Source organism: Prosthecobacter sp. (assembly GCF_044378005.1).
Lineage (GTDB): Bacteria > Verrucomicrobiota > Verrucomicrobiia > Verrucomicrobiales > Verrucomicrobiaceae > Prosthecobacter.
On sequence record NZ_JBILYB010000018.1, the window covers coordinates 1 to 57671 of the forward strand.

General features: G+C 60.5%; 41 protein-coding genes (1 of these 41 running past the window's edge). 10 read left to right on the forward strand and 31 right to left on the reverse strand.

The window, feature by feature from the left end; all coding sequences use genetic code 11:
• From AC6FTP_RS05890 to serA, 6 genes are all read right to left on the reverse strand, one after another.
• Positions 1-1196: sialidase family protein (locus AC6FTP_RS05890; protein ID WP_497205975.1), on the reverse strand; the 1196-nt coding region annotated here is incomplete at its 3' end.
• Complete coding sequence (locus tag AC6FTP_RS05895; protein ID WP_497205976.1) at positions 1193-2581, reverse strand: neutral/alkaline non-lysosomal ceramidase N-terminal domain-containing protein; 1389 nt, start codon at positions 2579-2581, stop codon at positions 1193-1195. The genes AC6FTP_RS05890 and AC6FTP_RS05895, both read right to left, overlap by 4 nt.
• Before the next feature lie 5 nt (positions 2582-2586).
• Positions 2587-3831 (reverse strand): beta propeller repeat protein, encoded by a 1245-nt coding sequence (locus AC6FTP_RS05900; protein WP_497205977.1) that lies wholly within the window; start codon positions 3829-3831, stop codon positions 2587-2589.
• A gap of 20 nt (positions 3832-3851) precedes the next feature.
• The gene (locus AC6FTP_RS05905) at positions 3852-5663 is read right to left on the reverse strand and encodes a DUF4838 domain-containing protein (RefSeq protein WP_497205978.1); all 1812 of its coding nucleotides are present in this window, start codon (positions 5661-5663) and stop codon (positions 3852-3854) included.
• Positions 5664-5709: 46 nt separating this feature from the next.
• Positions 5710-9894, reverse strand: a complete 4185-nt coding sequence (locus tag AC6FTP_RS05910; protein ID WP_497205979.1) for a PVC-type heme-binding CxxCH protein — start codon at positions 9892-9894, stop codon at positions 5710-5712.
• 143 nt (positions 9895-10037) lie between these two features.
• Positions 10038-11645, reverse strand: coding sequence for a phosphoglycerate dehydrogenase (gene serA / locus AC6FTP_RS05915; protein ID WP_497205980.1), 1608 nt, complete (start codon positions 11643-11645; stop codon positions 10038-10040).
• 121 nt (positions 11646-11766) lie between these two features.
• Between serA and AC6FTP_RS05920 the strand changes: the two genes are divergently transcribed.
• From AC6FTP_RS05920 to AC6FTP_RS05940, 5 genes are all read left to right on the forward strand, one after another.
• Positions 11767-12219, forward strand: a complete 453-nt coding sequence (locus tag AC6FTP_RS05920) for a GatB/YqeY domain-containing protein (protein ID WP_497205981.1) — start codon at positions 11767-11769, stop codon at positions 12217-12219.
• 4 nt (positions 12220-12223) lie between these two features.
• Entirely contained in the window at positions 12224-12892 is a 669-nt protein-coding gene (ispD, locus tag AC6FTP_RS05925) for a 2-C-methyl-D-erythritol 4-phosphate cytidylyltransferase (RefSeq protein WP_497205982.1), read from the forward strand.
• The gene (locus AC6FTP_RS05930) at positions 12892-13872 is read left to right on the forward strand and encodes a YheT family hydrolase (RefSeq protein WP_497205983.1); all 981 of its coding nucleotides are present in this window, start codon (positions 12892-12894) and stop codon (positions 13870-13872) included. Before ispD ends, AC6FTP_RS05930 begins: the two co-directional genes overlap by 1 nt.
• Positions 13873-13914: 42 nt before the next feature.
• Positions 13915-14760 (forward strand): sugar phosphate isomerase/epimerase family protein, encoded by an 846-nt coding sequence (locus AC6FTP_RS05935; protein ID WP_497205984.1) that lies wholly within the window; start codon positions 13915-13917, stop codon positions 14758-14760.
• 105 nt (positions 14761-14865) lie between these two features.
• Positions 14866-17373 (forward strand): PSD1 and planctomycete cytochrome C domain-containing protein, encoded by a 2508-nt coding sequence (locus tag AC6FTP_RS05940; RefSeq protein ID WP_497205985.1) that lies wholly within the window; start codon positions 14866-14868, stop codon positions 17371-17373.
• A gap of 79 nt (positions 17374-17452) precedes the next feature.
• Here the strand turns inward: AC6FTP_RS05940 and clpX are convergent, their stop codons facing one another.
• Positions 17453-18730, reverse strand: a complete 1278-nt coding sequence (gene clpX / locus AC6FTP_RS05945; protein WP_497205986.1) for an ATP-dependent Clp protease ATP-binding subunit ClpX — start codon at positions 18728-18730, stop codon at positions 17453-17455.
• Between the two features lie 127 nt (positions 18731-18857).
• Between clpX and nadB the strand changes: the two genes are divergently transcribed.
• Both nadB and AC6FTP_RS05955 read left to right on the forward strand, forming a co-directional pair.
• Positions 18858-20462 (forward strand): L-aspartate oxidase, encoded by a 1605-nt coding sequence (nadB, locus tag AC6FTP_RS05950; RefSeq protein WP_497205987.1) that lies wholly within the window; start codon positions 18858-18860, stop codon positions 20460-20462.
• Positions 20463-20570: 108 nt separating this feature from the next.
• Positions 20571-21845: a hypothetical protein gene (locus AC6FTP_RS05955; protein WP_497205988.1), complete on the forward strand. Its 1275-nt coding sequence runs from the start codon at positions 20571-20573 to the stop codon at positions 21843-21845.
• 130 nt (positions 21846-21975) lie between these two features.
• Here AC6FTP_RS05955 and AC6FTP_RS05960 read toward each other — a convergent pair whose 3' ends face one another.
• The 18 genes from AC6FTP_RS05960 to AC6FTP_RS06045 form a co-directional block, all read right to left on the reverse strand.
• Positions 21976-22683 (reverse strand): hypothetical protein, encoded by a 708-nt coding sequence (locus tag AC6FTP_RS05960; protein WP_497205989.1) that lies wholly within the window; start codon positions 22681-22683, stop codon positions 21976-21978.
• A 28-nt stretch (positions 22684-22711) separates the two neighbouring features.
• A complete protein-coding gene (locus tag AC6FTP_RS05965) occupies positions 22712-27718 on the reverse strand; it encodes a M64 family metallopeptidase (protein ID WP_497205990.1) in 5007 nt (1668 codons plus the stop codon).
• Positions 27719-27912: 194 nt separating this feature from the next.
• Positions 27913-29250: a DUF1501 domain-containing protein gene (locus tag AC6FTP_RS05970; RefSeq protein ID WP_497205991.1), complete on the reverse strand. Its 1338-nt coding sequence runs from the start codon at positions 29248-29250 to the stop codon at positions 27913-27915.
• A gap of 18 nt (positions 29251-29268) precedes the next feature.
• Entirely contained in the window at positions 29269-30525 is a 1257-nt protein-coding gene (locus AC6FTP_RS05975; RefSeq protein WP_497205992.1) for an MFS transporter, read from the reverse strand.
• Positions 30522-31859, reverse strand: coding sequence for a hypothetical protein (locus AC6FTP_RS05980; RefSeq protein ID WP_497205993.1), 1338 nt, complete (start codon positions 31857-31859; stop codon positions 30522-30524). Before AC6FTP_RS05980 ends, AC6FTP_RS05975 begins: the two co-directional genes overlap by 4 nt.
• Before the next feature lie 113 nt (positions 31860-31972).
• Positions 31973-33046: a sialidase family protein gene (locus AC6FTP_RS05985; protein WP_497205994.1), complete on the reverse strand. Its 1074-nt coding sequence runs from the start codon at positions 33044-33046 to the stop codon at positions 31973-31975.
• 4 nt (positions 33047-33050) lie between these two features.
• On the reverse strand, positions 33051-34883 hold the full coding sequence (locus tag AC6FTP_RS05990; protein ID WP_497205995.1) for an FAD-dependent oxidoreductase: 1833 nt from the start codon (positions 34881-34883) through the stop codon (positions 33051-33053).
• Between the two features lie 6 nt (positions 34884-34889).
• Complete coding sequence (locus AC6FTP_RS05995; protein WP_497205996.1) at positions 34890-35651, reverse strand: HpcH/HpaI aldolase family protein; 762 nt, start codon at positions 35649-35651, stop codon at positions 34890-34892.
• 3 nt (positions 35652-35654) lie between these two features.
• Positions 35655-37067 (reverse strand): hypothetical protein, encoded by a 1413-nt coding sequence (locus AC6FTP_RS06000; protein ID WP_497205997.1) that lies wholly within the window; start codon positions 37065-37067, stop codon positions 35655-35657.
• Positions 37064-39022 carry a CehA/McbA family metallohydrolase gene (locus tag AC6FTP_RS06005; protein WP_497205998.1) on the reverse strand — a complete coding sequence of 653 codons (1959 nt, stop codon included), beginning with the start codon at positions 39020-39022 and terminating at the stop codon, positions 37064-37066. Before AC6FTP_RS06005 ends, AC6FTP_RS06000 begins: the two co-directional genes overlap by 4 nt.
• 59 nt (positions 39023-39081) lie before the next feature.
• On the reverse strand, positions 39082-40185 hold the full coding sequence (locus AC6FTP_RS06010) for a lactonase family protein (RefSeq protein WP_497205999.1): 1104 nt from the start codon (positions 40183-40185) through the stop codon (positions 39082-39084).
• Positions 40186-40239: 54 nt separating this feature from the next.
• Complete coding sequence (locus AC6FTP_RS06015; RefSeq protein WP_497206000.1) at positions 40240-41676, reverse strand: Gfo/Idh/MocA family protein; 1437 nt, start codon at positions 41674-41676, stop codon at positions 40240-40242.
• A 63-nt stretch (positions 41677-41739) separates the two neighbouring features.
• The gene (locus AC6FTP_RS06020; protein WP_497206001.1) at positions 41740-42732 is read right to left on the reverse strand and encodes a WD40 repeat domain-containing protein; all 993 of its coding nucleotides are present in this window, start codon (positions 42730-42732) and stop codon (positions 41740-41742) included.
• Between the two features lie 13 nt (positions 42733-42745).
• Positions 42746-43984 carry a DUF1501 domain-containing protein gene (locus tag AC6FTP_RS06025; protein WP_497206002.1) on the reverse strand — a complete coding sequence of 413 codons (1239 nt, stop codon included), beginning with the start codon at positions 43982-43984 and terminating at the stop codon, positions 42746-42748.
• Positions 43985-43988: 4 nt separating this feature from the next.
• Positions 43989-45677 carry a DUF1549 domain-containing protein gene (locus AC6FTP_RS06030; protein ID WP_497206003.1) on the reverse strand — a complete coding sequence of 563 codons (1689 nt, stop codon included), beginning with the start codon at positions 45675-45677 and terminating at the stop codon, positions 43989-43991.
• A gap of 27 nt (positions 45678-45704) precedes the next feature.
• Complete coding sequence (locus tag AC6FTP_RS06035; protein WP_497206004.1) at positions 45705-46700, reverse strand: Gfo/Idh/MocA family protein; 996 nt, start codon at positions 46698-46700, stop codon at positions 45705-45707.
• A gap of 2 nt (positions 46701-46702) precedes the next feature.
• Positions 46703-48013: a hypothetical protein gene (locus tag AC6FTP_RS06040; protein ID WP_497206005.1), complete on the reverse strand. Its 1311-nt coding sequence runs from the start codon at positions 48011-48013 to the stop codon at positions 46703-46705.
• Between the two features lie 2 nt (positions 48014-48015).
• The gene (locus AC6FTP_RS06045) at positions 48016-49374 is read right to left on the reverse strand and encodes a hypothetical protein (RefSeq protein ID WP_497206006.1); all 1359 of its coding nucleotides are present in this window, start codon (positions 49372-49374) and stop codon (positions 48016-48018) included.
• A 46-nt stretch (positions 49375-49420) separates the two neighbouring features.
• On the opposite strand from AC6FTP_RS06045, the gene AC6FTP_RS06050 reads away from it, so the two are divergent.
• A complete protein-coding gene (locus tag AC6FTP_RS06050; RefSeq protein ID WP_497206007.1) occupies positions 49421-50455 on the forward strand; it encodes an alpha/beta hydrolase family protein in 1035 nt (344 codons plus the stop codon).
• Here AC6FTP_RS06050 and AC6FTP_RS06055 read toward each other — a convergent pair whose 3' ends face one another.
• Both AC6FTP_RS06055 and AC6FTP_RS06060 read right to left on the reverse strand, forming a co-directional pair.
• Complete coding sequence (locus AC6FTP_RS06055) at positions 50456-51814, reverse strand: metallophosphoesterase family protein (RefSeq protein WP_497206008.1); 1359 nt, start codon at positions 51812-51814, stop codon at positions 50456-50458.
• Entirely contained in the window at positions 51811-53226 is a 1416-nt protein-coding gene (locus AC6FTP_RS06060; RefSeq protein WP_497206009.1) for a sulfatase, read from the reverse strand. Before AC6FTP_RS06060 ends, AC6FTP_RS06055 begins: the two co-directional genes overlap by 4 nt.
• A 551-nt stretch (positions 53227-53777) precedes the next feature.
• Here AC6FTP_RS06060 and AC6FTP_RS06065 point away from each other — a divergent pair.
• On the forward strand, positions 53778-54464 hold the full coding sequence (locus AC6FTP_RS06065) for a pseudouridine synthase (RefSeq protein ID WP_497206010.1): 687 nt from the start codon (positions 53778-53780) through the stop codon (positions 54462-54464).
• Here the strand turns inward: AC6FTP_RS06065 and AC6FTP_RS06070 are convergent.
• Entirely contained in the window at positions 54461-56002 is a 1542-nt protein-coding gene (locus AC6FTP_RS06070) for a serine hydrolase domain-containing protein (RefSeq protein WP_497206011.1), read from the reverse strand. The genes AC6FTP_RS06065 and AC6FTP_RS06070 overlap by 4 nt on opposite strands.
• Before the next feature lie 58 nt (positions 56003-56060).
• Here AC6FTP_RS06070 and AC6FTP_RS06075 point away from each other — a divergent pair, with 58 nt between their 5' ends.
• Positions 56061-56333, forward strand: coding sequence for a hypothetical protein (locus AC6FTP_RS06075; protein ID WP_497206012.1), 273 nt, complete (start codon positions 56061-56063; stop codon positions 56331-56333).
• Positions 56334-56467: 134 nt separating this feature from the next.
• Here the strand turns inward: AC6FTP_RS06075 and AC6FTP_RS06080 are convergent, their stop codons facing one another.
• The 3 genes in view from AC6FTP_RS06080 to sqr are tightly spaced (at most 37 nt apart) and all read right to left on the reverse strand, a layout consistent with a single transcriptional unit that may run on beyond the window.
• On the reverse strand, positions 56468-56989 hold the full coding sequence (locus AC6FTP_RS06080; protein WP_497206013.1) for a DsrE/DsrF/DrsH-like family protein: 522 nt from the start codon (positions 56987-56989) through the stop codon (positions 56468-56470).
• 37 nt (positions 56990-57026) lie between these two features.
• The gene (locus AC6FTP_RS06085) at positions 57027-57338 is read right to left on the reverse strand and encodes a TusE/DsrC/DsvC family sulfur relay protein (RefSeq protein ID WP_497206014.1); all 312 of its coding nucleotides are present in this window, start codon (positions 57336-57338) and stop codon (positions 57027-57029) included.
• Between the two features lie 23 nt (positions 57339-57361).
• A protein-coding gene (gene sqr / locus AC6FTP_RS06090; RefSeq protein ID WP_497206015.1) for a type III sulfide quinone reductase, selenoprotein subtype crosses the window boundary here: on the reverse strand, positions 57362-57671 show its 3' end. Its footprint extends 920 nt past the window's final position; 310 of the gene's 1230 nt are visible here — the last part of the coding sequence; the start codon falls outside the window, past its right edge; it ends in the stop codon at positions 57362-57364.

The window sequence follows — 57671 nt, forward strand, 5'->3', positions numbered from 1 at the left end:
ACTTCGGTGTCTTCGTAACCCGCAGCCGCCTTGATCAAGACCGGCGTCACTCGATAACTCGTGGCCGATCCCGACCACGACAGCACGCCTTTGGCAAAGGTGATCTCCGCAGGTGCCGCGACATCCTTCGCCACGACACTCGGTGGGCGGATCGACACGCGCCAGGCATCAATGCGCCGGTTCGCAGGAGTAATGACGACGAGCGAATCATTCCCGGTGATGGCCATGCCTGCATTGCCGCCGCTGAGACTCGTCAAAACGTGAGCCTTGCTCCATTCGTGGCCATTTTCATCGGCGGAGAGGTAAAGACGGCAGTGATTCTTCGAGTGTGCCGTGAGCAGAGCGAGCGCTCCATTCGGCAAGTGCTGCAACGTCGGCAGCTTGCCTGCTGCGGACATCTTTTCCGGTGCTGACCATGTCTCGCCGCGATCCGCAGACCACACGCTCACGAGTGATGACTTCGCGCTGCTGCCCGTGCGCACGATGGCGAGCCAGTCGCCGCCTTTCGTCGGCGAAACCGTCGTTTCGAGCCAGGGCGTCGTCACCGGCGCACCCGCCTTTACCATCGCCGCCGCAGTCGTGATGCTGGAAAGCACCGTCCAATGCTTCCCACGGTCCGCCGAGGTCAAAAGCAGCGCGTGATTGCCATGCTTGCCCCAGGCGTACGCGGGCATGAAAAGCACTCCCTTTTCATCCTCGAACGTGTGAGGCAGCGGTCGTGCGATGACGCCAAACTCCGCCGGGCAATCAATCGTCGCCTTCTCCGCCTGCCACGTTCGCCCCTGATCCTTCGAGATCGCGATTTGATAAGCATCCGCAGGCACATCCTTCGCCGTGATCTCGCCGCGCTTCTTCGGATCAGGCACCCAGCGGATGCCAAACGCGAGCAGATCGCCATTGCGCAGTTTGTCAGCCCACAGATCGACCATCTTCGCCATCGGCCAGTCATCCGGCTGCGCCTTCCAAGTCGCGCCGCCATCCTCCGAAATACGCGCGCCCATGCCGCCGGAACCACCAAAGTCATCTGGATGATTCGGGTAAAACATCAGAAGCCGATCTCCTGCCGAAACAATCTGCCCCGCGCCCGTGATGCCTTCCCGCTCCACCACACTCACTCGCGGCGCGACGGTGATTTGGAGATCAGCAGCGCTAAGAACGGCGCTGAATAAAGAGAAGATGAAGCCGAGTTGTTTCATGGCTTCAGCATCTCCTGCACCTTCCCGATGATTCGCTCTTCCAGTGTGTCGGCGAATTTATCGGGATGCAGCGGATTCGACCAATACATGAGCGAGCGGAAGGCCTCGTAGCCGCCTTCATGCAGCACGCGCTTGCTCGGGATGTAGGCGAGGATGTTGTTGCTGTAACCAGCGACCCAGCGCGCGCCTGGCCCGCCGAACTCGCGCTTCAAACGCAGCGAGTAATCCACACACGTCTCACCGCTGAGCGCCACGAAGGTCAGGTCGCTGCCAAAGCGCACGGTTTGAATCGGGTAATCGTAGTGATCCCGCAAGCCACCGTTCTTGATCGCATACAGCCGCTTCTCGTCCCACTTGCGCTGATAGACCTCGTAGCCCTTGTCATAGCCTTCGCCGGTGCTGAGACGCTTCTCGATCAACTCCGTCGTCGGGATGGATTGATAATCGAGCCGCGTCGTCTGCCAGTCGATGCGCAGCGGCCCTCTGATCGGCTTCGGCTTCGCATCAATCGCCGCCTCCACTGCGGTGGCGAGGCTTTGACCGTGACGCAGGCTGAAGATCGGGCTGAAACGCGGATACGCGTTTTGATCGCCACCGCAGCCCATCATGAACAGCGCCACCGTGCCCGGATGCGCTTCCTCGATCATCTGCTGCGCATGACCCGCGTAGTCGCCATGCCACTGCTTGATGCTCATCGACGTGTTGTGGCAGGCATAGCCAAAGACAATCGCGCTCAGCTGGCCCGCCGCCGTGGCCACCGTCAGCACCGGCACATCATGATCCACCACGCCCTCGGGATTCGGGCTGTTCAAGTAAGGATCGCCCGTCGGCTTGTCGCTCTTCAAGCGCCGATTCATCGCAAAGCCGCAGCGCGCATGGCCATAGCTCACCGTCGCCGGTTCCAGATGCTGCAAGGCCTCGCCGATGATGCCCACGATCTTGTCCGTCAAAAATGCGTTGTAGCGCAGGCAGCGCTCCTTCCGCAACGGATCAGTGAAGCTCATGAACTCAAGCTCCGTGTAGCGCAGCTCCGGTCCGCAGTGTGTGTGCGAGCAGTTGAGCAGCAGCGCCTTCTCCGGCAGACCAAACTTTGCTTTCACCGCTGCTGCCACGGCATCGCGGAGCTGGTAGGTCACCTCCACGAGATCCAGCGTCACCATGACGAAGCGCGCACCCTGCTTGTCCTCAATAGCGAGCGACTTCGCATACAACTCCATCGCCGTGCCTTCCGCCGGCACCTCACGATTCGCGAAGCCTGCGAGATACATCGGCTCCGTCGGCGTGATGACTGCTTTGGCTGCTGCTGCTTTCCACTCCGCAGGTTCAGCAGCCAAAAGGCTCCCGCACACAATCCACGCGGCACAGGTTTGAAAAAATCGCTTCATACGTGTTATGCCTTTGGCTTGAGAAACAGCACCTCGGCGCGCTCGATCCAGCCTTTGCGCAGATCCATGCGGAACCAGCCATCGCTGTTCTTCGCGTTGATGCGGCAGCCAGAGCGTGGCCCGAATTCCTTGAGGTCGTATTGCGCCCAGGTCTTGCCTTTATCAGGCGACCAAATGATTCCGCAGGCATAGGTGGATGCGGGCGCGCAATGTGTGGCGACGAAGACACCGGCCTGATAGAGCATGTTCGCGGACTCAAACATGGGATTGAACAGCAGCGTGTGCTTGGACGTGTCCGTGAAGTCCTGCGGATCACACATGAAGATGCCGCGATCATGTCGATTGGCGATGGCGGGGCCGTTCGCGTCGGCGATCCAGTAAATCTTGCTGTCGATGAAGTTCATTCCGCCGGCTTTGAAGCGCGAGTTCGAGTCCACCGAGATGACCAGCTTCCAGTCCCAGGTATCGGCCTTCGCATCGTAGGTGCCGCGTAGCCAATGGACCTCTTTGCCATGTGTGCGATCAATATCGCCAGTGCAGGCGTAGAAAGCCTTCTCCGCCGGGTTGTAGCACACGTTGTGGATGTGGCGGGCGATGAGCGGGTTCTTCGGATCGCCGAGCATTGAAGCCTCTGGCGGCGCTTCCTTTTGCTGGAACTTCGGGTTCTGGCCAAAGGCATACGCCAGCTTCACCGTCTCGCCGTTGTCGGTGGAGTAGTAAATGTTCACCGGCACGGCACCCCCGAGCACGTTGCAGTAGTTGCCCCACACGAGCATCTCCTTGCCATCCACGTCGAAGCAGTGGTCGCCATCGAGCGAGTGGAAATACCAGCCCGGCTGATCCGCTTTCACCGGCTTGTGTGGCAGGTAGTCGCTGCCATCCGGATTTTTCACGATGATCTCGCGATGAGATTTGAGATTGTCCGTGCTGAGGAAAAGTTTTTCACGCGTGGCGAAGAGCACGTTCCCATTCTTCATGAGCACGCTGAAGGTAATGTTCTCCGCCTCGGCAAAGTCCGCGTTGTGCGCCCAGGTCTTCCCGCAGTCATCGGAGAGCATGATCTTCCCACCGCCAAACGCGAAGGCCCTGCTGCCACGTTGCGAGTCGATGTATGGCCCGTCCGTCGCTGGCATCCGATAATAGAAATGCTCCGTCTCACCTTCGATGGCAGGCGCGGCATGAGATTTGGAGAAAGCTGGCAGCAGCAGACTGCTGGCGGCGGTGGCGATGAAGTGGCGACGTGTTTTCATGCGGTGAGTGAGTGAGTCAGTTACGGTGCGGAATACTCGCCCTTCCAAATCGGGCCGTGGTCGATGCCACGATCATCGCGGTAAAGACTGAAGGTGGACTCCATGTCTTTGAGGAACTGCGCGAAGACCACGTCATCGCGAAAGAAGATGCTTTTCGAGTCCTCCGAGATCAGCCCAGCCTTACGCAGCGCAAAGTGAAGCTGTGTGAGATTGTCGCCAAACATGCCGAGACGCTGCCGTTGCTTGTCAGTGGCGTATTCCGCCAATGCCGCTCGGTAGTGCTGCTCGATGGCGGGAAACATCGGCGCGTAGAGATTCTTCATCACGTCCTCGTTCACTTCATACTGGCTGCCTTTGTAGATGGGCGACTGCGCTTCCTTGTGCGCTCTCATCTTGGCATCGAGTTCGTCATAGAGGCTGCGCATGTGCTTCCAGCCAGGACCGTAGGCACGCTGAAGCCACTCATTGAGCGTGGCGCTGACATCGAGCTGCGCGTTCCACATCTGCTTCGCGAGCAGGTAATTGATCGGCGCATTCACACCCCACGCGCTGGTGCCGACCATGCGGGCACCCCAGGCTTTGTTTTGCACCGCAGCGGGCAGTTCGCGCTTCAGAATATCAAGCAAGACAGGCAATGGCGCTCCGTGGTAGCTGCGCATCCAGGTGGAGTAGTTGTGGTAGTAGAAGTGCGGCGTGATCTCGCCCCAGCGCTTCATCACGCCCTCAAACTCGGCGCGGTAGAGTGGCTTGAGCAAACCATAACCATAGTAGTTCAGCGGTGCCCAGCAGAGTGAGAGATTATCCGGCAGCTTCGGCACTTCTGGCGGCGGATACTGGTAGTTGTAATACACAAAGCCGCCGAGTCTGCGCGCCGGACGCTCTCGCGCGATGATCTCACCCACTTGTTTGTAAAACGTGAGGATCGCCAGCGAGTGATTCTTCTTCCCGTGCGCATCAGTCGTGATCAGCTTCGCGCATCGCGCACAGGTGCAAAAGCCGCCGCCATCCGTGGGTGAGATGCTCGACATCTCGCGCGTCGGATTCCGATCCATGCTCTCGATGACTCGCTTCGCGAACAACTCCACCAAACCCGGCGCTGTGGTGCAGAAGAACTTCACTTTGCCATTCCTGACCGCCTCACCGTTCGATGACTTCCACTCGGGATGCGCCTCCATGTCGGCAGGCTTCAGGTAGTCGTCCCAGGCGTGGCCGTAACCTGTCACAAAGGGATGAAATGCATTCGTCAGTCGATGCCGCCGCATCCAGGTCGTCGTAGCAGACTTTGGCCTGCCGGGCGTCCCCGCATCACTCTCGCCCACATACGCGAGAGATCGCGTCGCCAAACTTGGCGCACCACAGATCGCCTCCTTCAATGCAATGCTGAGCACGTCGTGCTTCGGTACATCCTCACCCAACTCACCAGGAAAAAGCCAGCGCACACCGATGAAACGCTCCACGAACTCCTGAGCCCCAAACAGCGTGCCATGACTCGGCACAAACCATGTGTCTGGCTTTGCTGGTGCCAGATCATCATTGCCCGAGATGATGACATCTTGTGCCTCGACACGAATCTCGAATCCATCATGCGGCAGTCTGCCGTCAGACGCGATGCGGATGGCTGGAGACGTTACACTTTCACTCGTGATCACCAGCATGACACCCGTGGACTCCTGAATCGCATGCTGGATCTCCCGTGCAGCGAGCTTCGCCGTTTCCGGCGCATCGGCAGCATGATGGATGACATGCAGACTGCGGTTGCTCTCCACCAACTTCACTTCATTTGCAAAGGCACCCGCAATCCCAAAGATCAAGGAAAGGACACAAAACTTCATCCTCACTCTACGCTCCCCGAGGTTCATCTTTGCTTAGTGGCGGGGGTTACTCCCGCTTGCTCAGCAGATACTTCAGCAGCTCCAGCGCCTGGCGCTCTGGCAACGCTTCGAGCAGTCCGGGTGGCATGATTGAAACAGGAAGCTTCTGGCGGTCTTTGAGGTCGGACTTCGAGATGACGACGCTTTCGGTCACCGTGCGCGCAGTGATAGCAGTGTCGGTTTCCTGCTCGATGACGCCGGAGACGACGCTGCCGTCTTTTTTCGTCAAAACGTGAAGCTGGAAATTGTCTCCGACGACGGCGTTCGGGTCGATGATGTTCTCCAGGAAGTAGTCCAGCCCGTTGCGCCACGATCCAGAGAGATCGGGGCCGAGTTTGCCACCCACGCCACCCATCGCATGACATACGGCGCAGAGCTGCTGGAAGGTCTGCTCGCCCGATTTCGCGTTGAAGGCCCACAGCGGTGCGGACTCGTAGGCTTTCTTGAGCTTCGCGATGCTGGCCTTCGCCGCAGCACTCGATTCGTTCACCTTGCCCCACGTCGCGTCGAGCAGCGTGTTGATCTCCGCCTGGTTCAAATTGCGCATCTGGCGGATTTGCAGGCTGCTGAGATGCTTCTTGTCGAAGGTGCTGGCTTTGACGGCCACAAGCAGTGGCTTGGCGAGTTCGGGACGGCTCGTCAAAGCACCCAAAGCGGCGCTGCGGTCAGCGGGGTCAAGATGGTCAAAGCGGTCAAGAAGGGTCAAGGCGGTGGCCGGATCGTTCGAGCGCGAAAGCAGCGGAATCACCGCCGTGGTGAAAGCAGGCTCCTCGAGCAGCTTCGCGAAGATCGGCGTGGCCTCGTCATCTCCGACGCGTTTGAGCAGATCGAAGGCTGCGCGGCGTCTCGGAAGCAGTTGGGTGGTGTCCGCCAGGAGTGCGCGCATTTCTGCAAACACTGCGCGGTCTCCAAAGATCGCCGAGAGCTGTCGGACGAGGTCCGACGCGTCAGACTGGTCCGACAAGTCCGACCGAAGCTGCGGCCACGCTTTCGGCATCTTCACCACGGCCTCATCCTTCAACGAAAACGCCAGCATCTTCAGATCCCGCGTCGTTTTCAGTGTCTTCACCAGCGCCTCCCGGCCTTCGGCGCTCTTTCCAGCAAACCAGCGGATCGAATCGGCCAGGGAAGGCATCGGCGTCTTCTCCGCCAGAGCCAGACCCCGCGTCCAATCGTCCGCGATCACCCGCGCGAGGCCAAACCAGATCATCTTCGGCAGAAAGCGGTCATCCTTGTCCTCGCCATGCATCGCCAGCGCCGAGGCGACCTCCCAAACCGTCTTCGTATCCAGCTTCGGCAACGCCGAAGCTAGCGCGAGGCGCACAGTGGGCAAGGGGTCGGTTTGCGCGAGCTTGAGGAGAGTCTCGAAGCTGAGTTTGGATTTCCCAGCTTCTTCCGTGGCGAGCTGGATGGCCCATGCACGCTGCACATCTCCTCCCATCCGAGCCGTGTTCTCCAGCACCTTGTTATTCAGATCACCAGACACATGCAGAGCCCAGAGCAGTCCAAGACTTGGCGGTGAAGGAGCGTCGGGGGGAGAATCAAGGGGCTGCGTCGAACCCAGCAACAGCGATTGCCCTCTTTCCTGAATGAGGCGTCTGGCGGTTCGTGAACTCCAATTACACGGATTAGAGACGAGGTTAGCCAGTTTATGGCTGGATACCTCGCCCAAATCCACCTTCACCGGCTTGTACGTCTCCTTCCACGAGATACGGTAGATGCGGCCGTTGGTGCGGTCCCATTTTTCGTCGTCGGGGTTGTGGCAGTGCTGGGTGTCGGTCCAGTCGATGACATAGACGGCACCGTCAGGGCCGGTTTGGAGATCGACGGGGATGTAGTCGGACGCGGAGCTGTGGAGGAGGTCGTAGCCAGCATGAAAAGTCTCGTAGCCGCTGCCGGTGCGGACCATGTGCTGATGATTGAGCTGATGGCCGTGCAGGTTGTGCGTGAAGAGGTGGTCGCGGTAGATCGCGGGCCAGTTGTCGCCGTTGTAGATCATTGTGCCGACGTGCGAGTGGCCGCCATACACGGCGGTGGTGCCCGGTTTGCCCGCGCCGCCTTCGCCGCTGTCGTAACGCGCGGAGGCGGGCAGGTAGTTTTGCAGCTCAGGCGCGAAGTCCGGCGCGGTGGCGGAGATGAAGGGCGCGTAGTTTGAGTTTGATTGATTCCAGAAGTGACCGTTGCGGATGGCGTTCGTCGTGCCGCCCTTGCCGAAGAAGCTGCGGCAGTGCGTCATGAAGAAGTGGCCGTTGCTGTTGTAGTCGAGACCCCATTGGTTCGATCCGCCGTGGCAGAAGACTTCAAACACATGCCGCACCGGATGATAACGCCACACACCAGCGCGCATGGTGACACGGTCCTTCGCATCACAGCCCGGCTTGCCGATGGCGGCCGTGTTGAAGACGCCTTGATTGCCGTAAAGCCAGCCGTCTGGGCCCCAGAGGAAACTGTTCAGCGTTTCGTGCGTGTCTTGATAGCCGAAGCCGTCGAGGAGGATCTTCGTTTTGAAAGCTAGGCCAGCGTCGGACGGGTCAGACTTGTCTGACCCGTCCGACGCATCCGCGTGGTCATCCCGATCCGCGTCTGGAATAAAAAGCAGATACGGCGCGGCACCCACCCACACGCCGCCAAAGCCGACCTCGATACCGCTGACGAGATTCAGGCCTTCGCAGAACACCTTCCGCGTCTCGAAGCTGCCATTCCCATCTGCGTCCTCCAAAATGGTGATGCGGTCCTTCCCTTGCCCTTCCGGCTGACGATTCGGATAGCTGAACGCCTCCGCCACCCACATGCGCCCGCGTTCATCGAAGCAAAACGCGATCGGCTGCTTCACGTCAGGCTCCTTCGCGATCAACTCGACCTGAAAGCCGTCCTGCACGCGCATTTCGGGCAGGTCTTTGGAGGGATTTGGCAGCAGATGCCATAACACGGGGCTTTCATCCCCGCGCTTGTTGCGGTCGCCGCTGATGGTGAGAGTGGTGGCGGCAAAGCTCGGCTTTTGATCGTGGAAGACGAAGTCGTCGAAGTTCACATGCCCCCAGCCGCCTTTCGCTGCATCGGCGATGCGGATGAATATCTTCTTCCCGACCACGCTTTCGAGATTCACGGCCACGCGCTTCATGTCCTCGCGATCTTCGCCGCTGGCGCTGAACAGCACTTTACCGTCCGCCTCGTTCACGATCTCCGTTTTCATCGAACGACCAGCTCCGACGAGAAAACTGGCCCATGGATGCGTGGCGACAAAACTCGTCGAAGTGAGCGTGCCGGTGCCTTTGTCCCCGATGCGCTCGTAGCCGCCGAGCCAGAACTTGCCCGCATGCTGCGAGTTGCCGCGTTTGCGGATCGCCACCGTATCGCCTTCGACGGGTTGGCCCTTCCACGCATCGCCCTCGGCCTTCCAACCGTCGAGCGTGCCTTTTTCGAAGCCGAGGTTCAGCTCGGCGGGCGGCGCGATGAATGAAGTTTCAGGTTTCAGGTTTGAAGTTTCAAGCTGGGGCTTGAGCGCGTCGCGCTTGGGCATCGCGGTCTTGCCGAGGTGCGTGAGCTGGATGTTGCGGAACTGCACCCTGGCCGGTCCGGGGCCGCTGTGGAGCTGGAAGGCGATCTTGCCGCTCCACTCGGCGGCTTTGGCCTCGTGATCGTCGAGCACGCTCATGAGCACATCATTCACGCGCACCTCGACGTGCGATGCGGTGGCGGTGATGCGATAGGTGTTCCAATCGCCGGGCTTGAAGACTCTTTGGAGACTCTTCGGCTCAGCGAACACATCCGTCCATCGACGGCCATCCGGCGCGATGCTCACGCGGGCACCGCGTTCGACCAGCAACGCACGGCCATGCTCATCGTAAATGCGTCCGAGCCACACCGCGCCCTGATCGAGATCGGCCTGATAGCCGCTGGCGTGGCCGTTTTCGCCGCGCTGGCAGCGATACTGGATGCCGCTGTTTGCGCTCGGTCCGCCAGTGATGCGAAACTCCACGGTGAGATCGAAGTCATGCACCTCGCCATCCCAGAAGATCCATTCGTTGCCCTTGAGTGGCTTGTCGGCAGGGATCTCGCCCGTGATGGCACCGTCTTCGACGCGCCAATGCTCGGGTTTACCGATCCAATGCCCAAGCGTCTTTCCATCGAAGATCGACTCGGCGGCGAGGAGCGGAGCTGCGATGAGGAAAAAAGCGCAGAGGAATTTCATGGTGGGATGGAACGAGAGCCACCAGCGACTCTATTCAAACAGGTCCTGGGTTCTCGTCCATGATCCACGGCAATAGCGACAAAAAAGGAGGCAGGCCTGAGCCTGCCTCCGAACTTTCGATGATCAAACGAGGGTGGCTGACCTCAAACCACCACGCTGTGGACGCGGGTGATGCCGGGGATCTTCTCCAGCTCGGCCAGCACTTCGGCGGCGGGCGTGGAGTCGAGCGTGAGCAGGGTAAGGGCGGTGCCGCCTTCCTTGTTCCGGCTGAGGGACATGTCAGCGATGTTGACCTGGTTTTTCCCGAGGATGCTGCTGTAGGCGGCGATCATGCCGGGGCGGTCCTGGTTCTCGATGAGGAGCAGAGTGCCTTCTGGGCGGGTCTCGATGTGGCGGTCATTGACCTTCACGATGCGTGGCTCACCGGCAAAGAAGGTGCCGGCGATGCTGGCGGTTTCGGTGCCATTGCTAGCCTGGACTTCGATGAGGTCGGTGAAGACGTTGGCCTCGGGCAGGCGGCTTTCGGTGAAGCGCAGGCCGAGGTTTTCAGCGACGCCGTTGGCGTTGATGTAATTCACCTGCTCGGCACCGACGGCACGCTCGAGGAAGCCTTTCAGCACGGCACGGGAGATCAGGGTGGTGTCACCGCTGCCGACTTTGCCGCTATAGTTGATGCTGACGACGTTCGAGCGAGCTGGAGCGAGCTGGGAAACGACGCGGCCGAGGAGTTCGCCAAATTTGAGGAAGGGTCCGATCTCGGCGAGCACCTTCGGATCGACGTTCGGCATGTTCACCGCGTTGACGACAGTGCCGAGAAGGAGATGGGCCTTGATGACTTCCGCGATCTCGATGCCGACGTTTTCCTGCGCCTCTTCCGTACTGGCACCGAGGTGCGGGGTGAAGACGGTGTTTGGAGCGCTGAGCAGCGGGTAGTCTGCAGGTGGTGGCTCGACTTCGAAGACATCCAGTGCTGCACCAGCGATGGTGCCGTCGGTCAGGGCCTGGGCAAGAGCGGCATCGTCGATGAGGCCACCACGGGCGCAGTTGATGATGCGGCAGCTCTTCTTCAGGCTGGCGAGACGCTTCGCATTGATCATGTGCTTCGTCTCCGGCGTGAGCGGCATGTGCATCGTGATGTAGTCGGCCTGCACGATGGCGGCATCGAGGTCTTCACAAAGGGTCACGCCGAGGCTTTCCGCGCGGTTTTTGCTCAAATAGGGATCATAAGCCACGACGCTCATGCCGAAGGCTTTCGCACGCTTGGCGAACTCCGCGCCGATGCGGCCCATGCCGAGCACGACGAGCGTTTTGCCATAGACTTCGGTGCCCTGGAAGCTTTTGCGGTCCCATTTGCCGCTGACGATGGTGGCGTGCGCCTGCGGGGTCTTGCGGGAGAGGGCCATCATCAAGGTGAAGGCCTGCTCAGCAGTGGAGATCGTGTTGCCACCGGGGGTGTTCATCACCACCACGCCGCGCTTGGAGGCGATGGGGACGTCGATGTTATCCACGCCGACACCGGCACGTCCGATGACTTTCAGGTTCGGGGCAGCTTCGAGGACCTTGGCGGTCACTTTGGCACCGGAGCGGACGATGATGGCGTGGGCATCGCGGGAGGCCTCGATCATCGCAGCCTCTTCTTTGAGGTTCATGTTCACGACCACGTCAAAGGAGGACTCGGCCTTCAAGAGGTCGATACCTTTGCTCGAAATGGGGTCGTTGTTACCGGCGATGAGAATTTTAAACTGGGCCATAAGGGGCGCGCAGGCTAGGACATCGCGGGGATTTGGCAAGGAGGAGGTGCGTGAGCGGAATGTGGACAATCCAGCGAGCCTACGCCAGTCTCCGGCCCTCAACTTTTACCCCTACCTGACCATGCCTCTCTCTGCACAGATCGTCGAAGATATGAAAACGGCCATGAAGGCCAAAGACACCGTGGCCCTGAACGTGGTGCGCGGCCTGAAATCGGCCATCAAGTATGCCGCCATCGAGAAATTTGGTGCTGATGGAGAGCTGGACGACACCGACGCCATTCTGGTGGTGCGCAAAGAGATCAAAAAGCGCCAGGACAGCGTGGCCAGCTACGAAAGCGCCGCCCGTCAGGATCTCGCCGACGTGGAGAAAGCCGAGATCGCCGTGCTGGAGAAGTATCTCCCTGCCGCGATGAGCGCCGAAGACCTTGTGAAGCTCGTGGAGGCCGTCATCGCCGAACTCGGAGCCACCTCGAAAAAGGAAATGGGCAGCGTGATGAAGGTGCTCCAGGAACGCGCCGAAGGCCGTGCCGACAACCGCGCGCTGTCGAGTGAGGTGGCGAAGAGGCTTCAATAATTCCATGACCTCCGCCATCATCGTCGCCGCCGGGAGCAGCAGGCGCATGGGGTTTAATAAACTCCTCGCGCCGCTGGGTGGCGTCCCCGTGCTTTGGAGGACGCTGGGGGAGTTCCAAGCTTGTGCGGAAGTGGATGAGATCATTGTCGTGACTGGCGAGGACGTGGCGGAGCAGATCGAGCACTGGCGGGATCATGGCGGGCTGTCGAAGCTCGTCGCCGTGGTGCAAGGAGGCGCTGAGCGGCATCTTTCGGTGTGGGCGGGGATTCAGACATGCTCGCCGACATCAGAGATCATTGCCGTGCATGACGGCGCGAGGCCTTTGATCTCGCCAACACAGATTTCCAAATGCATCGCCGCTGCTCGTGAGCAACGCGCTGTGGCCTGCGCCAGGCCGATGACAGAGACGATCAAACGCGTGGATGCCGACGGCAAGATCACCGAATCCCTCGACCGCAGTGGCGTGTGGGTCATGGAGACGCCGCAGGTGTTTGCCAAAGACTTGCTCGTAAGTGCTTACGAGGCCGTGATCCGCGACGGAGCGCTCGTGACCGATGAAGTCTCCGCCGTGCAGCACGTCGGCGTGGCGGTGCTCGTCGTCGATAACCCCTCGCCGAACCCCAAGATCACCTTCCCTGCCGACCTCGTGTTTGCGGAGAACTTCCTGCGCTGATGCCGGTCCTGACCTCCAGCTACCACGCCCCACGCTGGCTGCCGGGAGGTCATGCACAGACGATCTTCCCCGTGTTTGTGCCACGTCGGCTGACTGTCTGGGACAAAGCCGAGCGCCTGGAGCTGGCCGATGGCGATTTCCTGGAGCTGCGCTGGATGTCGGCCAAGTCGAAGCCTCAGACATCGCGGCTCGCCATCCTTTCGCATGGTCTCGAAGGTTCGGTGGATGCGACTTACATTCGCAGCATGGTGCAGACTTTGGCCATGGAAGGCTGGGACGTGCTCGCGTGGAATTATCGCGGCTGCGGCGGCATCGAAAACAGGCTCCAGCGCTTTTACCATAGCGGCGAATCCGGTGACCTCCGGCTCGTGATCGAGCACGCAGCAGCCTCATTTCAGAACATCGTGCTCGTGGGTTTCAGCCTCGGGGCTAACCTGAGTCTGAAATGCGTGGGCGAAGCTCCAGCGCATCCAGCCATCCGCGCCGTCGCCGCCATTTCAGGCCCGGTGGACCTCGCCTCCAGCGCCCTGGCTTTGGACGAGAAAAAATCCAACCGCGTGTATCAGCAGCGCTTCCTTCACTCGCTGAAAGCCAAGGTTCTCGCGAAATCTCAGCGCCACCCCGAACTTCGGCAGATGCTGGCCGGTCGCGATGGCATCGCCGCCGTGCGCACGCTGCGTGAGTTTGATGAACGCATCACCGCCCCGCTGCATGGTTTCGCCGATGCCGAGGACTACTGGGCGCGTGCCAGTTCGCTGCCACACTTGGCCAAAATCAAGGTGCCCACGCTGCTACTGAACGCGCGAAACGATCCGCTGCTCTGTCTGCCCTCCTTCCCCGAAGAGCTGGCCCATGGCAGCCCATTCCTCCATCTGGAAGCCCCCGAGCACGGCGGCCATGTCGGCTTTCTCGACTTCCGCGCCGGTTTGCAACCATGGTCGGAGAGACGCGTGCTGGAGTTTATCTCCGCAGCGGTGTAAGGGCGACTCCATGGCGCTCGTTCAAACCGCCCTCACAACCCCATGAAGAAAGCCCTGCTCCTCCTCTCCTTCCTCGCCGCGACCTGTTTCGCCGCCGAGATTCCCCAAACCGCCAAAGTCGGAGAATTCTTCGCCGGCTGCCAGGCTTACAGCTTCCGCATGTACAGCGTCTTCGAAGCCATCGACAAGACCGCCATCGCGGGCGGCAAGACCATCGAGTTCTATCCCGGCCAGAAGTATGACGACAAAGCCAAGTGGGACCAGAACGCCACACCCGAGATGATCGCCGCCGTCAAAGCCAAGCTCGCTGAGAAAGGCCTGACTCCCGTCGGCTTCGGCGTCATCAAGCTCGGCAAAGATGCCGCTGCTGACCGCAAGGTCTTCGAGTTCTGCAAAACCATGGGCATCGGCATCGTCATCTCCGAGCCCGACGTGGCTGGCATGGACGGCATCGAGGCACTGGTGAAGGAATTCGACATCAAGATGGCCATCCACAACCATCCGAAGCGCCCGCTGGACCGCGCCTACCTTTTCTGGGACCCGAACTACGTGCTCGGCCTCGTCAAAGATCGCGACCCACGCCTCGGCGCCTGCGCAGACGTGGGCCATTGGGTCCGCAGCGGACTCGATCCCGTCGATTGCATCAAGATCCTCAAAGGCCGCATCTTCGACAGCCACATGAAGGACCTCACCGAGTTTGGCAATGTCAAAGCCCACGACCTCCCTTTCGGCCAGGGCAAGAGCAACATCGCCGGCATCCTCGCTGAATACCACGCGCAGGGTTATCCCGGCCCGCTCCACTGCGAATACGAGCACAACTGGGAAACCAGCGTGCCCGAGATCACCGCCTGCCTCACCTTCGTGAAGGACTGGAAGCCAGCGAAGTAATCACTCGCGACCTCGTTCATTCCCCGGCCTGCGGACTTCGGTTCGCAGGCCTTTTTTGTGGAGTGCAACCTTCCACTCCACGCAGGGTTTCAGGCGCCATCACCCATGAAGGCTCTCGTTTCCATTCTGCTCCTGCCCGCTGCCGCATTCGCGGCCAATGACGCTGAAGCCACCGCCCATGCGGGCATCTCAGCGGATCAGCTGAACTTCTTCGAGAAGAACATCCGCCCTGCACTCATCGAGCATTGCTACAAATGCCACTCGTCCGAGTCCGAGAAGGTCAAAGGCGGCCTCACGCTCGACACGAAGCAGGCCACCCTACTCGGCGGTGAGTCCGGCCACCCCGGCGTCACGCCTGGAAACCTCGCCGAAAGCTCCATCTACGAGGCCATCACCTGGGCGAATGACGACATGCAGATGCCGCCGAAGAACAAGCTGCCCGAGGACGTCATCGCCAACTTCAAGAAGTGGATCGAGATGGGCGCACCCGACCCCCGCGAACAAAAAGTGGCCAATACCAGCGGTGGCAAACGCCAGATCGACATGGACGAAGGCCGCAAGCACTGGGCCTTTCAAAAGCCCGTGAAGCACGACCTCCCCGCCGTGAAAACCGAGGGCTGGGCCAGGACCGACATCGACACCTTCGTCCTCGCCGGCATCGAAAAAGCTGGCCTGCACCCCGTGAAGGATGCTGACCGTCCCACGCTCATCCGCCGCATTGCTTACGACCTCACCGGCCTACCGCCGACGCCCGATGAAGTGAAGGCCTTCCTCGCCGACACCTCCCCCGATGCGGTGAAGCGCGTCATCGATCAGTATCTCGACTCGCAGCGCTTCGGCGAACGCTGGGGCCGCCACTGGCTCGACATCGCCCGCTATGCCGAAAGCAGCGGCAAAGAAGTCAACGTGCTCTACCCCCACGCCTGGCGTTACCGCGACTACGTCATCGAGTCCTTCAATCGCGACAAACCCTACGACCAGTTCCTCAAAGAGCAGCTCGCGGGTGATCTCATGAAGTTCGAGACCAAGCATGATCAGGCCGAAAAGATCGTCGCCACCGGCTTCCTCGCCATCGGCAGCAAAGGCCACAACAACCGCGACAAGCGCCAGTTCGCCATGGATCTCGTCGATGAACAAATCGACGCCGTCTCGCAGTCCATGCTCGGTTTGACCCTCGCCTGCGCCCGCTGCCACGACCACAAATTCGACCCCGTCACCCAGCGCGACTACTACGCCCTCGCTGGCATCTTCCTCAGCAGCGACACCCTTTACGGCACCTACAGTCAGCTTCAAAACGCCAACACCAGCACCCTCATCGAACTTGATCGTGGTGCCGACATGCCCTCAGGACTCGCCGCCATCTCACCCAGCGAATACGCCAAGCTGAAAAAGAACCACGATGAGGCCGTGCAGACCGCCGAGGACATCCGCGAGCAAGTCCGTCGCTCCAGCGCCGAACAGCGCAACCAACAAAACGCCGCCAACTTCCTCCGCGTCCGCAGTTCGTTTGATCGAGCAGAATCCGTGAAGGCCGACCTGGACCTCTTCTACTCCGATGGCACCCCACGCACCCTCGCCATGGGCACGCTCGACAAAGAACGCCCCGTCAACACCACCATCCTCATCCGTGGAGATGTCAAACAGCCCGGAGAAACCGTGTCACGCGGCCTCGTCGAAGTCCTCTGCGCCAAAGGCGAACCTCTGAATATCAGCGAAGGCAGCGGCCGTCTCGACCTCGCCTGGTTCATCGCTTCCAAAGACAACCCACTCACCGCCCGCGTCATGGCCAACCGCGTCTGGCTCAAGCTCATGGGCAGCGGCATCGTCGCCACGCCAGACAACTTTGGCCTCATGGGCATGAAGCCCAGCCACCCCGAGCTGCTAGATCATCTCGCCCTCACCTTCATGAACAAAGGCTGGTCCGTGAAGCAGCTCATCCGCGAGATCATGCTAAGCCGCTCTTATCAAATGGGCTCCGGCTACGATGCCGCGAACTACGCCGCCGATCCCGAAAACAAACTGCACTGGCGCATGAGCCAGCGCCGTCTCGATGCCGAAGCCATCCGCGATGCCATGCTCTTCGTGGGCGGCACCCTCGACTTCTATCCTGTCGATGGTTCCCCCGTCGCGCGTGCTGGAGAGGGCCGCGAAGGCATCCTCAACCTCGCCCGCGAGGTGATGAACAAACCCTACAACTACCGCAGCATCTACCTCCCCATCATCCGCGATCAGATCCCCGAAGTCCTCAGCACCTTCGACTTCCCCGATGCCAGCCTCGTCACCAGCGAGCGCGACACCACGAACGTCCCCAGCCAAAGCCTCTTCCTCATGAACAACCCGCAGTCCATCAGCGCTGCGGACGCCTTCGCCAAACGCATCGGCGAGTTCAAAGGCACTCCCATCGAACGCCTGACCTACGCCTACCAGCTCTGCTTCGCCCGCCCACCCACTGAAAAGGAACTCGCCGCCATTCGCGCTTTCTGGACCCGCTTCCCCGACCAAGCCGCCAACGGCAAGCAGACGAAAGAAGCCAAAGACTACGCCCAGAAAGCCGCGCTCTCCGCCTTCTGCCAAAGCCTCTTTGCCAGTGCCGAGTTTCGGTATCTGAATTGAGTGTTCGTAGTTCGGGCTTCAGCCCGTGTCGGTGCTTGATTCTCAGGCACGGGCTGAAGCCCGAACTACGAACTACTCCTCACGCCGCATTCCGCTCGATGCGCTTCTTCACGATGGGGGCACGTTCGCCTTTGACGACGGCTTCATTGATCGAGACAGATCGGACATCCACGCGGCTGGGCACGTCATACATCACGTCGAGCATGATTCGCTCGAAGATGCTGCGCAGGCCGCGTGCTCCGGTGCCGCGCTTCACGGCTTCGCGGGCGATGGCGAGCAGGCCTTCCTTGTTCACGTTCAGGTCCACGCCTTCCATGTTGAGCAACTTCGCGTATTGCTTGAGCAGAGCGTTCTTGGGTTCGGTAATGATGCGCACGAGTTCGGCCTCGGTGAGTTCACGCAGCGCGCAGATGATGGGCAGGCGTCCGATGAATTCGGGGATCAATCCAAAGCTGATGAGATCCTCGGGCTCCACCTGCTTCAGCGTCTCGTCTTTGTCCGCTTCCTTTTCCATCACACCGCCGACGAAGCCCATCGTGCGGCTGCCTTTGCGACGCTTGATGATCTGGTCGAGCCCGACAAAGGCGCCGCCGACGATGAAGAGGATGTTTTCCGTGTTCACCTGGATGTACTCCTGCTGCGGATGCTTGCGGCCACCCTGCGGCGGCACGTTGCAGATCGTGCCTTCGATGATCTTCAGCAGCGCCTGCTGCACGCCTTCGCCGGAGACATCACGCGTGATGCTCACATTGCCGGTGGTGCGGCCGATCTTGTCGATCTCGTCGATGTAAATGATGCCGATCTCCGCGCGGGCGACATCGAAGTCAGCGGCCTGGAGCAGGCGAAGGATGATGTTCTCCACGTCTTCGCCGACATAGCCAGCTTCTGTCAAAGTCGTGGCATCAGCGATGCTGAAGGGCACGTTCAGGATCTTCGCCAAGGTGCGTGCGAGCAGTGTTTTGCCGCAGCCAGTCGGGCCGAGCAGCAGCACGTTGCTCTTCTCGATATCGACATCATTCGGGTCGTTCATCTTGCGCGGCTGATCCTTCTTCATCGCCTGCTGGCGGGAATGAAGGATGCGCTTGTAATGATTGTGAACCGCCACGCTGAGCACCTTCTTCGCCTGATCCTGCCCGATGACATGTTCATCGAGCGTCGCACGAATCTCGGCGGGGCGTGGCACGTTCAGCCCACCCGCATTGTCCGTCTCCTGCGCCGACTCGCGGTCGAGGATGCTCTTGCAGACGCCGATGCAGTTGTCGCAAATGTACACGCCCGGGCCGGCGACGAGTTTGCGCACCTCCGCGTGGCTTTTGCCGCAGAAGGAGCAGAGGGTGACGGTGGAGGTGCGTGGCATGGGGGGGGCTGCTGAGAATCTCGCACGAAGCTGGATTGCCCGTCAAGACGGCATCGTATCAATACTGCCATCGTAACATTTTCGAGACGTTTCCCTGCAACCTGCTTTACTCCTGACCTCTCCATCCATGATCGAGTTCGATTTTATCATCATCGGCAGCGGTGCCGCAGGTCTCAGCTCGGCTCTCCATGCTTGCGAGCATGGTCGCGTGGCTCTCATCACGAAGCGCGGAGCGCTCGACTCAAACTCAAACTGGGCCCAGGGCGGCATCGCCTGCGTAACCAGTGAGCAGGACAGCATCGAGCAGCATGTGAGCGACACCCTCATCGCCGGGGCAGGCCTTTGCCATGAAGATGCCGTCCGCGTCATCGTCACCGAAGGGCCTGCGCGAGTCGAGGAGCTGGTGAAATGGGGTGTGGACTTCGATCACCGCGAAGCACCCGACGGACACCTCGAGTTCGATTTGACCAAAGAAGGCGGCCACTCCCGCCGCCGCGTGCTCCATGCCGCCGATGCTACGGGCCGTGAGATGACCGAGAAGCTCCTCGCCGCCGTTCGCACCAAAGAAAACATCACGCTGCTCGAGAACCACTTCGCCATCGACCTCATCACCACGGGCAAGCTCGGCTATGTCTCCGAGGACCGCGTGCTCGGCCTCTATGTTTTAAATGAAGAGACGCGCGAAGTGCTGACCATGCGCTCGGACCGCGTCGTGCTCGCCACAGGCAGTTGCGGGCGTGTGTATCTCTACACGACGAACCCACGAGTCGCCACGGGTGACGGCGTCGCCATGGCGTGGCGTGCTGGAGCCACCGTGGCAAACATGGAGTTCATCCAGTTCCATCCGACCTGCCTCTACCATCCCGAAAAACGCTCCTTCCTCATCACCGAGGCCATGCGCGGCGAGGGCGCGCGCCTCATCGGCAACGATGGCAAGGAGTTCATGCAAAACTACGACCCGCGCGGCTCCCTCGCCCCGCGTGACATCGTCGCCCGCGCCATTGACCATGAGATCAAGCGCACTGGCGGCCCCTGCGTCTATCTCGACATCTCCCACAGGCCCGCCGACTTCATCCTCAGCCACTTCCCGAACATCCACAAAGCCTGCCTGGAGGTGGACATCGACATCACGAAGCAGCCCATCCCCGTCGTGCCCGCCGCGCATTACCAATGCGGCGGCGTCGTCACCGACATTAACGGCGCCACCAAGATCCGCGGCCTCTGCGCCGTCGGCGAAGTCGCCTGCACCGGCCTGCATGGCGCGAACCGCCTCGCCAGCAATTCATTGCTCGAGTGCCTCGTCATCTCGCATCGCGCCGTCGAGCACATGATCAAAAAGATGCCCATCGGCAAAGAGCACGAGCAGATGTATCCCATCCCGCCCTGGCAAAGCGGCACCGCCGTGGACAATGACGAGCTCGTCGTCATCTACCACAACTGGGATGAGATCCGCCGCCTCATGTGGGACTACGTCTCCATCGTCCGCACCGGCAAGCGCCTCCAGCGCGCCGCTGCCCGTCTGCGCAATCTGAAGCGCGAGGTGCAGGAGTTTTACTGGAACTTCCGCATCACGAGCGAGCTGCTCGAGCTCCGAAACCTCGTCGAGACCGCCTCCCTCATCGTCGAATGCGCTATCCGCCGTCATGAAAGCCGCGGACTGCACTACACCCTCGACTTCCCCGAGAAAGACGACACCCGCCCTCCAGCAGACACGGTTGTCAGGCGGTATTGAGTTGGGGCGGCGACCTCAGCCCCGAGGTATTTCGAATGTTAAATAACAGCCGTCTTGTGTCCGGCCATGGCATTTCAGTAGGATGTTGCCCATAACCCAACCAATCCGATGAAAACTTCCTTTTTCCCAAGAGCGATTCGGAGCGTGATGTTCCTGACAGCAGGGCTGGTGGCCAGTCTGCCTTTCTCCAGCCAGGCGGAGGAGTTTCGAATGGCTGGCACTTTCATCAGAGCACAAAATTATCTGCCGCCGGGGGGGCTTGTCGGTCAGGTTGCGCGCCCAGAGTATGAGCGGGGAGCCATGGCTTCGGCTCAGGTGACCACTTCGGGAGCGATCACCCTCAAGCTGAGCTTTCAGAGCAAGCAGTTCAGCTTCACCGGGCAGTTCGAGCCGGATGACCGCGAGCCGCCTATGTCCGATGTTTACTTTGCCGAATTGGGGTCATTGAGTGCGGGCACTCACCTGAGCGCCATGCATGATGGAACCGGGATCTACCTCATCAATCGAAGCGCCAATGGCTTCGAAGATTACTTCGCTGAACTGTGGCCGCTGAAGATTCCAGAGGCAGGTGCTCGCGCCTGGAACACCGTCCACATCACCCCTGAGCCACTGGCCCAATGGATCGTTGACGAAAAGATGACGGGGGTTGGTTATGGGGGGCTGCGACTGGGGCGGACGGGCAGCGCGATTTTTGCCGGGACACTGCCAGATGGCCAGGGGGTGACGGCGGGCGGGATGCTGGCGCAGAGCCTGCCTCTCGGGCTCGAGTCGGTTGTGTCCCTGATGATGAAGACTGCCTCTGGCCGGGATACCCTGTCTTGCCTGGTGTCCCTCGAAGGGGGCGATGAGGATCCCAGTGCTTCCCTCACCTATGGCCAATGGGTCAAAGGGCCGTCCAGGATGGATGCCTTCGCCAAAGAAGGGTGGACGCGATGGGTTCAGCTCCAAGGCGCTCCCTACACACCGCCAGCAGCCGGGGAGAAACTCTTCTTCCAGTCCAAGACTGATTCACCCAATGCAACGATCAGCTTTTATGGTGCCAACCGTGTCTTCGCCCCCGTGTACGGGCCCTTCCTTGATCACGAATTCTTCATCAATCAGGCCCACAAGGCCGTTCTTCCGCACCCGACAGCCCCAGGGCTGAAGGTGCATTTCTATCCTCCGACAGGATTGTTCACCGGTTCCTTCGTCCTCGCCGAGCCCCCACGCCGCGCTGTGACGGTCCCGTTTTCCGGCATGTTGCGGCGCGTGGTGAAGACATCGGAGGCCTACCCCAGCTACACTGTGGGGCGCGGGTTTTTCTTTATACGTCCTCGGGAGGGCGGCCTGAATGTGCCTGTCGTGTCAGGGCAAGTGGAGGTTTATGGCCTGCTCGCTGAGTGACGCAATAAAGCGCGCTCGAGAGCAACTTCCTCCACTCTCCACATCGGCGGAGAATCGTTTCTCCCGCGCCCGGAGCCTCAGATCGGGTACTCTTTCTTCTTTGTCACGCATCAGGCTTGTGCCTGCTGAGTCATTTCGGCAGCCGCCGCAAGGACTTGGCGAGCATTTGATCGGCGATTTCGGCCAGGGGCGGCGGGGCGGGCATGTGTTCAAGGAGGCGCTGGTTGGTGTCTCCTGGCACCTCCCTCTCCCGGTAATGCTGGCCGTGGACCCGTGCCTGCCAGACGACCTGACGTGTCGTGGTGTCAGTCAGGCTCAGCCGCAGGGTCCCAAAGCGGCGTGAGTCGGCTACGAGGGTGGTCGTCTCGGTGCTACACTGCCTCTCTTTGCCGTCGGGGCCGGTCTCGGTGTGTGTCTGGCTTTCGGTCTTGGTGTCGTACTCTTGCACGACGCGGTTCTCCACCATCTCGGTGAGCAGGAGGTAGTGGATGGGGTGGGCGGCCATACGCTTCCATTGCTGCGGGGTGACGACGGGGAGCTGGGGAACTGCCAGACTGGTCATGTGGCGGATGTTCATCGCACCGACGAGCCGTTCCAGCTCCATGGGTTTCACCACGCGGACCTTGGGGCGGAGTTGCTGGAGCTGTCGCTCCGCCTCGATTTGCAGTGCGGCGGTTTCGCTGCTGGTCGGATCACTGTCGGGGTGCCTGCTGATGACGGGACCGACGGCCACGGTCTTGCCCTGAAGCCCAGCTTGGCGCAGCTCTGGGGCCATGAACTCGAGGTGAGAAGTCACACAACTGGTCAATGCTAGTCCGGTAAGCCAGAGGAAGCGCATGGCAGATGAATGGCGGTGTCTCTTGGGTTCACTCCAGAATGAAGCGGGAGGAACGGATGGGGGCGGTGGGACTGGTGGTGTTGGGGAGGAGGTAGTGGCCGTAGCCCTGACGGGCGCTGCCAGCTGCGTAGTTTACCAGGATGCCAGCGAATGGGACGGTGACGGCGGGGGTGCCTTCCTTAAAGCTGCCAGTGATGAGGCCGGTCTTGGGGTCGATCTTCAGGGCGAGCGATTTCACGGGCGAGACGAGTGCGACGGTGTTCGGTTTGCTCAAGGTGAGGGCCTGCTGGAAGGAGGCGATGAGGGACTCGCTGAAGGTCATCTCCATGTCGGCGGGGCCGGGGGGGAAGCCGAGGAAGGCATGCAGATCGTTCGGGGTATATTTGCCGCCAAACAAGGGCAGGACGAGATAGGGGATGCCCACTTTGTAGCTGCGGTCGATGGCGTTGAACGGCTGGGCGAGTTTGAGGAGGTTGAGCTCGGGAGTAATGTCGCTGGCGATGTCGAGGGTGGTGGGGTCGATGAAGCAGTGGCCGAGAAGGCTGGCGGTGTTTTGATGCATCATGGCGTGCAGCGGCAGGTCGTAGTTTCCGGCCATGAAGGAGGCGGCGGTGAAGGCGGTGCCATCAGGCGTGCGGCCGGACCAGGTGGCGGTGCCGGTCTTGCCGAGGGTGAGCCGGGCGAAGCCGTCGCCCTCCGGCCAAACGGGGGGATCGGTGAGCGTGGGGGCACCGGAAATGGCGGTGTTGTAGTCGCCCTGCATGGTGGCGGGGACGGGGGCGGCGCTGGTCCAGGTGTTCCTGCGTGCGTAGAAGGGCGTACTGGGGGGGGTGTCGAGCGTGGGCTGATGGGTGGAGATGGCATTGAGCCGGTCATGGACGGCGATGAGGCTTTGCCCGGCGGCGTGGTAGGCGAGGGCGACGGGCCGGTCACCGGCATCGCCGAGGAAGCTGATGTAGTCCTGGGTGAAGGGCTTGACGAGACCGCCGGGGGTGATGAGGCGGAGGAGGGAGTCTCCGACGATGAGGGTGCCGTCTCCGAGGGTGGCGATACCGATGGGGGAGCGGAAGCGGGCGCTCAGTCCTGGGCCGTGGGCGAAGTCATCCGCGCCGGGGCCACCTGCGTAGGTGGTGACGGCGCCGCTGAGGGTGACTTTGCGGACGACGTGGTTGCCCGTGTCGGTGACGAAGAGGGCCTTGAGTACGGGCTCATAGACGATACCACTGGGGGTGCTGAAGAGGGCGGCGGCTCCAGATCCGTCTTTATGGCCCGGGGTGTCTGCTTTGCCCGCGAGGGTGGTGACGACGCCCGCGGGAGTGATTTTGCGGATGGTGTGACTGCCACGATCGACGACATAGAGGTTGCCCGCGGGATCAAAGCAGAGAGCGCTGGGTCGATGGAAGAGGGCGGCGGTTCCGGTGCCGTTGGTGCTGCCGATTTGATCAGCCATGCCGGCGAAGGTGCTGATGACTCCAAGCGCGCTGACTTTGCGGATGGTGGCATTGCCTGAATCGGCGACGTAGAGAGCGCCATCTGGCCCGAGGGCGAGGCCTTCGGGGGCATCAAAGGTGGTGTCGGTGGAGCCCGCGACATCGACGGTGCCTGCGATGGTGGAAGCGGCGTCGCCCTGGATGAGGCGGATGACATGATTGCCGGTGTCCGCGACGTAGAAGCTGCCATCCTGACGCAGGGCGATGCCTGAGAGGCTGTCAAAGCGGACCTGTGATCCGCTGCCGTCGGTGTGGTCAGGGTCGTTCGGGGCTCCCAGGAGCAAGACGACGTCACGGAGCACGAGGCTGGGATCGGAGATGTTGCCACTGAGGTAATTGTCCCCCGTGGAGATGCCGAGATCCATCTGGAGATCGCCGAGAGTGGAGGGGGTCCGCTTCACGGTGAGGCGGGCGGTGGGGTTGTTGCCGATGGTGATGTCCAGGGCACCGACGAGGCTGTGCTTTTGCCCGGCGAGTATGGCGGAACCGGAGACGACTCCGGTGGCGGCGACGGTGACCTGTGCGGTGCCACCCATGGAGAAGGTGGTGACGGCGTCGCGGTCAACGATGCCATTGAAGGTGCCGACGAGGGAGGGATCGAGCGGCTCGATGATCATGTCGAAGTTTACCTCAGGACCTGTGCCGACCGGGTTCACGGCTTTGAAGGTGATCTTGCTCGGAATGTAGGCTCCCAGGGTGGTCTTCTTGCTCGGTTCCACCGGTTTGCCGGTGATGCGGCCCGTCTTGAGATTCATGGACAACCCTTTGGGCAGGCCGGTGACGGTGAATCCGGTGGGGAAGTTCGTTGCGGTGACAGTGGCGTCGATGGTTTGACTGACCGAGACCGGAGTGGGCAGTGGGATGGCAAAGAGCACGGGCAAGGCATCCACGACACTGACGGCAGTGACTCCGTTGGTGAGTTGAGGATCATTCCCTGGTGTATCGAGAATGACGAGGCAAGTGTAGTTACCCGAGTCCTCCATGCCTATTTTGCTAATGCTGAGGGATGCCCTGTCCGCACCGCTCACGGTGGAGCCGTTGAGCTTGCTTCCATTGGTCAATGGCGTGCCGCCACGACGCCAAGAGTACAGCACTTTGACTCCTGGAGCTATGGGCGCGGTGACGGTGCATTGCAGGCTCAGCGTCGCGCCTTTCTTCACCGACTTGGCAGGCTCACTCCGTGTGACAAATCCGAGATAGGCTGGCTGGGAGGAGACGGGCGGCCCGATGGGGTTGTCTGAGATGATGGTGTAAGCGGCGGCATCGGACGATTTGGTCAGCGGGATCACGTAGTTCGGCGTGGTCGCGCCTTTGATTTCGGCGCTGCCTTTTTTCCATTGGTAGGTAAGCGTGGGATCACCTGTGGCTTTGGCACTGATCCTGGCCTCACTGCCGAGCAGCACGAGGCGACTGGCTGGCTGGAGAGTGAAGAAGGGCTGCGGTGGCTGCACGCCGGTCCCTGTGAGCTCGATGGCAAAGGGGGATTCATCAGGATCAGAGCTGGCGATGTTCAGGGTGGCAGTCCTGAGGCCCTCTGCGGTGGGCGAGAAGCGCACGACCAGCGTGGTGTTTCTACCGACATCCAGGCCGCCGTTTGGAGTGGTGATAATCTGAAACATGGATGCATCTGTACCTGCCAAGCTGGCCAGGATTCCTGACAAGGCCACGACACCGCCATTCCTCACTGTGATCGGCATGATGCTGTAACCGTCAAAACTGACGGTGCCGAAACTGAGGCTGGCACCGCTCACTAGGTTGTTCCCGACCGGTGCCTCGACGTCGACGTCTGCTGCGCTGACAAAGAGGGTGAAGGCTCGCTCTGAAGTGGCTGTGCCATCGCTGACATAAAGGGTGATGATGCTGGAGCCGCCCATGTTGGCTGCCGGAGTCACGGAGACCGTGCGGCTGTTGCTGCTGCCACCGAGGAGGATGTTTGCCTGCGGCACCAGATCTGTATCACTGCTTCCGGCGGTGACGACGAGGGCGCTGGCGGCGGTCTCTGGATCATTGATCGTGAAGGCGAGCACTCCCGTGGTGGAATTGTAGGAGATGGTCTGGTTGTTGATGTTTCCAATGGTCGGCAGGTCATTCACGGGATTTACCGTGAGGTCGAAGGTCTCGATGGAGGTGTTGCCATTGTAGGTCATCGAGAGGGTGATGGTCGTGGTGCCAGACTGATTCAGGACAGGAGTGAGCTGGATGCTGCGGCTGGCTCCGGTGCCGGTGAGGACGATGCCGGAGGAGGCCACAAGTGCCTGATTGCTGCTCGTGGCGGAGCCCACCCAGGAAGGAGCGGGGATGGTGCCATCAAGTACCGTGAAGGGGATCTGGGCCGTCGCGGTATCCTCATCCGTGACCTGATTGGCGACTTCGCTGATGATGGGCACCTGACCGCTGACATTGAGATTCCATGTCACGACTTCATTCAGCAATCCGTCGGTATCCCGGCGCACAAATGGGGTCGGGTCCTGCAGGGTGGCTGTCACGGTATGCGCGCCGTTTCCGATGACGCTGGAGAGGATACTGAAAGAGGTGCCCGTCTGTCCCGGCTGGGGCGTTCCATTGATCGCCCAAGTCACCTGTAGCGCGGGGCCGCTGGAGGGCACCTTGGCCGTAACGGCAAAGTCCAATGGGCTCGGCGAAGTGATGTTAAGGGTAGATGCAACCGGGGTGCGGGCATCGACCAGACTCACCCGCTCATAGAATTTCAGCACGAACTGCTCTCGGTTGATCTGTCCGCACGGACGATTCAGACTTCTCATCAGCGAGTTATTGTGTGGTCGGTACCAACCCGAGGTGCGATACATAGAGCCCTCAAACAACCCAGCCAGGGCGTCATACGTAGCAGTCTCAGGCGTGGGAACAGGTGTTGATGCCTCGATCCAGTAATTCCAGCGGATCAGCGCGCGGTTCGTCTCGGCGGTGTTGTTCGGTTCTTCACCCGGCGTGTAGATCAAGTACTCCGTGTCATACTCATCTGCCAGTCCGGCAAAGGAGTGCCCTATCTCATGCTCTACGACGGCTGCGCTGGAGCTATTCACCGAAGCCACCGAGATTCCGCCACCCGCACCGCCATACTTGGTGTCATTTACGATCACCACTGGCACATCGTATTCAGGGACATGGGTGTTCAGCAGATTGTACGCCCGGCTGTTTCCGTTGCCCGCCAGGGTCAGCAACTGCGTTACCGATGGTGTGTTGAAGCCGGCATTGAAGTAAGTGTCACGCGTGCCGCCAGCACCACTGGTGTTGCCATTGTCACAGCCGCTCTGGTTTGAAGCGATCTCGATCCGATACACATTGCAGTAGCTCCGGTACTGCTGCCACGGCTCCTTCGTGAAGAGGAAGTTCACCGCCGTGTTCACATGCGTGGCGAAGTTTGGCATGTCGGCGGTGGTGTAGCCTTCGGAGAGAAACACGAGATTGATCCGCTGGGCACGCGGGCCGTTTTCCTCGACCGTGAAAAGCGTCGCTGTCTGGCCCAGAGCCAGATCCAAAAAGCCAAGGAACAGAGCAGCTACGAGGAAGAAGGGAGACAGTTTCATGTCAATCTAGAGTGGGGCGTCACGACTCGCCAGTTGTCAGAGACAATCATGCCTCAGAGAGTGCCTGGAAACCCCATTCTGGCAAGGCCTTCGACAAAAGACGTGCGCACCGCGACCCTCACACACACGACTTTGTGAATGCGACTACAGCGGCAAGAGGAGATACACCGCACCCCCAAAACCATTCGAGAGCTTCAAGCCAGGATCTCCTTCACCACATTGCCGCCTTGCAGCCCGGTGAGTCGGATGCGCCGTCCGCCACTGACGACGGCGAGGTTTTCGTGATCGAGACCGAGCAGATGCAGGATCGTGGCGTGCAGATCGCGGAAATGCACTTTGCCATCCACGGGGATCTCACCGGTCTCATTCGTGCTGCCATGCACATGCCCGGCCTTCACGCCGCCACCGGCCATCCAGAAGGTGAAGGCGCGATGCTGGTGCCCGGTTTGATCCTTGTCCGCCCCTGGTGTGAGGCCTGGACGACCAAACTCACCGCCCCAGACGACGAGTGTATCTTCCAGCAAGCCGCGTTCGTCGAGATCATCCAGCAGCGCGGCGATGGGCGCATCGGTGGTGGCACAGTTCGCCGTGAGATCGCGCCGGTGATCTGTGTGTTGATCCCAACTGCCATGCGTGATTTCGATGAAGCGCACACCCGCTTCGCAGAAGCGCCGAGCCAGCAGGCACTGGCGGCCAAAGTCGCTCTCCTTGCATGTGCCTGCGGCGAAGTTTTTGCCTACTCGATAGCGCTCAAGCGTCGCCTTCGATTCCTGGCTGATGTCGAGCAACTCAGGAGCCGACGCCTGCATGCGAAAGCCAAGCTCCATCGTCTGAATGACGCCTTCGAGCTGCGCATCATCGGCACGGAGACTGAGATGATCGCGATTCATCGCCTGGATGAGATCGAGTTGGCGGCGCTTCACGCTCATCGGCAGGTGATCGCTGTAAATGTTGCTGATCGTGGCCTTGCTCATGTCCTCGCCATTCACGCCGATGGGCGTGCCGCCGAACACAGAGGGAAGCTGCGCGGCGCTGTATTCAGCAGGCTTCGCGGTGTTGAAGCTGATGAAGCCGGGCAGGTTCATGTTTTCCGTGCCCAGTCCGTATGCTACCCACGCGCCCATGCTCGGACAGGGCCGCAGTCGGTCGCCGGTGTGGAGTTGCAGCATCGACTGCGCGTGGATGCTGGTATCCGCCGTCATCGCATTCAGCACGCAGAGCTTGTCCGCATGACGCGCGATGTTTGGCAGCAGCTCACTCACCCACAGCCCGCTTTCTCCACGCCGCTTGAATTCCGCGATGGAGCCCGCGTGCGGCTTCTTCCCGACCTGCGGCTTGTAATCAAAGGTGTCCATCTGCGCCGGACCGCCCGCCATATTCAGAAAGATCACGCGCTGCGCCCGTGCTTTAACGCGGGGCGGTTTCGCGACCAAGTCCGCAGCGCCCACCATGCCGGACATCGCCAAATAGCCGAAACCGCATGAAGCGGTGTGCAGCATCTGGCGGCGTGAGAATGGAATGACGGGGTGCATGACCGAGACACTACGCCCTCATGCCTGGGTGCCTTTCGCCTGCTCGGTCGGCTTCACGAACATCATCAAAACTCCGCAGACCAGCATCCCACCCGCAGCGCATTGAAACAGCGTGCCGACATTGATCTGCGCATCTCGAAGCGCGCCACCGACATACACCGTGAGTCCGCCGACGATGCAGGAGAACATGTTCAGCACGCCGTAACCCGTGGCGCGGTAACGGCTGTCGGACACCTGGCAGAGGATGGGCATCAAATTCGCATCTGAAAACACGCGCATGAAGCCGTAGATCGACAAGCCTGCGATGGCGAATGCGAGCACGCTTGTGTTCGCAACGAGCAGTGTCGCTGGTGCGGCGATGAACAAGCCGATGGCGGGCACGAGGATACGTGCACGATCATTCGTGCAGCTCCAGCGATCCGCCCAGGCACCACCGACGAGCTTGCCGACAACCATCGCTACCGCCAGGAAGCTCGTGGCCGAGATGCCCGCCGCGCCTTGATCAAGTTTGAACTGCTCTTTGAAGAAAGTCGGCATCCAGCCCATCACCGCCCAGCCTGCCAGCGCCAGCAGGCCCCAGAAGGCGAGCAGCAGCAAAAACGAACCGCTGCTGAACAAACTGGTGAGCGCCTGGCCGAGTCGCGGCTGCTCGGCATTCGATGCCACGACCCCACTCTCGCGAGGTGGATCACGCAGCACAAACATCAGTCCCACGGCATAAGCGATACCGAAAATGCCGAACACATCGAATGCCGCCGACCATCCATGCCTCTCCGCCACCCAGCCGCCGATGCCCGCCAGTCCTGTGCCCACACTCAAGCCGGTCATGTGAATACCCGTGGCGAGCGATCGCGTGCTGCCACGATGGTAGTCCGCGATCAAAGCCAGCGCCGCAGGCAGATACGCCGCCTCGCTCAGTCCCATGAGTGCGCGGACGACGATCAGCTCTTCAAAACTCCGCGCATGCCCCGTGAGCCACGTCAGCAGCGACCACACGAGCAGGCTGAACACAATCAGGCGGCTGCGATTGAAGCGATCTGCGAGAAACCCGGCGAAGGGACTCAACAAGCCATACACCCAAAGGAAAACCGAGGTCAGCAGGCCGAACTGCGCGTCCGTCATCGGCACCGCCTGTGTCAGCGAGTCCCGCATCGTGGTGATCATGATGCGGTCCAGGTAGTTCAGCGCCGCCACGACCCACAGCACGCCGACGATGAGCCACGCACGCGGCAGGCGATCTGTGTGCGAGGTGGCTGCCGGGCTCGTGGGGATCATGGGATCATCGTGATGCCCTTCCGCAGCTTCAGGCGTCCGAGCGAATGCTCGCCGATGAGCCAGACTTGCAGCTTGCCGGGCTTCTTCAGCAGACCGGCGGGAATGGTGAGGGAGCCGGCGCGTTGTTGCTCCTCGGTGAGGAAAAGCGGATGGCGGCCGTAGCTGTCCGCCTCGTTCCAGAGGTAGATGACGATGGGCTTCATGCTCTCGGTGCTGAAGCGGACCTGCCAGCCGCCGTTCATGGACACGTTGCCTTTGGGCAGATTGAGATCGAGATCGCACACGGCGAACTCACATGCCTGGCTAGGCGATCCATCTTTGTGAATCACCTGCGCCGTGTAATCGCCGCAGGTGTCGAAGCTGCGCTCATGCACGCCGGGGCCGTCGAGCGCGATCTCCTCAGCTACCTTGTCACCGCGCCGGATGATGAGCGTTTTCACGCCGAGCTTGTCACGGTCCATGATGTGAAACTTCACCGCCTTGCCCTTTTGATACGGCACCCAGTCTCCGAGATCGAGCAGCAGCGTACGATTGATCTTCGGCGGTGTGGCATCGGCCGCATAGTTCGGGAAAAGCAGCGGCTCGGAACGGTTCGTGCCGCGCCATGCCTCGCGATCCGTGATGCGAAAGAGCTGCTTGTTCCGCGAGGCGAGATGCTTTTTGAAGGCCGCGGCGCTGCGTTCCGTGGTCGCTGTGGTCGGCGGACGGCTTTCCTCGATGCGCACGGAGATCACGCGGCCTTGTGCATCCTTCGTCATCGCCGTCACCATCTCCACATGCGAGCCGGAGGTCTCCGTGGCGTGTGGTGTGTAAATCACATCGCCCACCTGCGCAGCCTCGGCTGACTGCGACTCCACCAGCGTGATGCCGCCGCTGATTTCAGGTCCATAGCGACGGCTCACCTCCCAGATGCCGCAGCCCAGCGCGTAGCTGGTATAGGAGGAGCAAACCATGCCGTAGTAGGCGGCAGCATTTGAGATCTTGCCCGTTAGATTTTCGGTGTAGAGCACGCTCTGTGGATTCTCCACCGCCGCGAGAAAGGTGCGCAATCCGATGTCGAAGCCGATGTAGCGCCCCTCCGACCTCACGCTGGAGTAGGGCACCCCGGTGTATTCTTTTCCCGCTTCAAAGAAGCCACCGCTACGATTCGGCAGCGTGCCCGCCACCGGCGTCCATTTCACCCGCGAAAGCAGCTGGGCATGGGCCGAGGCATCTTCCTGCCAAGTTTGAGGAGCTGCGGTGGATTCGTCCACGGCCCGCAATCCGCTGGATGACATCCAAAGCACAGCCATGGCAGCAAGCCATGCGCGCGAGATGGAAAGGGAGGGCTTCATGTGGTGGGATGGAGAGACGATGAAGCCTAAACGGAGTCCGAAGGCCGTAACTGGCCAAGGAAGGGCGGTTTGTAACCGCCCGCGCGCTTGAAAAGCGCTTCTCCTTGTTACCTTCACCGCACCTTCTCCCAGTCAAACTCCAGCCGGAGAATCTCCGGCACTTTCTGCGCACCGCTTTTATAAGTGATGACATGGAAGCCCGTGCGCCCCTGCTGCTCCGTCCAATACGCCTGCGCGTAGTAGCCATCCGCCACCGGCTTCTTCTCCGCATTGTCCAAAACCACATGCCGTTTGATGTCGAGCGTCTGCGGGTCAAACTTGAACAAGGCAAGCTGCATCAGCCCCGGCGCGGCCCAGTTTCGTCCGAGTAGATACGACGAGCCATCACGCTGAAACAAACGCGGCCTGCCGATGTGCGAGGTGATGACCTGATGCGCGGCAGTGATGTCCTTCTTCTCGATCAACTTAAACCCCGCGTCCGTGCGCAGCAGCCACTCGCGATTGTCATAACCCCGCGCCGTGACGATGAAGCCATCGCCATGCGCCATGAACGCGCTTTCATTGATCGGCGCACCGCCGAGTTCGCTCGTGATGCTGCGCACGAAGCGCCACGTCAGGCCGTTGTCATCGCTGCGGATCACATCCACAGAGCCCGGCTGGCTCTTCGTCTTGTGAACGAGCTTCCCGCCCGTGAGATTCGCAAAGGTCATCACCAGCATCCACGTCGTTTGGCCGCGAGTGATCGAGTCAAACGCATAGCCATACTCTACGCCATCGATCACGCCCGCCCGCTGCACCGGCCCGAAGGTCTTGCCGCCGTTGTTGGACCTCACCACGGCCAAACCCGTCCGCAGCGAACCCTGCGCCGCCTGCGCATCGATGTAGTTCGCCACGTCCCCGTTCCCAAACCGCACCCACTCGCCCATCTGCATGATCTCTCCCTTCACCGCCGCCAGCGTGCCCGTGGCGAGGACTTTGCCAGATGCCTTGTCCAGCCTCAGCAGCTCCTGCGTCGCTCCTGCATCCGCCGCGTGCGCTTTCCCGCGCTTGAAGCTCACCAGCACCTCATCCCCCAGCTCGATCACCGCCGGAAAGGCCAGATAATCTTCATCCGAGACCAGTGTGTGAATCTCGTGTGCCGGGAGATGCGCTGCAAACAGGGCGAAGGATAGAATAAATCGTTTCATGGAGTCATGCATACGCCCGCACCCCGACGACTCGCGCGTGGTCGAGGCCGTTCGTGGTGGTGATGTGGAGGCGTAGGGAGGTGGTGGTGACTGGTTCGGTCAAAAAGTGCCTGCGAAGGCGCTGGTGGTTGTTTTGGATGCTTGCGATGTTTTGCCAGCCATCCGGCATCTCGAGGCTCAACTCGTAATCGCGCACGGTTTCCGGCTGCGGACGGCCCCAGAGCATTTTTTGCGTGTAGCCGTCGGCTTGCGACAACGTCAGCAGACGGTGCAAACCGGTGTCGAAGACCAAAACAACCTCGCGGATCGAAACCGGCTCGTTCCAGCGAATTTCGAGCGTGGCGGGCATTTCGCGGCTCATCCAACGATGCAATCCAGGTTGAAGGCGATCCTGAGGTAATTTGGAAACGATGCGTGTATGACCGCTGCGGATGTTTTCAGCTTCTGCGCCGGTTTGAGATGATGAAGCGATGATTTGAACTGCCTGACGCACAAGATTCTGGTCGTCGTCGTTTGCCACGCCGATGAGATGGCAGTCATCGCGCAGGAGTTGTTGTTGGATGGCGTGAACGAGTCTCACATCCGCAGCGATGTCCGCGGGGATCACGCTTTGTCTCAGCGCGAGCGCTGCGGCAGTGCCAACACCCTGCCCGATGACGCCGCAGGTGGCCATGACGCGGGTGGAGGCGAAGGCGATGTGCGTGGCGGAGATGTTGCGACCGGCGAACATGAGATTGCGCGGGCCGGTGGAGACGCAGCAGCGCAACGAGATGTCGTAGATGAAGGGCAGATGCTGCTGCGTGCAGGGAGGCAGCTCCGGTGCATCGACACCTTCCGGCGGATGGGTGTCGATGGGCCAGCCGCCATACGCGATGGCATCGGGGAAAGCTCGCGAAGAGAGCAGATCATTCTCCGTGAGGATGTGCTGGCCGATGAAGCGGCGACTCTCGCGCTTGCCGGGCACGAAACCGATCCACTCCAGTGCCCAGTGCGAGGCATCGACCTCGGAGTGATTTTTGACGAAGTCCCACACGCCGAGCGTGATGGCGAGCAGCTCATCGCGGATGCGCTCGTTGTCCTTCAACGTGTCGAGACAGCCGCCCCACTCGATCCACCAGTAGCCGTATTCGAGGCCGAGATCGAAACCGCTCTGGCCATAGGGTCGCAGCTTGAAATCCTCCGCCGTGAAACGCCGCACCCACGGTGGTGCGATGAAAGGCATCGGGCGGTCATGCTTGCGCGCTTGAAACATGATCGACGAGCCGAGCGTCTTCGCGTCCGCCTCGTCCTGTGCGAGCGATTCGCCGAACTGCGCTTTGGTCTCGCGCCCACGCATGAACGGCGCGCCTGCCTCGATGCCGAGCCTGCCATCGCCAGTGCAATCGACGAAGGTCTTCGCTCGAATGATGAAAGCATCCTCCGTGGACGGCCTCTCAGCACGCACCTCGCGAATGAGGCCGTCCACGACCAAGGCACTGACGACGGTCGTGTTGAGATGCAGCGTAAGGTTCGGCTCGCGGCGGCATTTGTCGTAAAGCAGCAGATCCATCAGCGCTGGCGAGCGCTGGGGATTCTGCACGGCGAGATCGAGACGCAGTTCCTCGATGATGCCGCCCTCGCGCAGCTCGTTTTGCAGTTCCTCGCCGCCGCTGAGGCCGGTGGCACCGACGATGTGCATGCGCACCTCGCTGCTCGCATTGCCGCCGAGCACGCTGCGGTCCTGGCAAAGGATCACGCGTGCGCCGAGTCGTGCCGCCGCGAGCGCACAACACACGCCCGCGATGCCGCCACCCGCCACGAGCAGGTCGGTTTCGAGAGTCTGCTCGGTCACCGGCATGACGCGTCAGAGTTGCACCGCCGCGCGGGCTGCTTTCATGCCGGCGGAAACGCAGCGGAAGTCGCTGATCACATTGAAGAAGCGGAAGCCCATGTCGTGATAACCCTTCACCTGCTCTGGCGCGCAGGGAATGGCCGCGACCTTGCCGTGACGAGCACAAGCATCGGCCACGCTCTGCAAAATCACCCGCACTTCGGGATCGTCCGTCTTGCCGAACTTGCCAAGACCCAGCGTGAGATCAGCGGGGCCGACAAACAGCACATCGACGCCCGGCGTGGCCGCGATCTCATCAATGTGCGGCACGACCTCCGGCTCCTCGATCTGCACGACGAGGTAGTTCTCCTCATTCGCCTTCGCGAGATACTCCGCTGGCGGGATGCGGCCAAAATCCGCCTCCGCATGAATGCCGTCAAAGCCGCGCTGGCCCAGCGGCGGAAACTTCATCACCCGCACTACCTCGCGCACCTCGTCGGGATGCTTCACACGCGGCAGCATGATGCCACGCGCACCGGCTTCGATGAGATGGAGCACGTCCGTGTAGTTCAACGGTTTCACGCGGATCAGTGCATCCGCTCCACCGAGCCGACATGCCTGGATGAGCGCGTAAACCATCGATGCATCCACGCGCTTGTGCTCCAGGCAGATCCAGACCGCGTCAAAGCCGGATGACGCGATCATCTCGACCAGTTCAGGGTCGGTGTAGCACGACTTCGCCGTGATGACGGTCTCACCTGCACGGATTTTTTTGAGAACAACGGAGGGCTGCATGGATCAATCAGCCTTCTTCAATTCCGCCAGCATCTCCAGCAGGTTGTTCGTGAGGATGACGCTGGTGTCCTCCTGCACCTGGTTCGTGCCGAGCCATGTCTCGTAGCCGCCTAGCTTGTGCTGCTCCAGCGTGGGCAGGTAGCCGTGGCGACCATTCGCGAGACCGATGACCATCGATTGCGGGAACGGGCTGCGCTTTTTCAAGTCGAGGCCGATCTCGACAAAGGTCTCAAACGGAATGGCACACACGGCGAAGTCGCCGATGCGGATGGCCTGGATCTTCACCGTGAGAGTCTCCTCAGGTCGCTCGGCGGCGCTCACCACACTGCGCGCGTAGTTTTGCGCGAGGCGCGGCAGCTTTTCGATGGCGTCCTTGTCCTTGATGGCGAGCACGGCCTTCGCCTCGGCCACATCCTGCGAGGAAGGGCGACGATACTTGAGTGTGATCTCACGCTGCAACATGCCAAGGCGAGTGTCAGTCTGATGCTTCTCGATTTTTCGATGCGCGAGCCATGCCGTGTCCGCGGCTTTTTGTGCCACGATGCGGATCTGCTCGAAGGGCTCGCGCGGTGGACGTGTGATGCCGAAGGGGATGTTGTTGATGTCTCCCGAGGTGCCGTTCGACATCATGGCGATAAAGCTTTCATCACCTCGAATACGCGAAGGCATGAGGCGGGCGAACTCGCCGAAGTAATCGGCCGACATCTGACCGCCGGGAGCACCACCGACGTAATGCAGCGAGTAGTTGGCAAACAGCGCGATGGGTTTCCGCTTCAAGTCCTGCACCGAGAGGATGGAGATGTCGGGATCGGTCGGGCCTGCGGGGCGGTCGATCACATCAGGACTGGTGCCGGGGTTCATCTTCACCGTGTCGAGTCGGCCAAAGGGATTCAGCGGCATTTTGCCCGGCTTCAGATACCAGCGGCGGTTGAAGACTTCGTCCGGCAGCGGATGTGCGGCGGCTCCGACAGCGGCAGGCTTGAGCGCCGCGTGAGCTTGAATGATGGACCCGGCCACGCCTTCGACGAACTGCTTGTAATACGCCGCCGCAGCCTCGCTGCGTGTGTTGAGCGACGGGCCGCTGTGCGTGTGCGTCGATGAAATGAGCATCTTGTCCACTGACATGCCCGTCTTCGCGGCTGCGAGCGCTTTCGCCTCGTTCAGCACATCAGGACCAGCTCCAAGATTGTCCACCACGACCATCGCCAGAGTTGTTTCGCCATTGTCGAAAACGAGCGCGCGTGAATGAAACGGATCATGCGCCTTCTCAGCCATGTTCGCACTGAAACCGCCGGGCATGTTCATCGGGAACTGCGTGGGCGTGATGTCCACCGCAGCGGCTCCGGCGCGGAGGGTTGGCTTGTCGGCGGCGAACGGCAGAGAGGTGAAGGCGAGACTGATGGCGAGAAGTTTCATGGTTTGTCGATGGTGTTCGGAAGCAGTGACTCCACCTGCACAACGACGGCTGCATCGTGCTTCTTCAAAGCCTCGCGGAGTGCCGATGGATCGCTGCCATGCTTCGCCATGAGTGCCTGAGCGATGGCGAAGGCAGACGCAAACTTTCCATCGCCATCGTTGTCGAGCCAGATGGGATTCGTGGAGCCGATGACGCGTGGTGTGAGTTTCTTGCTCGATGGTTGATACGGGCGCGGGATTTCCCAGAAAGGTTCCGTGATGCCCGGCCCGGTGGCGATGGCGACAAGATGCACATCATGCGCGGGCTTCGGCAGTTCCCAGGTGATGCGTGCCTTCTCGCCAGCGCGATGTTCATCCACGATGGATTGCTCACGGATGAGTATGCCGTTGGCGTAAAGTTCGATGCGATCCGCTTTCACCCACGCGGGACCGCTGACCACAGCCTCGACTTTGATTTGCACGCCGAGTCCGGTGGCGAGATCGCCGACGGTGAAGCGGTCATCGACCTTGAGTGTCGTCATCAAGCCGAGACTCACGAGCAGGCGACCTTCCTGATAGCTGCGCCAGACTTCATCGAGATCGAGCTGAGCAGGATTGCCGTCCTTCGCCGCAACATAGGTGCGACCCTGGCCGAGGATGAAGCGGTTCACGTCATGCGTGTCGCTGGAGGCAATCGCCGCGATGCGATGTCCGCGATTCAGCAGCGCGAACCAGTCCCGATACAGCAGGTGGATGTCCGACTGCATGGCACCGGAGGTGATGACCTCCATCGCATCAATGTCGAGCGCATCTGCATGGCGATGTTTGCCAGTGGTTGGGTTGAATTGCAGGCCGCCGAGCGGCACGAAGCCGCTATGGAGATCACGCGGATGATTCAGCGTGATCACCTTAACGCCCGGCGTGGCGCGGATGGCCGGAAGGAGCTTCGCCCAGTCCTGTTCGTTGTGATTCACCAAAGCCGCACCGGGCTGAATGGGGAAGGCGTTGAAGTGGCCGTGCTTTGTCGTGACTTCATTGCCGACAACGGAGGTGAATCGATCTGCCACACCGACGCTGGCAACAATGGGCGAGTAGTCCGTGTGATGATTGTGATCCGTCGCGATGGCCAGCTCGATGCCTTCGCCAGCAATGGTGATCATGCGTTCCTCGATCTTCGCATCGCCATGGCCGCTGTGCGTGAGCGTGTGGATGTGGCTGTCAGCGGCGATCCAGCCTTTCGTATCCACTTCACGCTTCAGTTCGAACTTCACCTCCTGAGTATCGCCAATTTTCAAAGACAGCTTCTGAGTCTCCACTCTCCATTCAAAACCACGTCCGGCATGGAGCACATAGTTACCCGGCGGCACGGAGAGCGTGGTTTTGCCATGCTTGGCATAAACGACGCCGACTCGCGTCGCCACCTCACCCGCAGGCTCGGCGCGCAGTGGCTGAAGCGTACCATCAGCTCGCGTGAGGGTGAGGCGGCATGAAATGGCTTCGCTTGTTTGAGCATCCGTGACAGATACTTGAAGCGTCGAGCCAGCGATGGCTTCCACGACCGGCTTCGAGTCGAGAATCACCGGCCCGACTTCGATGTCGTCGAGCTGCGCAGGCGCTTGGATCACGAGCACGTTCTCGCCATCGCGCAAAGCTCCAACCGGCACGGCGAGCACACATTCGAGGGCTGTTTCTGCCAGCGTTAGCGAGCCGAGTCTGCGGCCGTTGAGCAACACGGGCCAGGTCTGCTTCACATCCCGCTGCCAGATGCGCAGGGTGTGCTCCGTCGTGTTGGATTTTGCATCAAACCGCACCTCCAACCGCTCTGCATCGACGGGATGATTTTTGAAGATCTCCCATTCAAATTGGCCAGCCTTGCCGAGATGGACTCGCTTCGTCTGGAGGGTGGTTGATTCAGCGTGAGCTGCATCAAGACCTCCGAAGGAAATCACAGCACCGAGGCTGATAACAAAGCTCATCCGCCTTGTCACTGCCCACAAAGTGTAACTCGAGTGATGCATCATGTGAAAAGGTGAACTCACTCCATCCAGCGAATGCACGAGGCCATCGGCACTTCGACGGGTTCACCTTTGGCGGTGATTGAGCCACTCGCGGCGTCGATCAGTAAAACGACGACGTTGTTGCCGGGCATGTTGGCGCAGAGGAGCCAGCGACCGTCGGGGCTGATGAGAAGGTTTTGAGGGCCTTTGCCGCCGCTGGGCTGGATGGTGAGAAGCGTGAGCGTGCCGTCGGGGGCAATGCGGTAGCTGGCGAGGCTGTCGTGGCCGCGATTGGTGCCGTAGAGGTGCTTGCCGTCGGGTGTGATCTTCAGATCGGCGGTGTAGCTCTTGCCGGTGAAGTCTTTCGGCAGCGTGGCGATGGTTTGTTTTTCCTTCAGTGTGCCATCGGCGGCGTTCCAATCGAAGACGGTGATGGTGTTGGCGAGTTCGTTGATGATATACACGAGCTTGCCGTTCGGATGGAAGGTCAGATGACGCGGGCCGCTGCCGGGCGTGAGCTTGGCGAAGGACTGTGCGGTGTTTGGCGCGAGTTTCGCGGTGGCGGCGTCGAGCGTGTAAATCATGATCTTGTCGATTCCGAGATCGGCGGCGAGGGCGTGTCTGCCATCGGGGCTGACGACGAAGCAATGCGCATTCGGTCCTTTCTGGCGCTCTGGGTCGGCACTGGAGCCGCTGTGTTGGAAAAACGACGCTGATTCGCCGAGCGAGCCGTCGCTCTTCACTGGCAGCGAGGTCACATTGCCGCTGCTGTAGTTCGCGACGAGCACGGTCTTACCCGTGGGATCGACTTCCACAAAGCACGAGGCCGTGCCGCGTGTGTTTTGGCGGTTCAGCGGTCGCAAATCGCCCCCGCGGCCCTCGATGGCAAAGGCAGCGACGAAATTGTCCTTCCCGCCAAATTCGTCGATCGAGTACAAGAACCGCTTGTCCGGCGAGATCGCGATGAAAAACGGGCTCTGCACGCCCGTGGTGCGTTTCAGCGGCTTCAGCGTGCCTTTTTCCGAATCGAAGCCAAATGCATGAATCCCCGCCTTTTCGCCTGAAGCGAAGGCAGAGACAAAAACGACATGTTCAGAAGCAAAAGCAGGCACGGCGAGCAAAGCAAGGAGGATGGAGCGCATAAGATCCAAACGAGCTTGGACGGTGTGTTTTGCGAATGCGCTTAGATACCGCCCTCAAATCTCGCTCGCCTTCGGCACGACGAACGGCGCGCGATACTCGCGGGTGAGCAGCGCATTCGCGGTGGCGTTGTCGAGGAAGCCTTCGTTGTCGCCATCGACGCGGAGATGCTGGCCGAGCGTGAGCTGCGTCTTGTCGAAATCGACTCCTGCTTCGGCGAGGTAGTGCTTCGTGCGCTCCAGCGTGTCCTGCACGTCTTCGTGAGCGTTGATGTCGCCGAGATGCTTGGAAATGCCGTTCACGGAGGTTTGGGAGCCGAGGCGATATGAGATGTTCGCGATGTGGCAGAGCGCGGTGCTTTGATGGCCTTCTTCGATGTCGGCGGCGAGTTCGGTGTGCTTCCGGCTGCGAACGGCGCGGAGGAAGTTGGCGAAGTGGTTCTCGGATTTGCCTTCGAAAGCGCGGACGAGATTGCCCTTCGGATCAAAGAGACTCGTGTCGGCGATGATGCCTTCGCTGCCGTAGAAGAACCACATGGATTTGATCGTGGGATGAAACGGCACGGTTTTGAGGCCGCGTGTTTCGGAGACGATGGTCTTGTCGCCAAAGTCGAAGATGCCGACCTGCGAGTTGGGTGTCTCGGCCACATCCGTGTAGCCGAGTCTGCCGCCGTAGCTCATCACGCTGCGGCCCAAACCGGTCACGCCGAGGCCCCAGCGGCAGATGTCGAGCGAGTGGACGTTGTTGTTGCCGATCTCGCCGTTGCCGGTGTCCCAGAACCAATGCCAGTCATAGTGAAACTTGGGCCGCGTGAGCTTCGTCATCGGCGCGGGCCCGGCCCACAAGTCGTAATCGCACCTCGGCGGCATCACGCACTCCGCCGGGCCGCCGATGCTGCCGCGTCCGCTGTAGATGATGCTCTTGGCGAGCTTCACATCGCCCAGTTTGCCCTCGCGCATGAACTTCACGGCCTCGGCTAATGCTCCACGCGAGCGGTTCTGCGTGCCCGTTTGCGCGATCCGTCCCAGCTTCCGCGCCACCTGCACGATGCGGCGGCCTTCCTCGACATTCTGGCTCACCGGTTTCTCGACATACACGTCCTTGCCCGCCTGCATGGCCCAAATCGCGGCCAGCGCATGCCAGTGGTTCGGCGTGGCGATGAAAACGACATCCACGCTCTTGTCTTCGAGCACCTTCCGCAAGTCCTGCACCTTCTTCGGCATCGGTCGCTTCAGTTCGACCAGCAACGCGCCCACCTCATCCGCACGGTCGAGATCCGGGTCGCAAACATACGCCACGTCGCAGTCCGCCAGCCGTGCCAGTTCCCGCGCATGCGCCTTCCCGCGAATCCCACATCCAATGATGGCAGCGGTGATCTTCTCATTCGCTGAAACCGGTGCCGGATCGGCTCCGAGCAAATTTTTCGGCAGAGCGACCGCCGCAGCGGCCATGAGCGAGTCTTCAAAAAAGCGGCGACGTGTAGGCGTGAGCATGGCGGTGTTGGATTACGGGTTTGGAGAAGGATGTCTGTGAACTTTGTTGCGGCGATCCATGATTCACGCCTGCCACTCGTAGATCGCCAGCACGCCCGATTCGGGATATGAGTTTTTTCCAATGGCTTGAGTGACAGCGAAGCGTGTGCTGTCGGGGTGAATGTCGAGAGCGGTGCAGGGGCCTGCTGTGGCAGTGTCGGCGAGGGATTTGTCCTGATCGGTCTTCCAGGCACGAAACTCGCCCTTGGCGATCTCGCCGCTGGCGGCCATGACAAAGCCATCGCGATGACAGCGGGCGCTGTAGCAGAATCCTTTGAGCGTGGAGGAGAGTTTGCGGTGCAGTTTGCCGCTGGTGATGTCGTAAAGCAGCATGCTGGCCGGGCCGTCATATCCTGCACGTCCGCAGGCCATGATCAGGCTGCCATCTGCGGAGAGCGTGAGGCTGCGGATGCCGCCCCACTCGATGTCTTCCACGCGTCGATAACCAGAGAGCTCGGGCACTTCGATTTTCAGCAGCTCTTTGCCACTGGCGATATCCCATACCTGAATCGTTGGCTTTTGCGGTCGGCGGTCAGCGGTGATGATGCGTTTTCCATCCGGGTGCAATGCGAGTCCATAGATGGGATGCTCGCTCTTGGGGAACTCGCGCATCATTTTGCCATCGCCGCTCTGCCACAGACGCACGGTGCCATCGCGGTCTCCGGTGGCGAGGATCTTGCCATCGGCACTCACTGCGAGAGCGCGAATGGTGCTGGGATGGGCCGCGATTTTCCAGCGCAGCGCGGGCAATTCTCCGCTGCAATCCCATGCGATGACGCCTCCGATGTAATCGCTGGTGAGCACCAGATCATCGCCAGCACGTGCCATGTCGCCGACCCAGCTCTCATGTCCGGTGAGCATCGTTTTTTTACCACTGGCAACCTCAATGCACACAACTCCGGCATCGCGTCCACCCGCCAACAGATGCCTGCCGGTTGGCGAAAAGACGCAGCTCATCAGCGGCACCTCGTGCTTGTGCTCGATGATGAGTTTGGTTTTGGTTGGGTTGACGGGCATAAGCGCGAGTGGTTTACGCCAGCACGGCTTTGATTGGCCTGGCAGCAGGATCGGCGACGGGATTGGTCTGGCCGTTGAGATGGTAATCGGCGCTGGAGTCGATGCCGAGCGCGGTGAGGTAGGTGTGAAAGAGATCACCGATGCCGACTTCGTCCTCTTTGACCTCTGTGCCGAGGTCATTGGTCATGCCATGCACCACGCCCTGTTTGATGCCAGAGCCCGCCATCGCCACGGACCACGCACGGCCCCAGTGATCACGTCCGCCGAAGTTGTTGATCTGCGGCGTGCGGCCCATCTCGCCAGTGACGACGACGAGCGTGTGCTCCAGCATGCCGCGCTGTTCCAGATCATCGAGCAGCGTGACAAAGGTGCGGTCAAACTCCGCACAGCGCATCTGGTGCCAGTAGAAGTTGTCCTGGTGTGCGTCCCAGTCGAAATGCACCACGCGCACGCAGGGCACACCGGCTTCGAGAAGTCGGCGAGCGAGCATGCAATTCTGGCCGAAGTCGTGGCGGCCATAACGCTCGACATCCTTGGGCGACTCGGCCTTGAGATCAAAAATCTCGCGTCGCTGCATGAGTGCCCTGGCTTGGTCAAAGGTCGTGCCGTAGCCGTTGATCGGTGCCTTGGCATGGGTGCGGAGGAAGCGTTCATCCGCAGCGCGGCGTGCGGCATCGCGTGTCTGGAGCGCAGCGGCATTGATGCCAGCGGGAACGATGAGATTCTCCGGTGGCAGGCCATTGATGACGCGCACGCCTTCATATTTCGCGCCGAGAAAGCCAGCATCACCTGTGTCTGTGTAGGCTTTCGGTCCATCGCGTCGCAGGGTGATGTAACCGGGCAGCACATCACCGGGTTGCTCCAGCAGCTTCGCCACTGCCGATCCGAGCACCGGATAGCCAGGGGCCAGGCGGCCGGCTTGGATCGCGTAGTGGCCTTTTTCGTGATCTGGCAGATTCGAGTTCACACTGCGCACCACAGCGAGCCTGTGCATGATCTTCGCCGTGCGCGGCAGCAGCTCGCCGATGCGCACGCCATCGAGTGAGGTGTTGATGGCACGAAACGGGCCACCGAACTTGGTGCCTGGCTTCGGGTCCCAGGTCTCCAGCTGACTCGCGCCACCGGAGAGAAACAGCACGAGCAGTTGCTTCCGATGCGGCGATGCCGCGAGGGCCGATGGTGCCATGGCGGCTGCTCCGGCGAGTCCGAGCGTGCGTGCGATGGCTTGGCGGCGGGTGAGGTTGAGTTGCATACGATCAGTGGTTAAAACGAAACTCCGCCGATAAGAGCAAACCCCACACGAGCGGCTGCAAGGCTTCCGCCCGCTCCTTTGGCGTCTTGGTGCCTTTCACGAGGCTGATGACTTCCTCCGTCTCTTGCGCAATGGGTCTGCGATTCAAAAGGCTGAGATAAAGATCCTCAGCGAGTGCCGCTTGATCACTCAAAGCCGCCCAGCGATCAAACGAGGTGCCAGAAGCCACTTTGATGAGCTCGATGATCTTGGGGCTGTTCAGCAGGAAGAGCGCGTGATCGACGACAGGATCGATCTTGCTGTCATCGGTGCCCGGCAGGGGCGAAAAGGCAGCGATGATGGCGCTGGATTGCTTTTCGAGCAGTTCGTAGCCGTCTTTCTTCCAGTGCCAATCTTTGAGCTTGGTTTCGACTTCGGTGGGCTTGGTCTTTTTGAGCTGTTCCAGCGTGCGGAGAAAATGAGTATCAATACGACCCGTCGCCTGCAGCAGAGACCAGCGCATTTGCTCTGGCGTGAGCGCCCGCATAGCCGCAGCAGCAAAGGAGTCCACTGGAGGCTCAACCTCGCCCGCTAGTTCGCTCGACTTCTGATAGCAGCGACTCAGTGCGATCTCGCGCAGGCATCCCTTGATGTCGTAGCGGTGCTGCACCAGCCACTTCTCGATGGCTGCGAGCACTGCCGGATGCGATGGCGGATTCTTGGCGTGATGCAAGTCGAGCGGATGCACCAGTCCCCGGCCAAACATCAGCGCCCAGAGTCTGTTGCCGAGGTTTCTGGAAAAACCCGGCGTCTCCGCACGCGGCATCTGTTCGGCCAGTTGCTTGCGCCGACTGTAAACCGGCACTCCTCGTGCCGAGTTGCTCGGTGCCATCAGATACTCCTTCCCCTTCTCCAGCTTCGGATCAGCGATCATCTGGCCACCCGGAAGACGCGGGTCCGTCTTGCCCTGCTTCGTCGTGAAAACGGAAGTGAAGGTGACATCGCCCATCGCTTTCTCGCCGACGAAGGAACGGTTCAGTTTGTTGTCGCGAAAGAACGAAAGGCGGCTCACGAACGCATAGATGCCGAAGTAGTCCGCCTGCTTGTAGTCATCGAACCGGGGATCATCGTGGCACTGAGCACATTGCAGGTCCGTGCCGAGAAATACGCGCGCCACATCCCGCGTGATCTGATGCGGTTCGGCATCACGAGCGACATAAAACTTCACCGCTCCTGGCTGTGACTCATCGCTGCCATCGCTCGCCAAGATCTCACGCACCATCACATCCCAGGGCTTGTTTGCCGCGAAGGACTCCGCCAGATAGCCCCGCCAAGCCGTAGCAGCGACATCATACGACTTCACCGCAGGCAAACGACGCTCAGCGAGGATCACGTCAAACACTCGTGCCATGTGCAGCGCATACTCAGGCCGTGAGAGGATCGCCTCGATGGCTCGCGAGCGCTTGTCAGGCTTTTGGTCATCGAGGAACGCCATTGTCTCGGACTGCGTCGGAATCATGCCATTCAGGTCTAGATTCAGCCTTCGGAAAAAATCAGCATCCGTGCTGATGGCCGCCGGAATGATCTTTGCAGCCGCCCAATCCTTCATCATCAAGCCATCGATTTGCTCATGCAAGGGCACGGCTTCTTCCGCCGACAAGCTGGTGCCCGCCATGAGGCTTAGCAGCTTTAGAAGGCGAGAGATGCGGTTCATGAAGTGCGTCCGAGCTTGCTGGGTTCGTCATTCGCGGATGAGTTTCGCCGCTTCCTCCTTCGCCTTCGCGAGCACATCGGCTAGCGCGACCGGCTTGCCGCCTTGACGGAGGCTTTCGTCGGCAGCTTCCATGAAGGTGAAGATTTCGATCGTCTCGGCTTCGCTCACGGGTGGGGTGCCGGAGCGGAAGAAGGTGCCGATCTGGCGGCAAAGGGCTTCGTAGCTGATGGTTTTGGCACCTTGGCGCACTCCAGCACTGCCAAAGACAAGCGCGCCGAACTCCGACTTGCCTTTCACGATGCCGCGATAGGTGCCGACGCGGCCGTCTTTCCACACGCCGGTGACTTGATCGGTGATGGGGCCTTTGGTGCGGGAAACGGTCTCGCAGCCGGTGCCCATGAGTGCGAAGAGCGACTCGATGCCGTGGATGGCGTAGAAAAAGAGGTCGGGCGTGCCGCTCTGATACGAGCACGGGCCCCAAGTCGTCACGCTGAGGATGTCGCCGATCTCGGGATTGTTCTTCATCGCGATCAAATCGGCTCCGAAGCGCGAGGATGAGCTCGACCAGACCTTCACGTTACTCTTTTTCGCGAGTTCAAAGATCGCGATGGCCTCGGCGAGTGTGCCAGCGACCGGTTTGTCGATGAACACAGGCTTGCCCGCTTTGAAAATCTCCCGCGCCTCCTGGAGATGGATGCGGCCATCCACGCTCTCCAGCAACACCACATCGACCTTCGCGAGCAGTTCCGGAATGGTGGGCACGATCTCCACGCCCATGTCGCGAAGCTGCTGGGTGAACTTCTCTTTGCGATCTTTGCTGGCCGGCATGTCGGTGCCGCCGGTGTAGCCCGTGGTCACTTTGATGCCCGCGAGCTCGCCCGTGGTCTCGCCTTTGTTGAAGAGCTTCGTGAAGGCTGGCACATGCGACGTATCGAGGCCGATGATACCTGCACGAAGCGGTTTGAGGTCGTTTTGAGCGAAAGCAGAGCTAACGACGAGGAGGGAAAGGAGGAGGCGTTTCATGGTCATTTCTTCAAAAGGTCCGAGATCGTCTGTTTCATCATTTTTTCGGAGTTTGGGGCTGCGTAGGCCTGCGAGGGCTCGTAGCCGCCTTCGATGAAACTTTGCTCCAACGGGATGTAACCCGTCACGCCATCGCCATAGCTCGCGGTGCAGACAAAACCACCCGCCCGCTGCTGCTGCGCAAAGAGTTGATACTCGACAAAGCTCTCGCCGGGCAGATGCACGAGGCACACATCCTCACCCAGATGCAGGCTGGTGAAGGGAATCGGCTCACGATGGCGGATGAAGCCGATGCGCAAGGCCGCTGCGATGCGTGTGGTGGGCGCAGTGGCGGTGTTTTGCATCACTTTGAGCATGCGTTCCTCCGGGAACTCGGGATCGGGCTGCAAGACGACGGGCGCATGTTTCCACGCGATCTTCGTCAGTGGCACACGCTTGGCGTTTTGCTCCGACTCGACCATCGCGGCGTGGATGCGGCCTGCAAGCAACGGGCGCATGGGCGGTGTGCCATCGTTGTATTTGCCCGCGCCGATGTTTCCGCCACAGCCGGTGAAGTAGATGTGCGGCACGCCATCCTCCTGCGTGCGCTTTTCACGGGCAATGCCCGCGAAGTCATGGCTCACGATGCCATCGCCGTAGTAGCTCATCGGGTGCGTGGCGTAGTAGTGCAACGCGGCAAGTTTCTTCTCGCCGTTCCAAAAGCTCACGGTCTTCAACATCGGGTCGATGAGGCCCTCCGGCAGCGCTCGCAGCACGGGGTCTTTCGAGCCACTGCCGCGCATTTTGCCCACTTTGCCGTCGATGACTTGGACACGACGATTCCCGGCCACTTCGAGCACTTTCGCCTCGCCGGTCGAGATGTGCGTGACGTTCTGAGGATTCTTCAAAGCCGCCTCGATGCTCGCCGCGACGCCTGCGAGCGCCCTCTCCGTTGCCACAGCGTCGAGGATGCCGATCTCCGGCAGCAGCTTCTGTGCGGCATTGTCCACCAGCGGCGCGTTGTGCTGATGCAGTGAGTGCAGGGCCACGCGCTCCGCCGAAGTGCCCGCCGCTTTTGCCAAAACCTCACGCCAGTGAATGTGATCCGCCCCGCGAATCTCGCAGAAGTCGATGGCGCAGAGCACGACGGGCTTTTCATCGCTCAGCAGCACCACGCCGAGCGCCAGCAGAGGCTCGCTGACACCAACGGCTGATTTCACCAAGCCGCCGCACAAAGGTGCACCGACTGGTGGCGTGACATCGGCACGGAAGGTGGCGATTTGGATCGCGAAGGCCTGAACCGAAAGCAGGGCGAGGCAGAGGAGTGTTTTCATGGTTAGTGGGAGAGGAGTTTCCGCATCGCGTCCATCAGCACCTTCTCCACCTGCGGAGCGACGCGGGAGACGATGCCGGTTTCGTAGCCGCCCTGCGTGTAGGCGATCTCGGTGCCGATGTAGCCGGTGCCGTAGTCGCCATACGCGGCCATGGTGATGAAAGCGTCCGGGCGCAAAGACTGCGCGGCGAGTTGATACTCGACGAACAGCTCGCCGGGCATGTGCAGCACGCGCGCGGTGCCGAGGCGAAGGCAGGTGATTGGGATTTGGTGTCCGGCGTGAGTTCGACGCAGGAAGGTGAGATCACGCGCTGCGCGAATGCGGTCCGGCTGTTTCAGTTTCGTATCAGTGAGCTTCGCGAGGAGTTGCTCCTCGATCAATGTTTCGCGCACCGGCATGGCGACGGGCTCGACACGCCACGCGGTGTCCTTCGCGCTGATGGGATGCTTCTTCTGCGAATCCCATGCGAGCTTCATGCCAGCGGCGAGGCGTTGCGCGAGCACGGGGCGGTTGTCTTTTGTGCCGTCGTTGTATTTGCCGGCGGCGACATTGCCGCCTGCGCCATCGAAATGCACGCACGCGACGCCGGGCAGCGCTTCAGCCCGAATCTCACGCGCCATGCCGACGAAATCCCAGTTCACCGAGCCCTGGCCGTAATAGCTCTGTGGATGCGTGGCGTAGTAGGTCATCGCGGCGACGGGTTTGTCGCCATTCCAAAACGTGATCAGACGAACCAAAGGATCGACCGTGCCTTCCGGTGCCTCGCGCGCGGCGGGATTCTTGCCGCCAGAGCTTTGGCGTTGGAGGATGACTTTGCCGAGTGGACCAAGAATGCGGCGGTTTGAGGCCACCTGCTCCACCTTACTGCTACCGAGTCCGATGTGTGTCACAGGCTGTGCTTGAGAAAGCGAATCTTTCGCCGCTGCTGCAAGCCGCTGCATGACCTCGCGATCAAAAGCGGCGTTGGAATACAATCCGGGTAGCCCGTGTTCGGTCAGCAGTCGCTCGGTGGCGAAGTCGCTACCCGGTGCATCGTGCTGATGCAGCGTGTGGACCGTCACGCGATCACGCGAGGTGCCGACGGCTTCTGCGAGCGCCTCACGAAACGCATCATGGCTCTCATTCGCGATGCCCACCCAATCAAACGCGCACAGCACGATAGGCTCGCCCGCACCCAGCAGCACCACACCTCGAGCGGTGAGTGGCGTGACGATCTCCTTCACCGGCTTCACCGCGCCATTGCAAAGCGGCGAGCCAATGGGCGGCGTGGCATCCACGTTGAAGGTGGCGAGGCGCAGGGGTTCATCTGCCGCATGGACGAAACAGGTGAGTAGCAGAGAGATAAAGAGCAGCGGCTTCATGACATCGACGAGAACAAACGCTGCGATCCGACGTTTTTGCTCCGCGATGATCCGCCTCCTTCCACTCCTCAGCCTCGCCGTGTCTGTGACTTCACTTGCTCAAACTATTCCTGCTTTGAAACCAAAAGTGACCTGGCCTTCACAAGTCGTGAAGGTCGAAATCCCTGCCAGTGATGGAGTGATGCAAAAGGCGATGTGGTTCGCTCCAGCCTCGATGGAGAAGAAGCCGCTGCTCGTCGGGCTGCATACTTGGAGCAGCAACTTCGCCTCGGCTGGTGGTGATGCGGTGTATGCGGAGTGGGCCATCGCGCAGGGCTGGGCCTTTGTGCATCCCGACTTTCGCGGGCCGAACTGGACGCCGCAGGCAATGGGCAGTGACCGTGCCGTGCAGGACGTGGTGGAGGCGGTCGAGTGGGCGAAGAAGCAGACAGCGGTCGATGAATCGCGCATCTACCTCATCGGCGTAAGCGGTGGCGGACACATGGCGATGCTCATGGCGGGGTGCCATCCCGAGATCTGGGCCGGAGTCAGTGCGTGGTGTGGCATCGGCGATGTGGCGCGGTGGCATGGAGAACACACGAAGAACGGCAAGAGCGACAAGTATGCCGAGAACATCGTCGCAGCGCTCGGCAAGGTGCCGGCCAAGGATGATGCTGAGGCGTGGAAGCGCTCACCGGAGAGCTGTCTCGCAAATGCAGCCTCGGTGCCGCTGGACATCGCGCATGGCATACATGATGGCCGCACGGGCAGCGTTCCTTTTGAGCACTCGCTGCGAGCCTTCAATGTAGCGGTGAAAGCCGAAGCACGACTCGATGCAGCAGCCATCGCGAGCTACTACGCGACGCAAACACTGCCGTCGGGATGGTCACCCGCCGCACCCGACGCGAGCTTCGGCCTGAAGACACCGCTCTTCCGAGCCACGAGCGGCAACACGCGCGTGACGATCTTTGAAGGCGGGCACGAAATTGTGCATCAAGCCGCGCTAAACTGGCTGGCCAGGCAGCGCAAAGGCCAGCCGCCCGTCTGGGATGTGAAGGACTTCAGCCCCATTACATCCGAGTGGAACGCGAGTGGTAAGTGATCACCCCTTTGGCCTGATCATGTAGCCGTGCTCCACCGCGTCGTTTTCCAGATTCGAACGCGTCACGCCGGGCACGATGCTGCGGACGTAATCAACCTTGGCTTGGTTCTCGTTCACGGTGACTCGCACGTGGCCAGCGCTGCCGAGGATGACACCGCCGTAGCCGTATTCCTCGGCGCTGCGGGTGCCACCGCTGGGATGGCCGGGCTGCGGCACTTCTTGGTAGATGATGCCATCGAGCTCCTCTTTGACGAAAAGATGGTCGTGACCGTGGAAGACGATGTTCACGCCGTGTTTCACGAAAAGCGGATGCAGCGGCATTTCCCAGCCGGTGCGGTGCTCTTGGAAGCCTTCGCTGCCGTCGGCGTTTTTGCCGCCCCATTCCATGTAGGCGGCCGGTTTGGCTCCGCCGCGCACATCACGGCCCAGGCCGCCGACGAGGTGATGGATGAAGACAAAACGCATCGCCGCTTTGCTGCTCGTGAGCGTCTTGGTTAGCCAACGATATTGCGCGTCCCCCAGCGTCATGTCCCAACCGGAGGCTCCGCGCTGCGTGGTAGCCCAAAAGGGATCGAGGCCGATGAAGAGTGCGTTTCCCCACTCAAAGGCAAAGTAGCTATGCTTGTCGTTGCCGTCGGTCGGGTTCGGGAAATAGGTGTGACGCATGCCGAGCGACCACTCGGACATCTCAGGGTCGCTGCCGCGCTCGCCGTCGTGGTTGCCCAGCACCATGAAAATCGGCACGCTGTGCGCGATGCGGCCCATGTAGTAGCGCTGCGCCTTGTATTGCGACTCCGAGCGGCGGAAGAACTTGCCGAACTTGTCCACCATCGTCGTGTCGCCGAGGTCGATCATGAAGTCCGGCTTGTCGGCGAGCATGTTGGCCAGCGTTTGCTGATACACCCGAACATCCGTGTTGTTGTCGAGATGCGAGTCTGCCTGCATGACGAACGAAAAACTCTGCCCCGCCTTCCGCTGCATGTGAAAGCTGCGCGTCACATCTTGTACCGCCTCGCCACCCGCGCGGCGAAAAGTGAGACGATAGTTGTAACTCGTGTCAGGCTTCAAACCGCCCAGGACGATGTTTTGCGGCAGGCCAGCCTTCAGCTTCACCTCTGCCGTCTTCAATCCGTCGCCATACTCGATGAAGGCATCCATCTCCTCCCAAGCCAGCACACTGACCGTCACCGACTCTGCGCCCGGCCTGCAAAGCCACACATTGAAAAGATACGGCGGCACCACCGCAGACTCGACTTGGCCGCCCTGACCCGCACCGCCTTTGGACTTATTATCCGGCACGGCGGCGATCAGGAGCAAGGCGAGTGCGACAAAGCCAAACGAAGCGACAAATGCTTTCATGGCTTCATTCCTCCCTTCTTTCCTCCTTTGCCTCCGCCCTTTTTCGCAGGCTCTTTGGCGGGATCAAAGTTGGGATTCGTCTTCGGCATTTCAGCGCCGACTTCCTTCAAATAATCCGCGAGCTGCCCCGCGAGCCGCGTGGCGACCTCTGGTTGCTTTGCCGCGATGTCGTTTCGCTCGGCGAGATCGGCATTGAGATCGAAGAGGAGGTTTTCGCTCGTTTCATAGAAGTGGATGAGCTTTATGTTGCCGCTGAGAATGGCGCTGTGCGGCGTATCGCCTTGATAGTGTGGGAAATGGAAGATGAGCGGCTCGCGGGAGCGCTTCACCGGCTCTTTGGAGCCTCGCAGCAGTGAGGAAAAGTCACCGCCATCGAGATCCGTCGGTAGCGTGGCCTTCACACCGGCCAGCTTGCAGAGCGTGGGCAGGAAATCGTAACCAACGACGCGTTGATGGCACCATGAGTTCGCCGCGATGCCAGGACCGCGGATGATCAACGGCACGCGGATACCTCCCTCCCACACGCCGCCTTTGCCAGCCGTGAGCGGTCGCACCTTCTCACGTCCACCGCCTCCTTTGCCTCCACCCCCACCTCCACCGCCGCCGTTGTCGGACATGTAGATGATATAGGTGTTCTGGCTGAGACCAAGCTTTTCGACGGCCTCCAGCAATCGGCCCACGCCCGTGTCGAGATCGGTGGTGATGGCCGCGCGGTCCACATCGCTATGCATGCGACCTGACGGCTGCTTTTCATAAAAGGCCCGCGTTGCCTTGAGCGCGTTCTCCGGCAAATGCAGCGCGTAGTAGGACATCTGCATGAAAAACGGCTTCCTCGTCCCTGCCTGCTGCTTCATGAAGGCCTCCGCCCGCTCATTCATGCCAAAGATGTCCACAGGGTTCGGATCGATGTGCTGATCGGCATCGCGATTGCCCGTATCGCCATCGCTCACGTCGTAACCATGCGATTCCGGCCCACCACCACCGAGATGCCACTTGCCGAAATGCGCCGTCGCATAGCCTGCCGTGCGCAGCAGCTCCGCCACTGTGGTTTCCTCGATGCCGATGTGTTTTCTCGATGCTCCTTCGATCAAACGATGCCCATCTTCCGCCGGAGCCGCCTTCGTCCATCCTAGCGCTGCCGGATTTCGTCCCGTCTGTAAACTGATCCGCGTGGGCGAACACACCGGCGCAGGCGCATACGCCGCGCTGAAACGCATGCCTTGCGCGGCGAACTTCTCCAAGTTAGGCGTGCGGTAGAAGTCGCTCTTCGAGTTCGGCAAGTCAGGATGCATCTGCACTGAGAGCCCCGTCCAGTCCTGGTCATCGGAGAGGATGAAGATGATATTCGGCGGCGTAGCGGCGAAGGACACAGAGGTGAACAGGAGACAGCAGAAGTATCGGAGAGCTTTCATGGCAGTTGAGATGAACATGGGTTCACCAAGTATGAGGCAATTGTTGTCAGCAGCCCATCAGGCATCGGAGTCGAGTTTGTCAGGATTGCGTCAGCAGGGGCCGATGACCCTCGTAGCATGTAAGCGGAGAATACCCCCATGAATCAGGAGGAACAAACAACACAGAAGAGCTTCCCCGCAGGCAGCCTGAGTCACCTTTATGACCAGACGGCTGTATGAGAGGAGAATTGTCTGGCTCGGCGTGTGGCGGTCCCACCACCCGATGTACTCGTCCAGACGGATTCCCCCCCATTTTCTCGACAAGATGCGGCGATATCTCAGGCTGTGCCAGTTGAGTGCACTGATCTGGTGCATGTGGGTGCCTATTGGGCTGCTACTGGGACAAGTGCTGAGGTGCCTGTGACAAGCGCGGTGCTGGCGGAAATGCTTGTCCGTAGAGACCCAGCCAAGCGTGGCGATGTGTCTCCGAAGACAGAGTCACACTTCACCAGAATTCAGCATCAAACAGCCTGCTATCTTGCGATCTGCCAGGGGCAATGGCAATGCATGGCATGCATCGTCTCGACCAACTCCTCTCCTCCCTCGGCTACTGCTCGCGGCGGGAGGTCGTGGCTTGGGTCAAAGCAGGCCGGGTGAAGCTTGGCGATGTCGTTCTGACAAGGGCGGATCATCGGGTCGATCCTAATGCTGTCACGCTGGACGGAGAACCGCTCGAGGCACCCGATGGACTGCTGGCCATGCTGCACAAACCGGTGGGTTATGTCTGCACGCACAGCGATGGAGAAGGCCCGACGATCTACGAACTGCTGCCAGCACAGTGGCTGGATCGTAATCCCGCTGTGACCAGCGTGGGGCGTCTGGACAAAGACACGAGCGGGCTGCTGCTCGTGACGGACATCGGCAGTCTCGTGCATCGCTACACTTCGCCAAAAGCGGATGTGGAGAAGAGTTACCTCGCGGAAGTGGACCGTGATCTGGAGGCAGGACTGGTGAAGATCTTCGCGAGAGGTGATCTGATGCTGCGCGGTGAAGCCAAACCCTGTCTGCCCGCGCGGATGGAGATCATCGCCCCACGCAAAGCGCGACTGATCATCACCGAGGGGCGCTACCATCAGGTGCGGCGCATGTTTGCCAGCCAGGGATTCCACGTGGAAAAGCTCCATCGCGAAAGCTTCGGCCCGCATGAGCTGGGAAATCTAGCGGAAGGTGAATGGCAGATGCTGGAGGTTCCCGCCTAACTGACTTTGCCCGTCAACGGCGCGCGGGTGTCTTTGCCCTTCGGATTCATGGCGGTGATGCTATCGAGCAGCGTGAGAGTGAGTGAGTCACCATCAAAGCGGAAGGTCAGAGCATCGCTGTGCGGCGTCTCGTAGTAGCGCAGGGTGACGAGCAACGTCTGCGGATCTGTCCAGGTAGCATGGGCGGCAACTTTGAAGACCGCGTCAGACTTGGGTTTCCCCCCGGCGATGAGGCGCGGTGGTTTGATGGGCAGTGCCGTCTCGCCGAGCTGCCACGTTTCCCAACCACAAGAGATGCTGTGCCCATCCGCACTAATCACACAGGCCTTGTCCGACAAAGCGAGGCTGATTTGCGAAAGGCCATAGTCATTGGCTTCGAGCTTGAAGGGCTTCGCGGGCTGGATGGCCGAACTTTTTGAACCCTGCGGTGGTAGCAGCTTCAAGCTCTTGAGTGGCGCAAGATCGGCCTGAACCAAAGGCTTGGCATCGAAAGCGGGCAGCAGATGCTTCCACACGAGATCGAGCTGTCCCTGCATGTTTTTGTTTTCGCTCGTCATCACGATCACCGCCTCCTGCTCCGGCAAAACGATGGTGAATTGCCCAAACGCTCCATCGCCACGAAACGCCGTGCCCTGGCAGCGCCAGAACTGGTAGCCGTAACCTTGCAGCCAGTCGTTCTTCACTTTGGGCCGATCAGGCTTGTCGCCGCCAGGTTGCTGGATGTGGAAGCTCGTCGCTTCATCGATCCAGGCCGATGAGATGATCTGCTGCCCCTGCCACTTTCCTTTTTGCAGCAGGAGCTGGCCGAACTTCGCAAGGCCCTCGGTCTGGATGCTCAAGCCCCAGCCGCCCGTGTTGATGCCGCGCGGACAAGTTTCCCATCTCATGCCGCTGATGCCGAGCGGTGTGAAGAGACGCGGGGTGAGGTATTCCATCACGGTCTGTCCGGTGAGTTTTTGCACGATGGCGCTGCACATGTAGGTCGCGGCGCTGTTGTACATGAACTGCGTGCCCGGTTTGTGCACGATATTCTGTGCGAGGAAGGTGCGCGCCCAGTTCTCCGACTTGATGCACACTTGCGTAGGCTCTTTCTCGTTGCCCGTGGACATGGTGAGAAGATCCTTCACCCGCATCGCGGCGAGGTTTTCACTGACCTGCGATGGCAGATCGTCCGGGAAAAAGGAGACCACTTTATCATCCACGCTGAGCTTTCTTTCAGCCACCGCGAACCCGACGGCGGTGGAGGTGAAGCTTTTGCTCATTGAGTACATCGTGTGAACGAGATCCGGCCCATACGGCTCCCACCAGCCTTCCGCGATGACCTTGCCATGCCGCAGCATCATGAAGCTGTGCAGCTCCATCTTTTCTCGCTCGATGGCATCCAGGAAATCCATGATGGCCTGAGCAGAAACACCCTGTGCCTCCGGCGTGCTGCGCGCGATCTGAGTCGCCGTCGCTTCGGCAAAAGTTCGCGGAATCCAAAGGCTGAAGGAAGCGAGACTGGAGTGCTTGAGGAAGGTGCGTCGGGAGGGAGACATACCATCACCTTATCACCGCACGTCAGGCGGCAACAAGCCTCCTCTTTTCCAACTAGCCATGAGACGACAACTTCTCGACGGCACAGCTCCGCATGCCGCGCAGGATGCGGTGGGTGCATTGCTCGAAGTGCGCGAGGATTTCGTCGGCCCCTGCGCCGGCGGGCAGGCTGGCGTCAGCGCGCACGCTCTTGGAGGTGATGTCATCGAGCAGGATGAGCACTTCTTTCAGGGAGTGAAAAAGCTGCGCCTCCTGCTCGGCCTCCGGCAGCATGACGAAAGCAAGGTTCAGCAGCCAGCGTCCGTCTTTTGCGTCCGTCTTTTTGAAGGATGAAACGCTGCATCTTGAAGGTGCTGCTGCCGGGCTCGTAGCCTTCCTGGCGCACGAGATAGGGGCCGTGGCCGTTTGGTCCCCAGGCGAGGTTCATCACCTCGCAGCGGGCGGGATCGTTGCTAAGCGCGGCCATCTCAGGTGAAAAGGATGTGCGTGCCTGCACCGGCGGACTCTTCGTAGAACTGGCCCACGGTCAGCACGCCATCGACGCGGTCCATGAGGTCCTCCTTCTTCAGCTTGAACATGTCCATCGCCAGCTTGCAGGCGTAAATCTTGCCGCCGGAGTCGGAGATGAGTTCGAGGAACTCGCGCACGGGCGGGATGTCGAGTTTTTCCATCTCCTTGTTCATGAGATGCGTCGCGAAGGCCGACACGCCGGGGATCGCGCCCATCACAGTCGGGAATGGAATCGTCATCGGCAGGCCGAGCATGGGCATGGCCATGTTCAGCGCGGAATTGCCCACGGTGGCGACTTTCAAATGGTCGAGCGTCTTGTTCGCCAACGCGTTCAGGCCAAAGAAGGTGAAGAACAGCGAGGCTTCGATGCCTTCCATGCGTGCGCCGTTCGCCATGATCAGCGCCGGGTAAATCCCATCCAGCGAGCCTCGGCTCACGATGATGGACATCTTCTTCACAGGTTGTTTGTCGTCGGACATAAGGGTTCGTAGTTCTTGGTTCCTTGTTCTTCGTTGGTTAAATGCAGCCGACGGGTTTTGGAATGCCCGCGATCTTCGAGGACTTCTTCAGCGGGCCGCCGGGGAAGAGGTCGTAGAGTTCCTTGGTCGTCACCACGCCGCTCTTGCCCATGCTGCGGATCGTGAGTGCCGCGCCCTTGGACTGCTGCTCGCGCAGGTAGCGGATGACTTTCATGTGCGCGTCGGTGAGCGCGCCAATGCCCTCCTCTGTGGCGATGGCTGCGGCGATGGCTTCGTTCCATTGGGACGCGTTGGTGAGGTAGCCTTCCTCGTTCACGTCAACTTCGGTTCCTGCGATGGTCTTGTTCATAATTCAGTGGGTTGGGATGATGATTACGCCTCGGCTGGTTTCTTTTTCTGCCGTCTGATGCCCGGCAGCGGCCAGCCTTTCAGCAGGACGTTCCAATACACATGCCGGAAGGCCAGCTTGCCGAGGTGGTTGAGGCGGGACTCTTCGAGCAGCTTCATCGGCCCAAAAGAGAACGGGAACGGCCCTTCATGCGGTTCATACTCGTAGTTGAAGTCGATGAGCAAAGCCTTGCCGTTGCCGGACTCGATGAAGCAGTTCGAGTGGCCGTCGAACTCCTCCTTCAGCGGCTTGCCTTGGATGTAGAGCAGCACATTATCTGCCAGTGTCTCGCTT

Excerpts from the sequence above, each read along its gene's own strand:
- AC6FTP_RS05895 (WP_497205976.1), bottom strand. The coding sequence starts at position 2,581 with ATGAAGCGATTTTTTCAAACCTGTGCCGCGTGGATTGTGTGCGGGAGC.
- AC6FTP_RS05900 (WP_497205977.1), bottom strand. The coding sequence starts at position 3,831 with ATGAAAACACGTCGCCACTTCATCGCCACCGCCGCCAGCAGTCTGCTG.
- AC6FTP_RS05905 (WP_497205978.1), bottom strand. The coding sequence starts at position 5,663 with ATGAAGTTTTGTGTCCTTTCCTTGATCTTTGGGATTGCGGGTGCCTTT.
- AC6FTP_RS05910 (WP_497205979.1), bottom strand. The coding sequence starts at position 9,894 with ATGAAATTCCTCTGCGCTTTTTTCCTCATCGCAGCTCCGCTCCTCGCC.
- serA (WP_497205980.1), bottom strand. The coding sequence starts at position 11,645 with ATGGCCCAGTTTAAAATTCTCATCGCCGGTAACAACGACCCCATTTCG.
- AC6FTP_RS05920 (WP_497205981.1), top strand. The coding sequence starts at position 11,767 with ATGCCTCTCTCTGCACAGATCGTCGAAGATATGAAAACGGCCATGAAG.
- ispD (WP_497205982.1), top strand. The coding sequence starts at position 12,224 with ATGACCTCCGCCATCATCGTCGCCGCCGGGAGCAGCAGGCGCATGGGG.
- AC6FTP_RS05930 (WP_497205983.1), top strand. The coding sequence starts at position 12,892 with ATGCCGGTCCTGACCTCCAGCTACCACGCCCCACGCTGGCTGCCGGGA.
- AC6FTP_RS05935 (WP_497205984.1), top strand. The coding sequence starts at position 13,915 with ATGAAGAAAGCCCTGCTCCTCCTCTCCTTCCTCGCCGCGACCTGTTTC.
- AC6FTP_RS05940 (WP_497205985.1), top strand. The coding sequence starts at position 14,866 with ATGAAGGCTCTCGTTTCCATTCTGCTCCTGCCCGCTGCCGCATTCGCG.
- clpX (WP_497205986.1), bottom strand. The coding sequence starts at position 18,730 with ATGCCACGCACCTCCACCGTCACCCTCTGCTCCTTCTGCGGCAAAAGC.
- nadB (WP_497205987.1), top strand. The coding sequence starts at position 18,858 with ATGATCGAGTTCGATTTTATCATCATCGGCAGCGGTGCCGCAGGTCTC.
- AC6FTP_RS05955 (WP_497205988.1), top strand. The coding sequence starts at position 20,571 with ATGAAAACTTCCTTTTTCCCAAGAGCGATTCGGAGCGTGATGTTCCTG.
- AC6FTP_RS05960 (WP_497205989.1), bottom strand. The coding sequence starts at position 22,683 with ATGCGCTTCCTCTGGCTTACCGGACTAGCATTGACCAGTTGTGTGACT.
- AC6FTP_RS05965 (WP_497205990.1), bottom strand. The coding sequence starts at position 27,718 with ATGAAACTGTCTCCCTTCTTCCTCGTAGCTGCTCTGTTCCTTGGCTTT.
- AC6FTP_RS05970 (WP_497205991.1), bottom strand. The coding sequence starts at position 29,250 with ATGCACCCCGTCATTCCATTCTCACGCCGCCAGATGCTGCACACCGCT.
- AC6FTP_RS05975 (WP_497205992.1), bottom strand. The coding sequence starts at position 30,525 with ATGATCCCCACGAGCCCGGCAGCCACCTCGCACACAGATCGCCTGCCG.
- AC6FTP_RS05980 (WP_497205993.1), bottom strand. The coding sequence starts at position 31,859 with ATGAAGCCCTCCCTTTCCATCTCGCGCGCATGGCTTGCTGCCATGGCT.
- AC6FTP_RS05985 (WP_497205994.1), bottom strand. The coding sequence starts at position 33,046 with ATGAAACGATTTATTCTATCCTTCGCCCTGTTTGCAGCGCATCTCCCG.
- AC6FTP_RS05990 (WP_497205995.1), bottom strand. The coding sequence starts at position 34,883 with ATGCCGGTGACCGAGCAGACTCTCGAAACCGACCTGCTCGTGGCGGGT.
- AC6FTP_RS05995 (WP_497205996.1), bottom strand. The coding sequence starts at position 35,651 with ATGCAGCCCTCCGTTGTTCTCAAAAAAATCCGTGCAGGTGAGACCGTC.
- AC6FTP_RS06000 (WP_497205997.1), bottom strand. The coding sequence starts at position 37,067 with ATGAAACTTCTCGCCATCAGTCTCGCCTTCACCTCTCTGCCGTTCGCC.
- AC6FTP_RS06005 (WP_497205998.1), bottom strand. The coding sequence starts at position 39,022 with ATGAGCTTTGTTATCAGCCTCGGTGCTGTGATTTCCTTCGGAGGTCTT.
- AC6FTP_RS06010 (WP_497205999.1), bottom strand. The coding sequence starts at position 40,185 with ATGCGCTCCATCCTCCTTGCTTTGCTCGCCGTGCCTGCTTTTGCTTCT.
- AC6FTP_RS06015 (WP_497206000.1), bottom strand. The coding sequence starts at position 41,676 with ATGCTCACGCCTACACGTCGCCGCTTTTTTGAAGACTCGCTCATGGCC.
- AC6FTP_RS06020 (WP_497206001.1), bottom strand. The coding sequence starts at position 42,732 with ATGCCCGTCAACCCAACCAAAACCAAACTCATCATCGAGCACAAGCAC.
- AC6FTP_RS06025 (WP_497206002.1), bottom strand. The coding sequence starts at position 43,984 with ATGCAACTCAACCTCACCCGCCGCCAAGCCATCGCACGCACGCTCGGA.
- AC6FTP_RS06030 (WP_497206003.1), bottom strand. The coding sequence starts at position 45,677 with ATGAACCGCATCTCTCGCCTTCTAAAGCTGCTAAGCCTCATGGCGGGC.
- AC6FTP_RS06035 (WP_497206004.1), bottom strand. The coding sequence starts at position 46,700 with ATGAAACGCCTCCTCCTTTCCCTCCTCGTCGTTAGCTCTGCTTTCGCT.
- AC6FTP_RS06040 (WP_497206005.1), bottom strand. The coding sequence starts at position 48,013 with ATGAAAACACTCCTCTGCCTCGCCCTGCTTTCGGTTCAGGCCTTCGCG.
- AC6FTP_RS06045 (WP_497206006.1), bottom strand. The coding sequence starts at position 49,374 with ATGAAGCCGCTGCTCTTTATCTCTCTGCTACTCACCTGTTTCGTCCAT.
- AC6FTP_RS06050 (WP_497206007.1), top strand. The coding sequence starts at position 49,421 with ATGATCCGCCTCCTTCCACTCCTCAGCCTCGCCGTGTCTGTGACTTCA.
- AC6FTP_RS06055 (WP_497206008.1), bottom strand. The coding sequence starts at position 51,814 with ATGAAAGCATTTGTCGCTTCGTTTGGCTTTGTCGCACTCGCCTTGCTC.
- AC6FTP_RS06060 (WP_497206009.1), bottom strand. The coding sequence starts at position 53,226 with ATGAAAGCTCTCCGATACTTCTGCTGTCTCCTGTTCACCTCTGTGTCC.
- AC6FTP_RS06065 (WP_497206010.1), top strand. The coding sequence starts at position 53,778 with ATGCATCGTCTCGACCAACTCCTCTCCTCCCTCGGCTACTGCTCGCGG.
- AC6FTP_RS06070 (WP_497206011.1), bottom strand. The coding sequence starts at position 56,002 with ATGTCTCCCTCCCGACGCACCTTCCTCAAGCACTCCAGTCTCGCTTCC.
- AC6FTP_RS06075 (WP_497206012.1), top strand. The coding sequence starts at position 56,061 with ATGAGACGACAACTTCTCGACGGCACAGCTCCGCATGCCGCGCAGGAT.
- AC6FTP_RS06080 (WP_497206013.1), bottom strand. The coding sequence starts at position 56,989 with ATGTCCGACGACAAACAACCTGTGAAGAAGATGTCCATCATCGTGAGC.
- AC6FTP_RS06085 (WP_497206014.1), bottom strand. The coding sequence starts at position 57,338 with ATGAACAAGACCATCGCAGGAACCGAAGTTGACGTGAACGAGGAAGGC.